Source organism: Candidatus Poriferisocius sp., assembly GCF_965208475.1.
Taxonomy (GTDB): domain Bacteria; phylum Actinomycetota; class Acidimicrobiia; order Acidimicrobiales; family Bin134; genus Poriferisocius.
The window spans coordinates 915,382-973,052 of the sequence record NZ_OZ242338.1 but is presented as its reverse complement, the minus strand read 5'-3'; the positions used below and the strand labels follow the sequence as shown (position 1 = coordinate 973,052).

Annotated in this window: 44 protein-coding genes and 1 pseudogene (2 of these 45 only partly in view); 22 read left to right on the top strand and 23 right to left on the bottom strand. The window is 66.1% G+C overall.

Features of this window, described 5'->3' with window-relative positions; all coding sequences use genetic code 11:
- The 3 genes from ACOGXA_RS04490 to ACOGXA_RS04480 form a co-directional block, all read left to right on the top strand.
- Positions 1–50, top strand: the 3' end of a protein-coding gene (locus ACOGXA_RS04490; protein ID WP_419926086.1) for a DUF222 domain-containing protein. 1,258 nt of this gene lie to the left of the window's left edge; 50 of the gene's 1,308 nt are visible here — the last part of the coding sequence; its start codon lies beyond the left edge, outside the window; its stop codon occupies positions 48–50.
- A gap of 103 nt (positions 51–153) precedes the next feature.
- Positions 154–1,014, top strand: a complete 861-nt coding sequence (locus ACOGXA_RS04485; RefSeq protein ID WP_419926085.1) for an SDR family NAD(P)-dependent oxidoreductase — start codon at positions 154–156, stop codon at positions 1,012–1,014.
- Between the two features lie 9 nt (positions 1,015–1,023).
- Positions 1,024–2,829, top strand: a complete 1,806-nt coding sequence (locus ACOGXA_RS04480) for an ABC transporter substrate-binding protein (RefSeq protein ID WP_419926084.1) — start codon at positions 1,024–1,026, stop codon at positions 2,827–2,829.
- A 23-nt stretch (positions 2,830–2,852) separates the two neighbouring features.
- Here ACOGXA_RS04480 and glpX read toward each other — a convergent pair whose 3' ends face one another.
- Positions 2,853–3,872, bottom strand: a complete 1,020-nt coding sequence (gene glpX / locus ACOGXA_RS04475; RefSeq protein WP_419926083.1) for a class II fructose-bisphosphatase — start codon at positions 3,870–3,872, stop codon at positions 2,853–2,855.
- Positions 3,873–3,944: 72 nt separating this feature from the next.
- On the opposite strand from glpX, the gene ACOGXA_RS04470 reads away from it, so the two are divergent.
- Positions 3,945–4,787 carry a hypothetical protein gene (locus tag ACOGXA_RS04470; protein WP_419926082.1) on the top strand — a complete coding sequence of 281 codons (843 nt, stop codon included), beginning with the start codon at positions 3,945–3,947 and terminating at the stop codon, positions 4,785–4,787.
- A gap of 42 nt (positions 4,788–4,829) precedes the next feature.
- A complete protein-coding gene (locus tag ACOGXA_RS04465) occupies positions 4,830–5,399 on the top strand; it encodes an alpha/beta family hydrolase (RefSeq protein ID WP_419926081.1) in 570 nt (189 codons plus the stop codon).
- Here the strand turns inward: ACOGXA_RS04465 and ACOGXA_RS04460 are convergent.
- Positions 5,396–6,916: an MFS transporter gene (locus tag ACOGXA_RS04460; protein ID WP_419926080.1), complete on the bottom strand. Its 1,521-nt coding sequence runs from the start codon at positions 6,914–6,916 to the stop codon at positions 5,396–5,398. The two genes, ACOGXA_RS04465 and ACOGXA_RS04460, sit on opposite strands and share 4 nt — an antisense overlap.
- A gap of 74 nt (positions 6,917–6,990) precedes the next feature.
- On the opposite strand from ACOGXA_RS04460, the gene murA reads away from it, so the two are divergent.
- The 3 genes from murA to ACOGXA_RS04445 all read left to right on the top strand — a co-directional run bounded on the left by murA (position 6,991) and on the right by ACOGXA_RS04445 (position 9,428).
- The gene (murA, locus tag ACOGXA_RS04455; protein ID WP_419926079.1) at positions 6,991–8,283 is read left to right on the top strand and encodes a UDP-N-acetylglucosamine 1-carboxyvinyltransferase; all 1,293 of its coding nucleotides are present in this window, start codon (positions 6,991–6,993) and stop codon (positions 8,281–8,283) included.
- Positions 8,284–8,462: 179 nt separating this feature from the next.
- Entirely contained in the window at positions 8,463–8,726 is a 264-nt protein-coding gene (locus ACOGXA_RS04450; RefSeq protein ID WP_419926078.1) for a NifU family protein, read from the top strand.
- A 15-nt stretch (positions 8,727–8,741) separates the two neighbouring features.
- Positions 8,742–9,428 (top strand): rhomboid family intramembrane serine protease, encoded by a 687-nt coding sequence (locus ACOGXA_RS04445; protein WP_419926077.1) that lies wholly within the window; start codon positions 8,742–8,744, stop codon positions 9,426–9,428.
- Positions 9,429–9,433: 5 nt separating this feature from the next.
- Here ACOGXA_RS04445 and ACOGXA_RS04440 read toward each other — a convergent pair whose 3' ends face one another.
- Positions 9,434–9,865, bottom strand: coding sequence for an SRPBCC family protein (locus tag ACOGXA_RS04440; protein ID WP_419926076.1), 432 nt, complete (start codon positions 9,863–9,865; stop codon positions 9,434–9,436).
- Between the two features lie 62 nt (positions 9,866–9,927).
- On the opposite strand from ACOGXA_RS04440, the gene ACOGXA_RS04435 reads away from it, so the two are divergent.
- The 5 genes from ACOGXA_RS04435 (at position 9,928) to ACOGXA_RS04415 (ending at position 14,816) form a co-directional block, all read left to right on the top strand.
- A complete protein-coding gene (locus ACOGXA_RS04435; RefSeq protein WP_419926075.1) occupies positions 9,928–10,584 on the top strand; it encodes a hypothetical protein in 657 nt (218 codons plus the stop codon).
- Positions 10,585–10,599: 15 nt separating this feature from the next.
- A complete protein-coding gene (locus ACOGXA_RS04430; RefSeq protein WP_419926074.1) occupies positions 10,600–11,751 on the top strand; it encodes a cysteine desulfurase family protein in 1,152 nt (383 codons plus the stop codon).
- Positions 11,752–11,767: 16 nt separating this feature from the next.
- On the top strand, positions 11,768–12,796 hold the full coding sequence (mnmA, locus tag ACOGXA_RS04425) for a tRNA 2-thiouridine(34) synthase MnmA (protein ID WP_419926073.1): 1,029 nt from the start codon (positions 11,768–11,770) through the stop codon (positions 12,794–12,796).
- A gap of 115 nt (positions 12,797–12,911) precedes the next feature.
- Positions 12,912–13,682 (top strand): hypothetical protein, encoded by a 771-nt coding sequence (locus tag ACOGXA_RS04420; protein ID WP_419926072.1) that lies wholly within the window; start codon positions 12,912–12,914, stop codon positions 13,680–13,682.
- Between the two features lie 9 nt (positions 13,683–13,691).
- Positions 13,692–14,816, top strand: coding sequence for a DNA cytosine methyltransferase (locus tag ACOGXA_RS04415; RefSeq protein WP_419926071.1), 1,125 nt, complete (start codon positions 13,692–13,694; stop codon positions 14,814–14,816).
- Positions 14,817–14,957: 141 nt separating this feature from the next.
- On the opposite strand, the gene ACOGXA_RS04410 is transcribed toward ACOGXA_RS04415, so the two are convergent.
- Positions 14,958–15,512 (bottom strand): hypothetical protein, encoded by a 555-nt coding sequence (locus ACOGXA_RS04410; RefSeq protein ID WP_419926070.1) that lies wholly within the window; start codon positions 15,510–15,512, stop codon positions 14,958–14,960.
- Here ACOGXA_RS04410 and ACOGXA_RS04405 point away from each other — a divergent pair.
- Both ACOGXA_RS04405 and ACOGXA_RS04400 read left to right on the top strand, forming a co-directional pair.
- Positions 15,451–15,597, top strand: a pseudogene (locus ACOGXA_RS04405) (hypothetical protein); the annotation flags it as partial. The gene ACOGXA_RS04410 and the pseudogene ACOGXA_RS04405 overlap by 62 nt on opposite strands.
- Before the next feature lie 118 nt (positions 15,598–15,715).
- Entirely contained in the window at positions 15,716–16,279 is a 564-nt protein-coding gene (locus tag ACOGXA_RS04400) for an ISL3 family transposase (protein WP_419926069.1), read from the top strand.
- Between the two features lie 307 nt (positions 16,280–16,586).
- On the opposite strand, the gene ACOGXA_RS04395 is transcribed toward ACOGXA_RS04400, so the two are convergent.
- From ACOGXA_RS04395 to ACOGXA_RS04305, 19 genes are all read right to left on the bottom strand, one after another.
- Positions 16,587–17,435: a 2-deoxy-5-keto-D-gluconate 6-phosphate aldolase domain-containing protein gene (locus ACOGXA_RS04395; protein ID WP_419926068.1), complete on the bottom strand. Its 849-nt coding sequence runs from the start codon at positions 17,433–17,435 to the stop codon at positions 16,587–16,589.
- Between the two features lies 1 nt (position 17,436).
- Positions 17,437–18,294, bottom strand: a complete 858-nt coding sequence (iolB, locus tag ACOGXA_RS04390; RefSeq protein WP_419926067.1) for a 5-deoxy-glucuronate isomerase — start codon at positions 18,292–18,294, stop codon at positions 17,437–17,439.
- 2 nt (positions 18,295–18,296) lie between these two features.
- A complete protein-coding gene (locus tag ACOGXA_RS04385; protein WP_419926066.1) occupies positions 18,297–19,283 on the bottom strand; it encodes an SDR family oxidoreductase in 987 nt (328 codons plus the stop codon).
- A gap of 60 nt (positions 19,284–19,343) precedes the next feature.
- Positions 19,344–20,351 (bottom strand): inositol 2-dehydrogenase, encoded by a 1,008-nt coding sequence (gene iolG, locus ACOGXA_RS04380; protein ID WP_419926065.1) that lies wholly within the window; start codon positions 20,349–20,351, stop codon positions 19,344–19,346.
- Positions 20,348–21,775, bottom strand: a complete 1,428-nt coding sequence (locus tag ACOGXA_RS04375; protein WP_419926064.1) for a fatty acid desaturase — start codon at positions 21,773–21,775, stop codon at positions 20,348–20,350. The genes iolG and ACOGXA_RS04375 overlap by 4 nt, the downstream gene beginning before the upstream one ends.
- Before the next feature lie 13 nt (positions 21,776–21,788).
- A complete protein-coding gene (iolD, locus tag ACOGXA_RS04370; RefSeq protein WP_419926063.1) occupies positions 21,789–23,681 on the bottom strand; it encodes a 3D-(3,5/4)-trihydroxycyclohexane-1,2-dione acylhydrolase (decyclizing) in 1,893 nt (630 codons plus the stop codon).
- Positions 23,682–23,728: 47 nt separating this feature from the next.
- Positions 23,729–24,904, bottom strand: coding sequence for a Gfo/Idh/MocA family protein (locus ACOGXA_RS04365; RefSeq protein WP_419926062.1), 1,176 nt, complete (start codon positions 24,902–24,904; stop codon positions 23,729–23,731).
- A complete protein-coding gene (locus tag ACOGXA_RS04360) occupies positions 24,901–25,866 on the bottom strand; it encodes an NAD(P)-dependent oxidoreductase (protein ID WP_419926061.1) in 966 nt (321 codons plus the stop codon). The genes ACOGXA_RS04365 and ACOGXA_RS04360 overlap by 4 nt, the downstream gene beginning before the upstream one ends.
- Complete coding sequence (gene iolC, locus ACOGXA_RS04355; protein ID WP_419926060.1) at positions 25,863–26,867, bottom strand: 5-dehydro-2-deoxygluconokinase; 1,005 nt, start codon at positions 26,865–26,867, stop codon at positions 25,863–25,865. Before iolC ends, ACOGXA_RS04360 begins: the two co-directional genes overlap by 4 nt.
- A 30-nt stretch (positions 26,868–26,897) precedes the next feature.
- Positions 26,898–27,677 carry an ATP-binding cassette domain-containing protein gene (locus ACOGXA_RS04350; protein WP_419926059.1) on the bottom strand — a complete coding sequence of 260 codons (780 nt, stop codon included), beginning with the start codon at positions 27,675–27,677 and terminating at the stop codon, positions 26,898–26,900.
- 52 nt (positions 27,678–27,729) lie between these two features.
- Positions 27,730–29,952, bottom strand: coding sequence for an ABC transporter permease (locus ACOGXA_RS04345; protein ID WP_419926058.1), 2,223 nt, complete (start codon positions 29,950–29,952; stop codon positions 27,730–27,732).
- Positions 29,953–30,042: 90 nt separating this feature from the next.
- A complete protein-coding gene (locus ACOGXA_RS04340; RefSeq protein ID WP_419926057.1) occupies positions 30,043–44,493 on the bottom strand; it encodes a Calx-beta domain-containing protein in 14,451 nt (4,816 codons plus the stop codon).
- 276 nt (positions 44,494–44,769) lie between these two features.
- On the bottom strand, positions 44,770–45,804 hold the full coding sequence (locus tag ACOGXA_RS04335; protein ID WP_419926056.1) for a substrate-binding domain-containing protein: 1,035 nt from the start codon (positions 45,802–45,804) through the stop codon (positions 44,770–44,772).
- Positions 45,805–45,820: 16 nt separating this feature from the next.
- Positions 45,821–46,747 (bottom strand): sugar phosphate isomerase/epimerase family protein, encoded by a 927-nt coding sequence (locus ACOGXA_RS04330; protein ID WP_419926055.1) that lies wholly within the window; start codon positions 46,745–46,747, stop codon positions 45,821–45,823.
- 160 nt (positions 46,748–46,907) lie between these two features.
- Entirely contained in the window at positions 46,908–47,555 is a 648-nt protein-coding gene (locus ACOGXA_RS04325) for an HAD family hydrolase (protein ID WP_419926054.1), read from the bottom strand.
- A 13-nt stretch (positions 47,556–47,568) separates the two neighbouring features.
- Positions 47,569–50,613 carry an NAD-dependent DNA ligase LigA gene (gene ligA, locus ACOGXA_RS04320; protein ID WP_419926053.1) on the bottom strand — a complete coding sequence of 1,015 codons (3,045 nt, stop codon included), beginning with the start codon at positions 50,611–50,613 and terminating at the stop codon, positions 47,569–47,571.
- 42 nt (positions 50,614–50,655) lie between these two features.
- Positions 50,656–50,940 (bottom strand): hypothetical protein, encoded by a 285-nt coding sequence (locus tag ACOGXA_RS04315; RefSeq protein WP_419926052.1) that lies wholly within the window; start codon positions 50,938–50,940, stop codon positions 50,656–50,658.
- Entirely contained in the window at positions 50,912–52,201 is a 1,290-nt protein-coding gene (locus ACOGXA_RS04310; RefSeq protein ID WP_419926051.1) for a DUF222 domain-containing protein, read from the bottom strand. The genes ACOGXA_RS04315 and ACOGXA_RS04310 overlap by 29 nt, the downstream gene beginning before the upstream one ends.
- A gap of 163 nt (positions 52,202–52,364) precedes the next feature.
- Positions 52,365–52,508 carry a hypothetical protein gene (locus ACOGXA_RS04305; RefSeq protein WP_419926050.1) on the bottom strand — a complete coding sequence of 48 codons (144 nt, stop codon included), beginning with the start codon at positions 52,506–52,508 and terminating at the stop codon, positions 52,365–52,367.
- 237 nt (positions 52,509–52,745) lie between these two features.
- On the opposite strand from ACOGXA_RS04305, the gene ACOGXA_RS04300 reads away from it, so the two are divergent.
- From ACOGXA_RS04300 to ACOGXA_RS04270, 7 genes are all read left to right on the top strand, one after another.
- Positions 52,746–52,988: a hypothetical protein gene (locus tag ACOGXA_RS04300; RefSeq protein ID WP_419926049.1), complete on the top strand. Its 243-nt coding sequence runs from the start codon at positions 52,746–52,748 to the stop codon at positions 52,986–52,988.
- Positions 52,985–53,407 carry a type II toxin-antitoxin system VapC family toxin gene (locus ACOGXA_RS04295; RefSeq protein ID WP_419926048.1) on the top strand — a complete coding sequence of 141 codons (423 nt, stop codon included), beginning with the start codon at positions 52,985–52,987 and terminating at the stop codon, positions 53,405–53,407. Before ACOGXA_RS04300 ends, ACOGXA_RS04295 begins: the two co-directional genes overlap by 4 nt.
- Before the next feature lie 66 nt (positions 53,408–53,473).
- Complete coding sequence (locus ACOGXA_RS04290; protein WP_419926047.1) at positions 53,474–54,367, top strand: hypothetical protein; 894 nt, start codon at positions 53,474–53,476, stop codon at positions 54,365–54,367.
- 90 nt (positions 54,368–54,457) lie between these two features.
- Positions 54,458–54,937, top strand: a complete 480-nt coding sequence (locus ACOGXA_RS04285; protein WP_419926046.1) for a dimethylsulfonioproprionate lyase family protein — start codon at positions 54,458–54,460, stop codon at positions 54,935–54,937.
- A 22-nt stretch (positions 54,938–54,959) separates the two neighbouring features.
- Entirely contained in the window at positions 54,960–55,712 is a 753-nt protein-coding gene (locus ACOGXA_RS04280) for a creatininase family protein (RefSeq protein ID WP_419926045.1), read from the top strand.
- Positions 55,709–56,854: an ABC transporter permease gene (locus tag ACOGXA_RS04275; RefSeq protein WP_419926044.1), complete on the top strand. Its 1,146-nt coding sequence runs from the start codon at positions 55,709–55,711 to the stop codon at positions 56,852–56,854. Before ACOGXA_RS04280 ends, ACOGXA_RS04275 begins: the two co-directional genes overlap by 4 nt.
- A 19-nt stretch (positions 56,855–56,873) precedes the next feature.
- A protein-coding gene (locus tag ACOGXA_RS04270; protein ID WP_419926043.1) for a sugar ABC transporter substrate-binding protein crosses the window boundary here: on the top strand, positions 56,874–57,671 show its 5' portion. The gene runs 201 nt beyond the window's last position; the window shows 798 of its 999 coding nt (coding positions 1–798); its start codon is at positions 56,874–56,876; the stop codon falls past the right edge of the window.

The following is a 57,671-nucleotide window of genomic DNA, read 5'->3' as shown; positions in this document are numbered from 1 at the left end:
GGCGGCCCGAACGATCCAAGCTGCGGGTGCGGGGTGTGGCTTTCTCCTAGGGAAGAAAAGCCGAATCACCACCTGGCGGCCCGAACGATCCAAGCATCTGCTGTTGAACTGACACAACGCCGTCCAGTGCCGCCAAACGATAGCTTGGCCGATGTGAATCAGTTGGCAATGCGCCTGATGGGAGTGCTTGGAATGAGTTTGGGAAGGTCTCAGGGGACTCGGTGGGAGCGGGCGCTGGTAACGGGGGCGTCGGCGGGGATCGGGCGAGAAATGGCGGCGCAGTTGGCCGCCGCCGGGGTGGATCTGGTGCTGGTGGCCAGAAACGGCGACCGGCTGGATGAGCTGGCTGCGGAACTGCGGGCCGGCAGAGCGGGCCTAGGAGTGGAGGTCCTGGCCGCCGACTTGTCCGACCCGAGCGGGCTTATGGCTGTGGAGCGCCGAGTGGCTGCCGACGAGGCGCCCATCGACCTGCTGGTGAACAACGCCGGGCTGGGCTACGAAGGCCCGTTCCACACCCAGGCCCCCGCTCAGATCTCAGAGACGATAGATGTGAACGTGCAAGCGCTGGTCCGCCTGACTCATGTGGCGCTGAAGACCATGACCTCCCGGGACAGGGGCCAGGTAGTCCTGGTGTCTTCCATGGCGTCGCTGCAAGGCCTGCCCATGACCGCGGTATACGCAGCTACCAAGGCGTTCATAACCAGCCTGGGCGAAGCCTTGCATGAAGAGCACAAGGGCACCGGGGTGGCGGTGACCACAGTGATGCCGGGGCTGACTCGAACAGAGTTCCACGAGCGAGGACGCTGGAACCTCGACAACTGGCCGTCGGTGGGATGGCAGAGCGCAGACGCCGTTGCCGCTGAGGCATTGAGGGCTGCGGCCCGGTCCCGGCCCGAGGTTGTGACTGGCCGGCACAATAAGCTGTTGGCGATATTCTCCAGCAAAGCCCCCCGAGGTGTTCGCCGGTCGATCATCGGGCGGGTCGCCCGCCGGGGCCAGAATCTGGACCGCTAGGAGCAGCAGATGAAGATGGCAAGACCTTTCCTGCCCATAGCAGTCATCGCGGTGTTGATGGCCGGGTGCAGCGACGACCCCGGCCCAGCGGAATCCGCCTCGCCTGCTGAGGCCATCGTGAAGGAGCTCCGCCGCAACGCCGAAGGGTTCTCCTACGAGGTCGGCACCCACGGGGGCACCCTCACCGTGGCGACCATCTCCGAGCCGCTGACGTTCAACCTGGCGTTGTCGAACGATGCCGGATCGGGGCGTGTGCTGTCATACCTGTTCGAGGGCCTCACCGAGACTTCATGGCTGACCGATGAAGTCGAGCCTCTACTGGCCGAGTCGTGGGAGCGTTCCGACGACGGTCTGCGCTGGGTGTTCCACCTGCGCGACGACGTGCGCTGGCACGACGGCACGCCGTTCACCGCTCACGATGTTGAGTTCACCTTCAATGAGGTCATCTACAGCGAGGACTTCCACGCTTCGAGTCGTACTGCGTTCGAGTTCCGCCACCTGAACCCCGACACCGGCCAATGGGAAGAGTCGCCGATGGCGGTGGCGGCGCTCGATGAATACACCGTGGAATTCGTGCTGCCCCGGCCGTTCGCGCCGTTTCTGCGATCGATGGGCACCGCCATCTACCCCAAGCACGTCTTGGAAAGGCCCATCGCGGAGAGCAGCTTCGAGGAGTTCTGGGCACTCGACACCGACCCGGCGGAGATAGTTGGCACCGGCCCGTTCACCATCGGGGAATACTCGCCGGGCGAGCGGATCGTCTTCGAGCGAAACCCCGGCTATTGGCTCGCCGACGATGCCGGAGGGCGCTTGCCCTATCTCGACCGGGTGGTGGAGGTGATCGTGGAAGACTTGGAGGACGAGCTCGCAATGTTCCGCGACGGCACCTCAGACTCCCACGGCGTGCTGGGCCACGAGTTCGCCGCACTGGCGCCGTTGGCCGACGCCGAGAACTTCACCCTGCACCGGCGCGGCCCCGGCTTCGGCACCACCTTCTTGGCGTTCAACCAGAACCCAGGGGTGAACGACGCGGGGGAGCGCTATGTCGATCCCGTGCAGCTCCGCTGGTTCCAGAACGTGAAGTTCCGCCAAGCGGTGGCCCACACGATGGACAAAGCGGCCATGATCGACGGTGTGCAGCACGGCCTGGGCTACCCGCAGTGGTCGTCGGTGAGCCCGGCCGCCGGCGACTTCCACAATCCCGATGTGAGCCGGTACCCCTATGACCTGGACAGAGCCAGCGAGATTCTCGACGAGCTGGACTGGCGGGACACCGACAGCGACGGTATCCGCGAGGACGATCTCGGCAACCCGATCTCGTTCACGCTCGTAACCAACGAGGGCAACACTGTCCGGGCTGATGTCACCGCGATCGTTGAGCAGGGGATGGCTGTGCTGGGCCTCGACGTCGAGTTCGAATTGGTCGACTTCGGCGTGCTGGTGTCCCAGCTGACCACCACCTATGACTGGGAGGCCATGGTGGTGGGCTTCACCGGCGACTCCGATCCCTACGGCGGCATCACGCTGTGGCACAGCGGCGAACCCTTGCACCTGTGGTATCCGAACCAGGCTGAGCCGGCCACCGACTGGGAGGCCCGGGTCGACGAGTTGTACATCGCGGCCAGCGCCGAGTTGGACCATGCCCAGCGCGTGCTTCTCTACCGGGAGGCGCAGACCATCATCGCGGAGAATGTGCCGCTCATATACACCACCCTCGGCGAGCGGCTGGGCGCGGTACGCAACGTATTCGGCAACTACACACCGACCCTGTACGGCTACTGGGATGTGCGCTACCTGTACCGCACCGACCGGTAGCTGCTGCCTTCGGAAATAGACCTCTAGCCGAATTCCACCGCGGCGAAGCTGGTCAGCTTCCCCATCTGGTGGTCGGCGTTGACCAGCCGGACGGTGCCCGACTTCGACCGCATTACCAGCGACTGCGTGCTGGCGTGGTTCTTGTAGTAGTGGACTCCCCTGAGCAGGTCGCCGTCGGTGATACCGGTAGCCGCGAAGAAGCAGTTGTCTCCCTGTACCAAGTCGTCGGGGGTGAGCACTGCGCTGACGTCTCGGCCCAGCTTCTCTGCTTGCCTGCGCTCCCGGTCGTTGCGGGGCCAAAGCCGGCCCAGCAGTTCTCCCCCCATGCATTTGAGGGCCGCGGCGGCGATGACACCCTCGGGGGTTCCGCCGATGCCGAACAGAATGTCGGCCCCAGAGTCCGGCCACGCAGTGGAAATGGCGCCGGCCACGTCGCCGTCGGGGATGAGGCGGATGCGGGTGCCGGCGTCCCGCACCTCGGCGATCAGATCGGAGTGGCGGTCGCGGTCGAGGATCACCGCGGTCACGTCGCGCACCGACTCGCTCTTGGCCTCGGCCACCAACTCGAGATTGCGGGTGGGGGAGTTGTCCAGTGAGATTCCATAGCCGACGCACTCGGGGCCGAAGGCGATCTTCTCCATGTAGACACAAGGTCCGGGGTTGAACATGGTCCCCCGGTCGGAGACCGCGATCACCGACAACGCGTTGCTCCGGCCCAGGGAGGTCAAGGTGGTGCCATCTATCGGGTCTACCGCGATGTCGCACTCGGGAGGGGATCCGTCGCCGATCAACTCGCCGTTGAAGAGCATGGGGGCTTCATCTTTTTCGCCCTCGCCGATCACCACGATCCCATCCATCGGGACGGTCCGCAGCAGCACCCGCATGGCTTCCACCGCGGCTTCGTCGGCGCCTTCCTTGTCGCCCCGGCCCATCCATCGGGAAGCGGCCAGGGCAGCGACCTCGGTCACTCGAACCAGCTCCATCGCCAGGTTGCGGTCGGGGGCTTCGGGCGATGCGTTCACGTTGCCCAACCATAGCGGCATAGAGCCAGCCGCATAGAGCGCTCTCGTTCACTCCTTGCCGACATCTTTGTGGGGCTTCTCTTCGCTACGACGATGACACCGGTTGGCATGATCTGCCACCATTCCAACATGGTCTGGTGCTTTCAATGCGGCGCCGCTTACGACGAAGACGTGTCGGAGTGCGCGGAATGCGGCGTGGCCACCTTTCCCACCCCTCCGCAGCCGGCCGAAGAGGTGGGTGGTCCCGACGACGAGCAACTGGCCTACGAGTTCCACGAGTGGTCATACGACTCCCGCAGCGGGCTGGAGGCCGCGCTGCAAGCCCAAGAACTGGAGCACGCCTGGCTGGGCCCGACGCTGATCGTGTGCGAGGCCGACGAGGAGGCGGTGGACAAGGCGGTGGAGGAAGTGCTGCGAGGCCAGCTCCCGGCGTTCGACAAGAGCCAGCCTGCGGTGGTGTACGAGTTGGGCGACTTCGACGACGCTCACAAGGCCGATGTCGTGAGCGAGTTGTTGACCGAGGGCATCGCCCATGAGATCGACTACGCCGGCAACCTGGCAGTGGGCGAGGCCGACGAGGAGGCGGTGGACGCTCTGTTCGACCGGCTGGCCAACGCCGTTGCCCAGCACCAGTTCGGGCCGGGGCTGCCCGATGCGGAGCCCTATCAGGTGCTGGAGGCGCTGTTCTTTTCCTCCGACCGGCTCCGGCGCTCCGCCGTCGACTCCAAAGCGGTGGAGGACTTCGCGATCGCTCATGACCAGGTGGTCCAGCTCAGTCTCCCGTGGGGCTACGACGCCGAGTTCTGGCGAGCGATGCTGGACGCCGCCGATGCCCTGCGAGTGGCCTTGGCCGCCGGGCCCGACCCTGTCGACGGAGACGCGGCCTCCAAGCAGGCTGCCGAGGACCTGCGGGAATTGCTGCGGAGCTACATGTAATGCGGAGCTACTTGTAGTGCGCCGGTACATGTAATGGGAGCAATGAGCAGGCCGATCGTGGAGGGGGTGGTGCTGACCCACGGTGCGGGTGGAGACCGCGACCAGCACACGCTGGCAGCCATCGCGGAGGGACTGTCCCCGCTGCCGGTGGAGCGCATCAACTTCCCCTACCGCAACCAGGGCCGCCGGCCCCCCGACCGGGCGCCCAAGCTGCTGGCCTTTCTGCACGAGGAAGTTCCGGCCATCGCCGCCCGGCTGGAGACCGATGTTGGGCGCTTGGTGCTAGGGGGCCGGTCGATGGGCGGCAGGATGTGCTCGATGGCGGTGGCCGAGGGGATGGCTGCGGCGGGGCTGGTGCTGCTGAGCTATCCGCTGCACCCACCGAAGAAGCCCGAGAGTCTGCGGACCGGGCATTTCCCAGAGATCGACGTTCCATGCCTGTTCATCTCCGGCGACCGCGACCCCTTCGGCAGTCCCGAGGAGTTTGCCCAGCATCTGCCGGCCATCAAAGGCCCGGTGAGCACCGTGTGGCTCGAGGGAGAGCGCCACGATCCGAAGAGGGCTGATGAGCAGATAGTCGCGGCAGTGGCCGGCTGGTTGGCGAGCCTCTAGCCCTCTCCTGAGTCTTCAGGGTTGAGTTCTTCAAGAGATCGCCGAGTGGTCTCGGGGTAGAACAGGAGCACCAGGATGGCCACGACGATCGGGCCGGCAATCAACACCGAGAACGCGGTGCCATATCCCCAGGCGTCGGCCATTACCCCAGCGGCGGCGAGTCCGGCGGCACTGCCCGCCACACCGGCTATCCCCAGGAGTCCGTTGGACTCCGACCGGCGGATGGTGCCGAACATCTCAGCCCGGTACACCCCCAGCGTCGGCACCGTAGTTGCGGTCATAAGGGTTCCAACCGAGATCAGAACCCACATGGGCCATCCGGCCAGGGTGAAGTGCCACCAGGCGAACAGCGCGCCGCCGCTCACTCCGATAGAGGCAAGAACCCGTCGGCCCCGGAGGTCGGCCAGCTTGCCGGCTATGAGCATGCCCGGTCCCGCGGTCCAAGCAGTGAGCAGAGTGAAGATCGTGATCTTGGTGGCACTGAAGCCCCGTTCGTCCCGCAAGAAGTCGTTTTGCAACTGAGAGGCCGGTGCGGCGAACAACAGCACGGCAAAAGAGGTCACGGCCAAGAGCACTAGTCGGAATTGGTGCTGCTTTGGCGGGCGGGTTCGAGGCTGTCGGCGGGCAGTTTCGAACCGCTGGGATTCGGGCAGTCTGCGGGCCGCGTACAACACCAGGGGCAGTCCGGCCAGCGCCATCAGGAAACTGAGTCGCCACGCGGTGACCCCCAGGTCGGCCAGGGGTACCGACCCGACGGCAATTCCCGACCCCAGCCCGGCGGCCATTCCCAGCATGGAGGCCACAAAGGCCCGTGAGCCGGCCGGGGCTTCTTCGAGTGCGAACACAAAGACGAGCAGAGCCATGGCATGGGACAGTCCCCGGGAGGTTGCCTGGACCGCGGCCAAGGAGGCCAGGTTGGCAACCAGGGATGTGGCCGCCGAGGCCACGATGGCCCCAGTCGCGGCGTAGATCAGGGTGCGCCGCCGGCCCTTCCGGTCGGCGAGTGCGGCCACCGCCACCGTGATCAGAATGCTGAGCCGGATCAGCGACAGGGCCACACCCGCGGCTGATTTGCTCTCCCCGAACTCCTCTCGCGCAAAGGTGATGGTCTGGCCGAGCAGCGTTCCCAAGAACCCGGCGAGCACCGCCAGCGTGGACAGCAGCGCCACAATCCGAGCTTGTCGGGCGGTGAAGCGGTCGGGGGGGTGCCACCAGGGCAGGTCCCGTCCCTGACGCAGGGCCCGGCTTACGGGGATGGTGAAGAGCACCCGCCAAACCGGGATGGCCAGCCGGAAGTCGAACTGCTCGGTGATCTCCACCTGATCAGAGCTGATCGGCTCGACGGCGACCGTGCGGCGGTAGTGATCGACCGGCCCCTCTACCGCGGTGAACACCCCATCAGGCTCGGCGCGCTCCAAAACGATGTCGGTGCGGGGGCTCAGCAGGCCGTCGGGGCCGTTCAGCAGGCCATCGGCGGCTTCAGCGCTCAGAACGCGACGAGAGATCACTCGGGGCATGGGCTGAGGCAGTCTACTTCTGGTGTCCGCCGCCACGACTTCGCCGGTGGGAGCGCGGGCACCATACTTGTCGGGTGGAGCGCGTCCAGCAGGAGGACTTCGATCAGCAGGACCGGATCGAGGTTCGGGCCGGCGGCCCGCTGGAGGGGTCGGTGGCCATCGGCGGGGCCAAGAACTCGGTGCTCAAGCTCATGGCCGCCTGCCTGCTCACCGAGGGCACCTTCGTGATCCGCAACGTGCCCGATATCCACGATGTAACGGTGATGGGCGAGGTGCTGAGGGCGATGGGGGTATCGGTCAGCCGGTCGAGCAACACGCTGACCATCGTGCGCCCCGCGGAGGTCGACCCGGTGGCGCCCTATGCGCTGACCGAGCAGCTTCGAGCCTCCACCGCGGTGTTGGGCCCCCTGTTGGCCAGTGTTGGCCACGCCACGGTCGCCATGCCCGGCGGTGACGACTTCGGGCCCCGCCCCATAGACATGCATGTCGCCGGCCTGGAGGCCATCGGCTGCCGGTTCGAGGTCTCCGGGGGCGATGTACACGCTGTTGCCGACAATCTGATCGGCAGTCAGGTGCTGTTGGAGTTTCCCAGCGTAGGCGCCACAGAGAACGTGATGATGGCCGCGGTGCGGGCCAAAGGCACCACGGTTATCGACAACGCGGCCCGGGAACCAGAGATCGCCGACCTCGCCGGATTCTTGAACCACATGGGTGGCCACGTTCTCGGCGCGGGAACATCCACCATCACGGTGCAGGGCGTAGAGGAGCTGCGCCCGGTGGAGCACACGGCGATCAGCGATCGAATCGAGGCGGCCACCTTCCTGGCCGCCCTCGGGGTGGCCACCGGCGAGATCACCCTTGTGGGCGCCCGGCTAGACCACATGGCGATTCTCTGCCGCAAGATGGGAGAGATGGGGGTGAGAACCTCATCAGACCCCGATGGGGTGTGGGCGATGTGCAACGGACGCCTGCGGTCATCAGATGTGTCCACGCTGCCGTATCCTGGCCTGCCCACCGACTGCAAACCGCTCTTGGTGGCCATGCTCTCGGTGGCCGAAGGGGTGGGGATAGTTACCGAGAATCTGTTTTCGGGCCGGTTCCGGTACGTGGACGAGTTGATGCGCATGGGGGCCGACATCCGCACCGAGGGCCACCATGCGGTGATTCGAGGGGTCGAACGGCTGAGCGGGGCGCCGGTGCGGGCGCCCGACATCCGAGCGGGGGCTGCACTGGTGATCGCCGGGCTGGCTGCCGACGGAGCGACCGTAGTGGCCGACCCCCATCACATCGATCGGGGTTATGAGGATTTCGTCGGAAAGCTCAGCGGCCTTGGGGCCGACGTCCGCCGCGAGATGCCCGGCGGTTAGCCAGAAATAGAAGGCCCGCCAGCAGGCCCAGCGGCGCGGCCACCAAGAGGATCTCATCCCAGCCGCCCTGATGGGCCAGCACTTCCACACTGGCGAGTCTGTCAGATGCCCGCATGGCTCACTGAACGAGTTCGGCGGGAGGGTTGGCGAATCGGGCTCCGGTTGAGACAATAGAAGGCGTGCAGAACGCCGTAGCTCAGGTGATCGAGGCCATCCGCCCCGCAGTGCAGGCCGACAACGGCGATATCTTCCTGCGGGGGGTGGACGAGGACACCGGCGTGGTCACCGTGGAGTTGACAGGGGCCTGCGTGAGCTGCCCGGCCTCGACGGTCACGCTTAAGGCCGGGGTGGAGCGGATTCTCAAAGACCGGGTACCCGGGGTCACCGAGGTGGTGAATGCGGGCCAGAACCTGCTGAGCGACGGCTCACCGGTGGGCTTGTAGCCGCATACCGCAAGCATGGTCCCGCAAAGAACCGACGCTTGGTACGTCAGCTATGTGCTCATAGCCGCCAACGTTGCGTTGTTCATTGTCGGCATGGCGATGGGGGACACCCTCAGTGGTGGGGGCACTCTCGATGGCCTAGTTGTCGAAGCCGCCACCTGGGGGGCGGCCATCGACGTCTACAACGAATGGTGGCGGGTGTTCACCGGGGGATTCTTACACCACGGCCTATTCCATCTCGCGGTGAACATGTACTCGCTTTACATTCTGGGATTGGCCTTGGAGCGGTGGCTGGGGCGAGTGCCGTTCACGGCGGTATACCTCTCGTCGCTGGTGAGCGGGTCTTTCGGGGCGCTGATCGAGACCCCCAACTCGCTGGTCGCCGGGGCGTCGGGGGCGATCTTCGGGCTTATGGGCGCCTATGCCGCGCTGTTGCTAACCCAAGGGGTGGGCTTGTTCCAGACCCCTATAGGACCGATTCTGGCCATCAACCTGGTTATCAGCTTCACCGTTCGGGGTATTTCGCTGGGTGGCCACATCGGCGGGCTCATCGGCGGTGTCCTCGTGGGGGCAGTAGCAGCTCAGGCAATTCGCAGACAGCGTCACGTCAATGCGACCTCGCTGCTATCGGCCGCCGCGGTGGCGGCGGCTTCCTTCGTCGGGTCGCTTTGGGCCGCTTCCCGTTGGGTGGATGCGTTCTAGGCAGCCTAGAACTGGGCGCGCAGCGTCTTGAGGTTGCGGCGCCATACCCACTCGAGGATGCGGGCACCCGCGAGGTCGCCCAAGAGGCCTCCCATCCACCAGGGGAAGTGCAGCTCCTCGGTCCAGCAGAATTCGGTGCGTCCAGTTCCCGCCGGAGCGAGGGTGAAGCGGCCCTCGCCGGCGACCAGGCCGGTGTGGCGCACTCCGATGGCCTTCTTCTCGGCCCATTCGGTCACCACCATGGCATCAGTGAGCCGCAGGGGGCCGACCTTGGTGCGACATTCGAACGCGGTGCCTACCCCCTCGGTTTGGGTGCTCTGGAAGGAAATCGACACAGCATCGGCCATCCACTCGGTGTGGCTTTCGATGCGTCGCACGTACTCCCACACGGTGTCCAAAGGCGCTTCGATGGTGGTGGAAACCCGGATTCTGCCCACAAGTTCAGTCTAAATGCGGTCTTTGGGGAGAACCCCAGCCATGAGACCGTAGAATCCAGCCCATGCCCGACGCTGACATCGAGTTCTTCTGGGATCCGATCTGCCCGTTTGCCTGGATCACCTCCCGCTGGGTGACCGATGTCTCCCGGCAGCGGGACTACTCCGTGGATTGGAAGTTGATCTGCCTGTCGATCCTCAACGAGGACAAAGACTACGACGACTTCCCAGAGGGCTACCGGGAACTGCACCACAAGGGTCGACGGATGCTGCGGGTGGCCCAGGCGCTGCGGGACGAGCATGGCCCGACAGCCGCTGGCGCGCTCTACACCGCATACGGGGCCACAATCTGGAACCCCGACGGGGATATCCGCTCGACCATGGGCGAGGTGGCTTCGGACGGGCACTTGTCTGCCGCGCTGGAGAGGGCGGGCGCATCGCCGGAACTGTCTGCCCGGGCCGAGGACGAGTCGCTAGACGGCGCCTTGCGGGAGTCCACGCTTGAAGCGCTTAGCCGAACCGGGCGGGATGTGGGCACCCCGATCATCACCTTCCACCACGACCGGGGGTCGACCTCGTTCTTTGGGCCGGTGGTGAGCCAGGTACCCGCTTCAGAGGACTCGGTTCGGCTGTGGGACGCGGTGGTAACGCTGGCCGAGTGGCCATCGTTCGCCGAGCTGAAGCGCTCCCGGCGCGACGATCTGGTGTTCCCCACGGTGTGATCGGGAGGATCGGCAATGGCATCTGGGACATCTAGAGCGATCGCATACCTGGACAATGCGGCATCCACGCCGCTGTGCCCGGCGGCAGCCGAGGCCATGGCCCCGCTGCATCGGGAGTTGTATGCCAATCCGACCGGCGCGCACCGGATGGCTCGGGACACCCGCCGCCGGATCGACGACGCCCGCGACGTGATGGCCGAGGCCCTGGGTTCAGAACCGGGTGAGGTCGTGTTCACCGGAGGAGGCACCGAGGGCGACAACATGGCGGTGGTCGGTCGGCACATGCGGGTGGGTGGAGTAACGGTGTGCTCGGCCATCGAGCACCACGCGGTATTGGCGCCGGTAGAGCATCTGGGCGGCCGGGTGGTGGCGGTGGACGCGGCCGGGGTGGTCGACTTGGACGCGCTGGCCGCGGCCCTCGACGACGGCGTGACCGTGGTGTCGGTGATGCTGGCCAACAACGAGACCGGCATAGTTCAGCCCTTGGAGCAGGTGGCCGCGGCGGTGCGCTCGGGGGCCCCTCAAGCGGTGCTGCATACCGACGCGGTGCAGGCCTTTCCCTGGCTGGACGTGGCATCGCTGGCCGCCTGCGCCGATCTGATATCGGTGAGCGCCCACAAGTTCGGCGGCCCCAAGGGGGTGGGGGCCCTAGTGGTGCGCGGCGGAGTGGAGCTGTCGCCTTTGATGTTGGGCGGCGGCCAAGAGCGGGATCTGCGCCCGGGCACCCACAACGCGGCAGGCATCGCCGGGATGGCCGCGGCCGCCGAGGTGGTGCTGAAGAGCCGGGCCGAGCAGGCACTGCGGCTGGGCGGGCTGCGGGATCGGCTGGCCGACGGGGTTCTGGCCGCGGTCGCCGGCACGGTGGAGACCGGGGAGCGGTCGGGCAAGGTGGCCGGGTCGGCCCACCTGTGCTTCGAGGGCATCGAGTCGGAGGCGCTGCTGTTTCTGCTGGAGGATGCCGGCGTGTACGCTTCGGCCGCGTCCTCTTGCTCCAGTGGGGCGCAGGATCCCTCGCATGTGCTGGCCGCCATGGGCTACGACCGGATGCTGGCCGGGGGGTCGCTGCGGCTGTCTTTGGGCTATGAGACCACCGATGCCGATATCGATCGAGCGCTGGCGGTGATCCCCGACGCGGTGTCCCGGCTTCGGGACTACAGGACGGGTTGAGGACGAGGGCTGAGCGGTGCGGGTGTTGGCGGCCATGTCTGGAGGAGTGGACTCCTCGGTGGCCGCGGCCATGCTGGCCGCGCAGGGCCACGATGTGGTGGGAGTGACCCTCAAGCTGTGGGGCGGGGAATCGGACACCGGATGCTGCTCGGTGTCGGATGTGGAAGATGCCCGCCGGGTGGCCGACCGGTTGGGGTTGCAGCACCACGTGTTCAACTTCGGCGACGCCTTCGATGAGCGAGTGGTCGGCCCTTACGTGGATGACCACGCTGTCGGGCTCACACCCAACCCGTGTATCGAGTGCAACCGCCACCTCAAGTTCGACAAGCTGATGGTGCGGGCCGAAGCCCTGGGCTTCGACGCGGTGGCCACCGGCCATCACGCCCGCTTGGATACCACCGGTGGCGGGTTCCGGGTGCGCCGAGGGATGGACGACGCCAAAGACCAGTCCTACGTGCTGTACATGTTGGGCCAGGCGCAGATGTCTCGGCTGCTGTTGCCCATCGGTCATCTGACCAAGGCCGAGGTTCGGGAGCGGGCTGTCGGTCTGGGCCTGCGGAACTCGGCCAAGCCCGACAGCCAGGATGTTTGCTTCATCGCCAACCGGGCCGGGGGGCGGCAAGGGTTCCTGTCGCGCCGGCTGGAAGAGTCCCCGGCCACCGTGGTTGACTCCGACGGCACGGTCCTGAGCACTGTCGAGACCGTGCAGGCCGTGACCATCGGCCAGCGCCGGGGCCTCAACCTGGGCGGCACCGACGAACCCCGCTACGTGACCGATGTGGACATCCCCGCAGGCCGGGTAACCGTGGGCCGTCGCCAGGATCTGTACTCGCCGACCCAAGAGGTGACCGACATCCAGTGGGCCGATGGAGCGGTCGAAGGCCCAGTGGACATCCAGGCGAGCGCCCACGGCACCCCCGCAGTCGGAGTAGTAGACCCAGCAGGCAGAGTCGACTGGCTAAAGCCCCAGCGCCGAGTAGCCCCCGGCCAGGCTCTGGTGTTCTACCAGGGCGAATTCGTGGCCGGCGGGGCAGTAGCTGATTGAGCTGGATGGATTACGGACCACTCGCGGGACTAAGGCTGATGGATTGCCCGGCATGTCCGCTGCCTAAAGCCTTAGGGTCCTCGAACTTGACAGCAGGGAATGCGAAAATCGTAAAGTGACTTCGCTGATCCCTTCTGCTTTTCGGTCGATGGACGCTGCCATTGTTCGTGGTGAGCTGATTGTTCGAGAAGGACGCGACGATAAGGAGTTTCATTTTCAGCGGTGGGTCCAGGCTCGTCTCGGCGAGGCTGGCATCAATCACGACGATCCAGGTCGGAACAGCTACCCGGACTTGACGTTGGTAGATACCCCCGAAGGAATTGAAGTGAAGGGCCTGTCCACACCGGGGCGCGATGCTTCGTTCGATGGGAATAGCCAGGTCGCCCGCCCGACACACAATGGTCGGACGATTTACTATGCCTTCGGCAGGTACCCGGCGTCCCCAGAGGGCAACACCTTTCCAGTTGTGGACCTTGTGATCGTCCCTGGCTCCTTCCTTAATGCCGACGATACTTATGAGCACAAGAACACAAGCACCCGTGGGTTCGGCAGCTATGGCGACGTCTTGCTCCGCGACCGCAAGATGTACGTAATGCCGACCCCGGTAGTCCTGCTTGAAGGGGTTGAGGGTACTCGCACGCTCCTACTACCCGCTGGCGATGATCCAGGTAACGGATTCGTGCAAGTCGGGGAGGTCACTCGGGTTGAGGTTGAAAATGTGATGACTGGCTATGCGTTTGACTTCGCCACAAACCACTTGAGTGCCACTTATCGCAGGAACCCAACCGCTGGACGACGGCACCATTTCAGGGCATGGCGGATTGCCCGGTCTGAAGGTCCGGGTGCCGAGGTGACCATGAGCAATAGTGTCACTCCAAGTGCCTAGAGTGGGCTTGTGGGCGATCTGACCGCACTCAGCATGTTTTCCGGTGCCGGGGGGCTCGACCTTGGATTCGAGGCGGCGGGGTTTAACACTGTCACTACCGTTGATCATGACCCGAATGCTGTTGACACGCTCCGCAAGAACCGGCCTGAGTGGAATCCAGTCGAGGCTGATGTACGGGAATGGTCGCCCGAAGGTTTGCCCAACACCCCGGATGTGTTGCTAGCCGGACCACCATGCCAAGGGTTCAGCCTCGGCGGGAACCGCCAGGCAGCGGACAATAGGAATGGGCTGTTCCGAGAGGTGTGCCGTGTTGCCGAACGGGTGCGTCCTCGCGTTGTCATCATCGAGAACGTCTTGAACCTGCGCACGATGCTGCATCCCGACACCGGGCGGCCATTCATTAAGGAGATCGCTGTGTCGCTGGCCGAGGCTGGATACGGGGACATTGCTTGGGATGTGTTCAAGATGGATGGTCACGGCGTGCCGCAGACTCGCCGTCGGTTTGTGTTCGTGGCGTTTCGAGACGGGGCTCCTGACGGTTGGCACCTCCCAGCCCCCTCAGGCTATGAGCCGATCCGCCCATGGTTGTGGGACCTCGCTCATGGTGACAAGATCTCGTTGCCTAATCATGATCCCTCATGGGGATTTAAGTCGCAGGTGCATGTTGATCGAAGAACGGATCCCGGCCAAGATGCGCCGATAAGCGTTGTACGGTTCTCCCGGACGGCTTCCGATGGCAACCCGATTCGGAGTTGGGATCGCTCTTTCCCGGCTGTGGATACCGCGACGGTATGGGGCCTTGCCCACGGGCACGTGTCCGCTCGCCGAGAGCCTAGAGATCGAAGCAGCGATGCAAAGTTCGTCCGGAATCCAGACACTGATGTCACCTTGTGGCGTGTCCGGGCTGACCGCCTCCGTTCGCTCACACACCGAGAATACGCCCGTCTCCAGACTTTCCCAGACTCCTGGGAGTTCGTCGGTGGCAACAAACGTGATGTGCATCTCCAAATTGGCAACGCCGTTCCGGTCCGGTTTGCTGAACGGCTAGGCCACAACATCAGGGAGGCGCTCCGAGCCCTTGATACTGGCCAAGCATTCCCCCAAATGGAAGATGCCCCTCTCCGGCTCTTCTGACTCTCCCTAGTCGCTGTCCTTACCGAGCTCTTCGCGTTGAAGCTGGGACCGGGGTGCTTGTGGGGGTCCGCTGCTGAGGTGGGGGCCTCGCCGGTTCTTGTGACTGTCACATAGTCAAAGAGTCGGGAGGCCCCTGGTGGTTCAGGCTGGTTCGGTTTCAGGTTTCGGCGCGTTCGGGTTGGCGGTTGTCGCCGAGCGCGTCGAGGCCGGGGAGTTGGTGGTGGAGGTGGAGTCGCCCGGCGGGCGGGTTGTGCGCTGCGGCGCGTGCGGGAGCCGGGCCCGGTCCAAGGGTCGGCGCAGGGTTGTTTTGCGCGACGCTGCGGCGGCCGGGGGGATGCCGGTGGGGGTTCTGTGGAACAAGCGCGTCTGGGCGTGCCCTGACGGGGGGTGCGGTGCCAGGACGTGGACCGAGGAGTCCGGGCTGGCCGGGCCGCGCCGGGTGCTCACCAGCAGGGCTGTGGAGGCGGCGGTGGGCGCTTTGGCGGCTGTGGGGGCGTCGGTGGCGTCGCTGGCCCGCAATATGGGCGTGGGATGGCACACCGTTTGGTCGGCGGTCCAGCCGGCGCTCGAGCAGGCGGCCGGCGACCCGGACAGGGTCGGGCCTTCGGCCCGCTTGGGGTTCGACGAGACCGTCATGGGCTCCGCGACAAGGTTCCGCAGGCGCCGGTTCACAACCGCAGCGGTCGACGCGGACACCGGGCAGGTCATCGACGTGTTCGACGGCAGAGACGCCGCTGACCTGGAGCGATGGGCGCAGATGCGGCCACGGGAGCAGATGGCCTGCGTCGAGGTGGTGTGCTGCGACCCCCACGACCGATACCGCAAAGCAGTCCGCGGCCTCAAGGCAAAAGGTGCGCTGGCCGCCGACGCGCAGCTCGCGGCGGACCCGTCCCCGCATCGTGCGCCTGGCGAACCGGGCGCTCGACGAGTGCCGCCGCCGCACCCAAAACGACGCCCTGGGCCACCGCGTCCGCAAAGGCGACCCGCTCTACGGCGCCCGCAAACTGCTCCTCACCGGCGCCGAGCGCCTCAGCGCCGCCGCGCGGGACCGGATCCGCCGGGCACTCGACGCCGGCGACCCCTACGACGAGGTCGCCGACTGCTGGCAAGCCAAAGAGAAGATCCGCTCGGTGTTCAAGACCGGAGACGCCGACCAGGCCGCCGCCCGCCTCGGCGAGGCCATCGAATACTGCCGGGCGCCCGAGGCCGCCCCCGAGCTGCACAAGCTCGCCCGAACCCTCACCAAATGGCGAACCGAGATCGAAACCAGCGTGCGGACCCGCACCCACAACGGCCGCACCGAAGCCGCCAACGCCAAGATCAAAGACGTCAAACGCTCAGGCCGAGGCTTCACCAACCTCGACAACTACCGGCTCCGAATCCTGCTTGCCGCCGGACGAAAACCCGGCCAAACTCAACCCGTCACAAAAATCAGAACCCGACGTCCCCGCTCAGACGCGTAGAGCCGGATTGCAACCGACCATCCCAACTTGGCTCGCACCTACGCGAAGACCCGAGTTGCGCTTGATCAAGCTATTGGTCCTGCCATCAGTTCAGCATGGGATAGCGCCGCAATCACCAAGGCCACCGACATGAACTTAGATGGTTGGGGTCCTGACACGAAATGTAGGAAGGCGATCACCGATCTGCAGCATGAGATCGAAAAGCGCTTCGGCTTACGGCGTTTCAGGAGACAGAAAGGCCAATCGGCTCTAAAGGGTTGACCTAATCCACTTGCAGGTCTGCTCCGGCGAGTTTGGCGGTAGCTGTTCAGGCAACTAGCTCCTTCAGGGCGGCCAATCGGGGGGCGATGAGGTCGTCGATGATCCTGGGGCGGTCGGCGGGTGGGGCAAGGGCGGCTTCGCCCCACAGGGCTCGTCCGACGGTGAATCCGGAGCAACCCGAGGCCATGGCCACATCCAGTTGGGCGTGGTAGCTCTCGAAGGCGCCGCCGCCAGAGAGCAGTGTCCAGGGCATGTCGCTGCGGGCGGTGATCTCTGAGCAGGCTGCGGCCCAGCGGGCCTGGTCGGCGTCATGGTCGGGGTCGATCGGGAATGGCAGCTTCAGCACATCGGGGCCCATGGGGGCGAATCGGTCCACGGTGTCGAGCACGATCTTGGGGCGGATGGACGGATCGTCCAAGGCATAGAACAGCGGTTCTACCAGCAGGGGGATGCCCACCCGCCGGCACTCGGCCACGATTTCGGCTGCGGCCTTCTCTTGGGCGGTGGCGTGGGGGCGGTCAGGCCGGTACAGCACCAGCAGCTTGGCCGCGGCGGCCCCGCAGTCGGCGGCGGCCTGCGCCGACCAGCCGTCGAGGAGGGCAACGGGGGCGGCTTCGGGATCGGCCATGTACCCCTGAGCCTCCAGCGCGGCGGTGAAGCCCACCCCGGGGGGCAGCGTGCCGTCCAGAAGCTGGGGGATGGAGTACTCGGGCTCGAGCATCACACCGGTAGCCCCGCCGGCCAATCCGACTACCAGGTCGTGCTTGAGGTTGACAATGGCCTGGTGGGACACAGAATCGGGATTGTCGGGGGCCAGCACGCTGCGCAGCGAGTCGCGGTGGTCGATGGCCAGCACCGCGAACCGCCCCTTGTGGGTGAGGTCGTCCACGCTCATTTCAGTTGGAGGGCACCGCGCCGGCCACCGGCAGCGTCCACGCCCCCGCACCCCAGTCGGCCTCGATCCAGGTGTGCTCGGCGTCAAAGCAGGGAGGTGTGCGCCGCTGATCGCCGATCAGCTCGCCGGCCAGGTAGTTGAGGAAGTACATGTTGGAGCCGGGGCAGGCCACCGACGTGTGATACCCCTTGGGAACCAGTGCCGCGTCGCCATCTCGAATCACCACTGCTTCGTCGAAGTTCTCTTCAGAGCGCCAGTTGCGGTGCATGGCGTAGCCCTCAGGGCGATCCAGGCGGAAGTAGTACACCTCCTCCAGATAGGGCGAGCCGTCTCGCCCGTCGTGGCAGTGGGGGGGCCAGCCCGACCACGTGCCCCGGGGCACGAACACCTCGTAGAGGATGAGTTTCTCGGCGGGCAGCGGATGGGCCAGGGAGTGGACCACTTGGCGGTAGGCCTGGCCGCCGCCGCGGATTTCGACCCGCATCTCAGACGGCTCGATGACTCGGGCCGGGTAGCGACCCTCGGCCGGGGCCGAGCCCACCGCGGCTGTCAGCGAGCCCTCGGTGGTGATCTCATAGGGAGTGCCCGGCGGCAGATAGACGATGCGGCCCAGCTCCTCGAACACCGACGTGCGGCCGATGGCGGTGTCGACCTCTCCGGCTGCCACCCGTCCCGAGCCGGACAAGGGGACGATGGCGGTCTCCCGGTCGGATTCGACCCCCGACCACGAGTCCGACGGGGTGAGTTCCACTACCGAGAAGGCCACGTTGTCCCATCCGGCAGTTTCGGGGGTGATCTCCAGGATTCGCCCCGGCCCCGGCTGGGGGCGGATGGGTCCTGATGCGGGCGCGGTCGCCATGGTCAATCTCCTGTTCCCGGGGATGCCGCCACAAGTTCGCCGGCGTCCAACTCCTGTTTGAAGCGCTCCAGCAGCTCACGGGTTCCCAGCGGCTCATAGCCCAACACCTCGGCGGTGCGCGGAGTGCAGATCGTGGTGTCGTAGGGAATGCGGGCGCCGCCCAGCGACGCCATCATCTCCGGGTCGGGCGCGACCGACCGCAAAAGAGCAGGGTCGTGGCCGAACACCTCGCAGGCCAATCGGGCCAACTCCATGCGTCCGGCCGGCCCGGCCCCACAGCAGTGAAAGATGCCGTCGGCTTCGTCGTTGGCCGCGATCAGCCACATGGCCTCAGCGCACTCGCTGGCCAGACTGGGGGTGGCCGCCATGTTGATATCGTCACCCTCCCACACCCCAAATGGCTGGCCTTGAGACACCGCGTCGAGCACGGTGGTCACGAAGTAGCCGAAGCCGGGGTCTTGGCCCCGGGGCATCTCGTCACGAGCCCAGTGCATGCCGTTCACCGCCGAAACCCGGGCTATGGCAGCCCGATCGGCCCGCAGCAGGGCGGCCTGTTCGCTGAGGGCCTTAAGCACCCCGTAGTAGTTCACCGGGTTGGGGGGCGTGTGCTCGTCGGCGCCGATCTGGGTTCCGTCGAACACCCAGTCGGTGGACACCACGATGAGCTTGGCGCCGGTCTGGTTGGCCGCTTCGGCCATGGTCAGGGTGGCATCCACGTAGCTGCGCCAGGCCAGCTCCCGCTGGTTGTAGATGCCGTCCAAGTCGTTGAGGATCATGGAGTGGACGATCACATCGGGGTCGAACTCGGCCACGCTGGACAGCACCGCGTCGGCGTCCAACAAATCCAGCGGCTCGGTGGTGTAACCCTGGGGGTTCTCGGGGACGAAGGAGTGGACCGGGCAGTGGACAGTGGCGCCGTGGCGCTCGGCGAACACCTTCACGATGTTGGCCCCGATGAAGCCGGTGCCTCCGGTGACATAGGCCCGCATGGGTCAGCCGTTCCCGTCGGTTCGCGGTAAGTCTCTGATCTTGGTGTGCGCCCTCATGAATCAGCCGATCTCGTCGATCTGCACCGGGCGACGCTCGCGCACCGAGCGCCATGCGGCCAAGCCGATGGCCAGCGGTGCCCGCCCGTCGGCCAGGGTGACCGGCGACGGTTCTCCCTGCATCATGGCTACGAAAGCGTCCCACTCGGCCAGATACGACGGAACGTACCGCTCCAAGAAGAAGTAGGGCAGGGCAGGCCCGCGGGCGCCGTCGGCGGTTCTGGTCACCGCGGTGGCAGTAAGGGGGTTCTCAGAAGCGGCCATTCCGGCCGACCCGAACGCCTCCACCCGCTGGTCATAGCCGTACACCGCTCGGCGGCTGTTGTCGATGGTGCTGATGGCGCCGCTTTCGTGGTGGCAGACGACCACCGCGGTGTCGAGGTCGCCGACCTCGCCGATGGCTTCATCCACCAGCACCGCGCCGGTGGCGTAAACCTCGGTTACCTCGCTGTTGGTGACGAAGCGGATCATGTCGAAGTCGTGGATGGTCATGTCGCAGAAGATGCCTCCGGACTCGTCCAAGTACATCAGCGGCGGAGGCTCGGGGTCGCGGCTGGAGATGCGCACCAAGTGGACATCGCCCAAATCGCCGGCGGCCACCCGGTCGCGCACGTAGCGGTGGCTGGGGTCGAAACGCCGGTTGAACCCCACTTGCACCGGGATGCCCGCGGCCTCGGCGGCGGCGATGCCCCGGTCGACGTCGGCCAGGTTCAGTGCCAGCGGCTTCTCCACGAAGGCGGCCTTGCCGGCCTCGGCCGTGGCCACCAGCAGGTCGATGTGGGTGTGAGTGGAAGTGCAGATGGCCACGGCGTCGACGTCGTCGGCTTCCAGAACCTCGGCGGCATCGGTGGCCTGGCGCACTCCCAGATCCTCGGCCACGGAGGCTGAGGCCTCGTCGACCACGTCGTAGACCGCGGCCACCTCTGCGCCGGGCACCTGGTGGGCGATCAGTTCGGCGTGCATCCGCCCGATCCGCCCGCAGCCCATGACCCCGATGCGCACCGGGCTCATGATTGGGCCTCCTCGGGTAAGGGCACAAGGCTTGACACCACCCGGCCGTTTCGCACTTCCACCGGGTACAAGGCTAGGGGGTCGGTGGCCGGAAGCCGCACCGGGGCACCGGTGCGGAGGTCGAAGCGACCGTTGTGCTTGGGGCATTCCACTTCGCAGCCCATTACCGCGCCCTCGGCCAGATAGGCCTGCCCGTGGGTGCAGAGTCCTTCGGCGCATACCAGAGTGCCATCGTCCAAGCGGAACAGGGCGTAGGCCTCGTCGCCCACATCCACTTGGCGGGCCGATCCGGGGGCAAGGGCGTTGGCCGGGCCGAGGTCGAACAGCCCGTCATGGCGACCGCCGGCCCACACGGTATGGCCGGTGTTGACAAAAGAGCGGCCCGCGTCGGGCACCGCGGGCACATCGTCGCGGGGCTCGTCATAGGCCGGATCGCGCCACTGGCGGCGCAGGGTGGACAGGATGTCGCGGAAGGCCGTCCAAGTGTTGGGCGCGGCCGGCGCCAGATAGCCCTTCACCTCCTGGTGCAGCGCGGGCAGGGCGTAGTAGGGCACGGTGGGGAAGATGTGGTGCTCAACGTGGTAGTTCATGTTGGAGTACAAGAACCGGAATACGGGATTCATGTAGACGGTGCGAGTGTTGAGGCGGTGGTCGAGCACGTCCTCCCGCAGCCCGGCGTGCTGGGTGACGGCGAAGAAGATCATCAACCAGGCGCCGTACACGGTGGGCAGGCCGACGTAGAGCAGGGGCACGATGGTCCAGGCCGCCGCCGACCAGGCGGTCACCCCGGCGAGGACGGCGATGTAAACCCGGGACTCCCACTTCAGCTTGGGGAGCTCGTCGGCGGGGATGAAGGAACGGGCCTCGTCGTCGATGCGCCCGACGGCGTGCTTGGCGGAGCGCACCACCATCTTGGGGACGTTCAACACTGGCACGAACAACAGCGCAATCGATGGGGGAGTGGAGGGACGGGGAAAGATGATCTCGGCGTCGCGGCCCACCACGATGGTGTCGGTGTGGTGGCGCACATGCGACCAGCGCCACAGGGTGGGCTGGCGCAGCAGCATGAACGAGGCCAGGTAATACACCACATCGTTGAGCCACCTGGACCTGAACGCGGTGCCGTGGCCGCACTCATGCCAGCGGGAGTCGCCGGCGCCGCCATATAGGGCGCCATATGCCGCGAATGCCGGGATCGCCCACCGGGTGCCCAGCGAGACGAAGGCGAGGCAGCCGAATCCGGCGAGCAGTCCCAGCCAGGCCGCGGTGTCGAGGGCCGCTCGGGCGTTGCCCCGCACCTGGAGTTGGCGCAGGCGCTCGGGGTCGATGGGCGGGCGGAACCACTCGGCCTCCACCAACCCGGACGCGGCGGCCCGACCGGCCTCGGGGCCGCCCACGCGGTAGTCGCGCCGAAGGGTGCTCATCGGGCTGTCGGGCTCACCATCCCACCCGTTGGGCGGCTTTGTCGGCGTCCATGGCCGCCCGGGCGGCCCGCACATCGGGGCTGGCGCTCACCTCGGGCACCCCCACCTCCCAGAACGACCCCCCTTCGGTCCAGCGGTAGGCGTTGGTATTGAGCGCGATCACATACGTCCGGTCTGAAGCGCGGGCCCGACCGAAGGCGGCCTCGAGCTCGGCGATCGAGGTCACCGTCTCGGCTTCACAGCCCATCGACTCAGCGTGGGCCGCGAAGTCCACCGCGGTCGCCTCTTGCACCCGGGAGTCGGCGATCAGGTTGTTGAACGGCACGCCTCCTTGGGCCAACTGCAAGCGGTTGATCACCGCGTAGCCGCCGTTGTCGCACACGATCACGATGAGCTTGTGACCGGTGAGCACCGTGCTGTAGAGGTCGCTGTTCATCATCAAATAGGAGCCGTCGCCCACCAGCACCACCACTTCGCGCGCGGGCAGGGCCATCTTGGCCCCCCAGCCCCCGGAGATCTCATAGCCCATGCAGGAGTAGCCGTACTCGCAGTCGAAGGAGTGGACCGCTTGGCCCCGCCACCCGTTCACCAGTTCGCCGGGGAACCCCCCGGCCGCAGCCAGCACATAGGTGGACTCGTCGGCGGCCCGGTCCACCACCCCCACAACCTGGGCATACGTGGGGAGATCGGCGTGGTCGTGGTCGGAGCTGTCGGCCGATGAGCCGGCTGGCGCCACCGCCTCGGGGGCGGCGATCTTGTCGATGTAGGCGTGGTACTGCGAAGTCTCCGAGGAGGCCCGGTCGGTCCACTCCTCGGGGGCCCGGTAGTGGCCCAGCGCGGCGCCGAGCTCGGCTAGGCCTTCGCGGGCGTCGGCCACCAATGGCAGCGAGCGGTGCTTGGTGGCGTCGAAGCGGGCCGCGTTCAGCCCGATGATCTGCACATCGTCGCCTCCGCCGAACACCGTCCACGAACCGGTGACGAAGTCACCCAGGCGAGTGCCCACCGCCAGCACCACGTCGGCCTCGGCGGCCATGGCGTTGGCCGACGCGCAGCCAGTGACCCCGATGGGCCCGCAGTTGAGCCGGTGGTCGGCCACCAGCGAGGTGCGCCCGGCCACCGTTTCGACCACCGGGATGTTGTGAATCTCGGCGAAGGTCCGGAGCTCGTCTTCGGCCAGCGACCAATGAACCCCGCCGCCGGCCACGATCAGGGGCCGCTCGGCGGCGGCCAGCGCGGCGGCGGCCCGGCGGAGCTCACGAGCGTCGGGTCGGGGACGGCGGATCTCGTGGACGGTCTCTTCGAATAAGCGAGCGGGAAAGTCATAGGCCTCTGCTTGGACGTCTTGGGGGAGGCCGATGAACGCCGGGCCGCAGTCGCCGGGGTCGAGCATGGTGTTGACGGCGTTGGACAGCGACTCGACTGCTTGTTCGGGGGCGGTGATGCGGTCCCAGTAGCGGACCACCGGGCGGAAGGCATCGTTGACGGTGAGGGTCGGATTGCCAAAGTGCTCGACCTGCTGGAGCACGGGGTCGGGGATGCGGCTGTTGAAGGTGTCGCCGGCCAGCAGCAGCAGCGGCATCCGGTTGGCCATGGCCACCGCGGCCGCAGTGATCATGTTGGTGGCGCCGGGCCCGATGGAGCTGGTGGCGGCCATGATGCGGCGGCGGCGGTTGGCCTTGGCGTAGGCCACCGCGGCCAGGGCCATGCCCTGCTCGTTCTGGCCCCGCCAGGTGGGCAGCGCTTCGCCGGCCTGCTCCAATTCGTGGCCCAGGCAGGTGACGTTGCCGTGGCCGAAGATGGCGAACACCCCGGCGAACAGGGGAACGGTTTGGCCGCCCGCCTCGATGCGCTGGGCGGCCAGGTAGGACACGACCGCCCCTGAGGCGGTCAATCGGACGGTCTCCATGGCTAGCGCTCCTTCCTCAGCCCGATCTTGTTCGTGCTGGCGTTTTCTCAGTCGATCCTCAGCGAGACCACATCTTCCCAGGCGCCGGTCTCCCAGCTCTTGAGCATGGCGGCTTGCACGCTGACGCAGGCCAGGGCCTGCTCCATGCCCGCGCTGTGGGGCTGTCCCTCGGCCACCGCAGTGAGGAACTCGTGGTCTTGCACCGCCACCATGTCTTCAAAGCCGATGGAGTTGGCATCGCCGGGCACGAAGGCACCGTGGTAGGGGTGGCGCTCGCTGGCCCGCACGGTGGTGTAGCCCTGCTGCGGGTCGGAGCCCCGAAACACCTGAAGCTCGTTGAGGGTCTCGTGGTTCCAGCTCAGCGCGCCCTTGGTGCCGTAGACGTCGAAGGCCATCTGGCTTTGGGGGCCGACGATGGCCCGGCTGGCCTCGAAAACACCCTGGCTGCCGTTGGCGAACACGGCCAGCGCCCCGAAATAGTCCTCGTTGGTGACCGTCCCGGTGGGATCGCCGGGCTGGCCCCGGTCGTAGTGGGTCCCCTCCCCGGAGGGCAGCGGGCGCTCGGTGATGAAGGTCTCGCCGGTGCCCACCACCCGGGTGATGGGGCCGTTGAGCATCAGGGCCAAGTCAACGGCGTGGCTCAAGATGTCGGTGGTGGCGCCGTGCCCGGCCTGGTCGATCAAAAAGCGCCACGAGAGCAAGCCCATCGGATCGGACCCGTACATCGAGAAGAACCGCCCCCGATAATTGGTTATCTGTCCCAGCTCGCCGGTTCGAATGAGCTCTTGGGCGTAGAGCACCAGCGGGGCGAAGCGGTAGTTGTAGCCCACCCCGGTGACGATCCCGGCTTGGCGGCAGGCCTTTTCGACCCGGGCGGTTTGGCTGGGGGTTCCCCCCACCGGCTTCTCGCAGAACACGTGCTTGCCGGCGGCCGCGGCGGCGGTGGCCAGGGATTCGTGCAACATGTTGGGGGCGCACACGATCACCGCGTCAACGTCGGGGTGCTCCACCGCCGGGCGCCAGTCGTCGGTGGCCTCTTGGAAGCCGAATGCCGTGGTGGCCGCATGGCGGCGGGCGTCGACGGTGTCGGAGCAGATCACCAATCGGGGGTCATAAGCACGGTCTTCGAACAGCGTGGGCAGCCGGAGGTAGGAGCGGGAGTGGGCTTGGCCCATCCAGCCGAAGCCCACCACGGCCAGCCCAAGGCGTCGCCGGGCGGTCATGGGGCTGCCCTCGCGCGGCGGTCGACGCTGGGATGGGCCGCGGCGGGATTGAGCAGATGCTCTGGGACCCCGCCCCGCAGCCAGGTGAGGGCCTGTTCCAGAGCCTGGCCCACCAGCCTGACGATGCCCACCGTGGTGGTGGAGGCCACATGGGGGGTGACGACCACGTTGTCGCGGCCCAGAAGCGGATGGCCGGAGGGCAGTGGCTCGGGATCGGTCACGTCCAAGCCGGCGCCGCCGACATGACCGGAATCGAGAGCGGTCAAAAGGGCGTCCTGGTCGACCAGAGCGCCCCGGGCGCAGTTGACGACGATCACGCCGGGGCGCATGGCGGCCAGCGAAGCAGCGTTGATGATGTGATGAGTCTCCGGCGTGGCTGGGGCATGGAGCGAGACCACATCGGCCTCTGCCCAAAGCTGGTCAATGCCGACCAACCCGCCCACCGGTGCTGCGTCCAGGTAGGGATCGCACACCAGCACGGTCATCCCCAGGGCCTCGGCGAAGTGCCCGAGCCGGCTGCCTATGCGGCCGCAGCCCACGAGGCCCAGCGTGCGTCCGTCCAGTTCCAGTGCGCCGGGGCCCACAAGCCGACCAGGGCCTCCGGCGGTGCCGGCCGCGAGGCGCCCTTCGGCGCCCTTGAGCCGCTTGGCCACCGCCATCATCAGCGCCAGGGCGTGCTCCGCGGTGGAAATGGTGGGAGCGTCGGGGGTGTTGCAGGCGGCCACGCCGTGTACGGCCAAGGCGTCGGGGTCCACGTTGTCATAGCCGATGCCCGAGCGGGCCACCACCTTGAGGCCGGGCAGCTTGCGGCAGGCGTCGTCATCCCAGGGACGATCAGCGGCTACCACCACCCCGTCGGCGTTTTCGGGGCCGTCCACCAGCTCCACATCGGAGGGGATCACTACCCCCGGTGGGGGAGTGCGGTCGATCCATATGCGGTAGCGCTTCTCCGGAGTGCTCATGTGGGGGCATCCGATGAATTTGCGGGTTCTCGAGCCAGCATCTCGTCGATCTCCGCAGGGGTGGGCATGGCGTCGGAGCAGGCCAGGCGACCAGCCACAATAGCCCCGGCCGCATTGGCCCGGGCGACGATTTCCACCGGGTCGAGGCCGGCCAGCAGCCCGTCGGCCAGCGACCCGCCGAAGGCGTCGCCCGCGCCCAGGCCGCACACCACCTCCACCATCATGGGGAGCACCTGAGCCCGGCTGTCTAGGGTGGCCGCTAGCACGCCGTCGGCCCCCTGCTTCACGATGGCCAGCGTCACCCCCCGCTCCAGCAGCCGGTCGGCGGCAGCATGGGGATCAGCGGTGCCGACGGCGATCTCGCACTCGGTGCGGTTGCCCACCGCCACGGTGGCCAGTTCGACAGCCTGGCCGATGTGGGCACCCGCCTTCTGAGGAGAGTTCCAGAAGCTGGGCCGATAGTCCAGATCGAGCACGGTGTGGGGTCGCCGATCGCGCCGCTCCAGCACCTCCAGCACGGTGGAGCGCGACGGCTCTTGGGCGAAGCGGGACCCGGCGGTCCACAGCACCGGCACGGTGGCGGCGATGTCGGGGATGTCGTCGGGCCGCAGGTTCATCTCCGGGCCGCGGGGCTCGCGGTAGAACAGCAGGGGCGGGTCGGTCGGGGGGTCGAGGGCGCAGAAGGCCAGCGCGGTGCGCAGATCGGGGTCGGTTGACACGTAGCGGTTGTCCACGCCGAACTTGTCGGCCAGTTCGGCCCGGATGTACTCGCCGAAGCCGTCGTCGCCCACCCGGGTTACCACCGCGGTCCGCCGGCCCAGCCGGGCGCAGGCCACAGCCACGTTGGTGGGGGAGCCGCCGATCGATTTGGCGAACGTCTGCACCTCGCTCAGCGGCACGCCGCTCTGCTGGGGATACAGATCGACGCTGACCCGCCCGATGGTGAGCACCTCGAGATCGCTGAGGCCGCGGTCTGCTTCGGCCGCACGTGTGTCAGACACGCAGCGATGCTAGGTGATTTGGGGGGTGGTTTACGTACCTGCTTGAGCCAGCTCGTGCTGGAGAGCCTCCAATTCGGCGCCGCCAGCCATGAGTTGGGTCAAATCGGCCTGGGACAGCTCTTCCTTGGCCCAGTTGCCCATGGACACGCCCCGGTTCAGGATCACGAAGCGGTCGCCCACCGGGTAGGCGTGGTTGGGGTTGTGGGTGATGAACACCACCGCCAATCCCTGGTCTCGGGCCTCGACGATGCGCCGCAGCACCACTCCCGACTGCTTCACGCCCAAAGCCGAAGTGGGCTCGTCGAGGATCAGCACCCGGGCGCCGAAGTAGCTGGCCCTGGCGATGGCCACCGACTGCCGCTCGCCGCCGGAGAGCGTGCCCACGTTCTGCTCGACGTCGCGTATGTCGATGCCCATCTTGGCCATCTCTTCTTTGGCGATGCGCTTGGCTCCTTCGATGTCGATCTGGCGGAAAGGCCACATGCCGGTCTTGGGCTCCGACCCGAGGAAGAAGTTCCGCCACACCGACATGAGCGGCACCATGGCCAAATCCTGGTACACGGTGGCGATTCCCCGGGAAAGGGCCTCGCGGGGCGAATTGAAGCGCACCTCTTCGCCTTCCATGAGGAGGGTGCCCTCGTCGTGCTGGTGTACGCCAGCCAGGATCTTGATGAAGGTGGACTTGCCCGCGCCGTTGTCGCCGAGCACGCAGGTGACCTCACCCGGGTTCACCGTGGTGGTGACCCCGGTGAGGGCGATGATGTTCCCGTAGAACTTCGAGATGTTGTTGAGTTCGAGGAATTCAGCCATCAGCAGACCTCCTTGAGGGTTTTTGGTGTCGGTACAGGTTGTGAAGAGCTAGTCATCGGACCTTCTCCGCTTGCGAGCGCACGTAGTTGTTGACCAGCACCGCCACCAGCAGCAGAGCGCCCAGCACCAGGAAGCGCCAGTCGCTGTTCCAGGTGGCGAAGCCGATGCCGGAGGTGATCATGCCCCAGATCACCGCACCGATGGCCGCACCTATGGCTGACCCGTAGCCGCCAGTCAAGAGGCACCCGCCGACCACGGCCACGATGATGTAGCGGAACTCGTTGCCGTCGCCCACGTTGGCCTGCACCGAGTTGAGCCGGAAGGCGATCACCATGCCGGTGATCCAGGCCGATGCCGATACCAGCATGAACAGCGTGGTCTTTGTGCGGGCGGCGGGCACACCGACCGAGCGGGAGGCATCCTTGTTGCCGCCCACCGCGAAGATCCAGTTTCCGAATTGGGTACGGGCCAGCACCCAAGCACCGAGCACCGCGAAAACCAAGAACAGCATCACGCCCACGCCGTAACGGGTCTGGCCCCGGGTGACGGCCAATTCCTCACTGGTGATGAACATCAGCTTGGCTGCGAGGCCAAGCATTACCGAACCGAGCCCGACGAAGACCAACGATCGGCCCACACTCTCGTCCTGGGTGAACAGGGTGCGGTAGAGGGTAGCTATGGCAAAGACTGCGAAGGCGACAATGCCTCCCTTGGCCACCGCCATGATGATGCTGTATAGGATGCCGTCGCTTTCGGCCAGTTCGAGGATCAGCGACACGAGTCCAGCGGCCAACCCCAGTCCTGTCCCGATTTGCTGCGCTAGCGGGCCGTGCGCCGGCGGTGGTGGGGCAGAGGTCCGTCGGGCGGCAATCAGCCGGGCGACGGCGGAGGCGGCCAGGAGGAGCGCGATCAACAAAAGCGCGGTGAACAACTCCACCCGAAGCTTGCGGGAGTCGGCCTCCGAGCGAATGAAGAACGCCAGTATGACGACTCCCACCGAGGTGCCCAGGGTGAACAGCTCCGCCAGCCCTCGGCGCCGAGCGGCGATGCTGAGCAGTACCACCCCGGCAAAGCCCAAGACGCCGAAGATGATGGCACGGGCGCCTTGCACCGTCACCATATAGCTGACGCCAGGTATGAGGGCTACCAAGGCACCGATGGCCGGGTATCCCGCGCTGACCCGCCCCAAGGCGGCCAATACGGCCAATACGCCGGTGGCCCCGATTCCAATGGCCAGCACCGTGCGACCCGGCGTGCCGGTCAAGAAGTCAAGGCGGTCGGAATTGTTGGAGTCCATGACTGCGGCGATCAATATGGCTCCAGCGATGGCTACGACTCCGGCGATCAGGAACCGGACCACCCGCGGGTCGTGCTCTGCTGGCGCCGGTTCTCGCTCCGCTGGCTGGTAGCGGGCCAGACACCATCCGGCCACCGCCACCAGCACCCCCGCTCCGGTGATGAGACCGAACACCCAATTGGCGCCCACTCCGTCTTGGGCGAGCAGCAAAATGAAGCCGATAGCCCCGACCGCTGTGCCACTCGCCGAAACCATGTAGCCGCCCATGTTCGAGCGTTCCCGGCGGGCGTAGGCCAGTTCCATGGTGCCCAGTATCAAGATGACCGCCCCGATGATGAGCAGGCCGCTCCAAGCCCAGTCTCGGTTGTTCCAAACATGGCCGTTGCGTACCCAGGTGGCGCCGAAGATGTTGTCCCAGAACTCATAGCCTCCCGACCGGTCGAGACCTTCGGCGATCACCTTGTTGGTGAACAGCTTGGTGAATCCGAGCTTGGCCCCGATGAGAATGAAGAACGTGCCCAGGGTGACGATGAAGCTGGGTAGTGAGGTCTTGTCCACCAGCGTCCCGTTGAACCAGCCGATGGCCAGCGCAAAGGCCAGCGAGAGCGGGACCGCGAGGTGAAGGCTAAGCCCGGCACCGCCCAACTCGGCGGTGTCGCTGCTCAACAGCACCACAATCACCGCGGTCGCCCCGGTCATAGACCCCGAGGAGAGGTCGAATTCACCTCCGATCATCAGCAGCGCCACCGGCACCGCCATCAAGCCGAGGGTGGCGGCCACATCCAAGTAGTTGGCCGTGCCGCCCGCGGTTCCGAATGGCGCAGAAACCAGCCAGAACAGCAGCCATACCCCTACCGCGCCGATAAGGGCGCCGATCTCTGGCCTGGTCAGCAGCTGCTGGACCGGTCCCCGGTGAGCCAATCGCTCGTCTGGGCTGTCAGCCGCAGAGTCAGTCGTGGTTGGTGTCGCTTCGGCCACGAGAGTCCCCCTCTCTCTACCTGGGCAAGATTTGATTGGACACTATATATGAAGTGCCGCGTGTCGATGTTTTGAGACCAGCCCGGAGCGTTATCCGGTGGCGGTTATGTGGACGGGTTGGTGGGTGATGGGTGGGGGTACGAATCGGGCTGCTCTGATCCAGCCGTGTTCGGGGTGCTCGATGAGGATTTGGCGGTAGACGAGCGGGTCGCGGGGGGTGGGGTGGGCTTGGGTGCGGTGCCAGATCTGTGCGGAGCCGGCTTGGGCGGCGGCGCAGGCGACTTCGACGGTGACGGTCTGGGGCTGGTCCCAGTCGTCGCTGTAGAACCACACGCGCAGGCTGTTGGTCCAGTTGTCGTCGACGGTGGCGGCGTTGTGGGGGGCGTTGAAGTTGAAGGCGCTGTGGCCGAGGTCGTCGGTGATGGCCTTGATCTGTTTGCGGGTGAGGTCGGCGCGGTCGAAGATGTCTACGTGTACGGTGCGCCCGGGCTCGGGCTGCTTGTTGAGCCGCACTGTGTAGGCCGCCTCTGTGGTGGCGGTGTCGTCGCCGGCGCAGTCGGGGTGCGTGGTGGCGGCGAGATCGTCGTTGTCGAACACCGCCCGGTAGCGCATCACGATCTCGGGGTCCGGAGAGGTGTCGCGGGCGATCACCACGCGCTCGGCGCGGCCGACGCGCACTCCTGAGGACACGCTGGCAATGCGCACCGCGAACATCTTGTCCCCGTCGGGAACCTGATCGTCCAGAACCCGCAGTGTCCCGCCCGTCCAGAGGCTGCCCGCAGCGATCACCAGCTCCCACTGGCTGTCGGCGGCGATCCACTTGGCCGGCCAGGGGTCGCCCAGATCGCCGGGCTGGGTGGGATACTGGCCCCACCCGGCCACCTCGAAGCGCACCACCGTCGGCACTGTCCGCTTCTCAGACAGCGTGAACAGCACCGAGAGGATGCCGCCCTCCACGATCCGGTCCTGGTTGGCGTGGGCCGACAGGTCCAGCACCGGCCCGGTGGCCGCGCTGTCACTTATATAGAGCGTCTGGGCGTGCTCGTCGCCTATCTGGCCCTGCGCGCCCTCCACGCCCGACACCGAGGCCACCGCGAACGGCACCGCCCGCACCCCGCCCGCGGAGCCGTCCACCGATCCCGCCGCCGCGGTCACCGTCACCGCCGCCTCCCTGGGCGCCGAGGGCCCCGTGAACGTCAACCGCGCCGCCGACGTATCGTAGGAAACCCCCGCAGGCGACCCGGCCAGAGCGAACGCCCACACCCCGGCGTCCACGTTGGTGCGGTCCAGATCCACATTCAGCGTCTCACCCGCCCCCAGCGACCGGCTCAGCTTCAGCCGCACCGACCCCGAATCGGCGCTGTCGCCCTCAACCAACGCCGAGTCCACAACATCGAACACCACGCTTATCGGCGCCACTTGCGGCGGGTCGTCGTTGTCGTTCACCCACACCGACGCCTGCGACGCGTCGGAGTCCACCTCGTAGCCGACACCGTCCACCAACGCCGCCAGCACCGCACCCCGCCCCTCGTCCACGCTGTCGTCAACCGTGGCCATGCTCAGTGTCGCCGTCCCCGACACTCCTACCGTCACCTTGTGCTGTCCTTCGCCTACGTCCAAGAAACTGCCATGCTGCGCCACGCTCACCGTCACCACCACCGGTGCCGTCGGCAAAGGCGACGCGGTCAGCGTGAACACCGCCGCCTCGCCCTCTTCCACCCCAGGCGCCCCGGCCACACTCACCATCGGCACCTCGCCACCCGGCACCACCGGGGGATCGTCGTCATCGACAATCGTCACCGCCACAGACGCCGGAACACCGGCCACAAACCCCGCGGGCAGGGCCCCCAACTCCACCACCAACACCTCAGAGGCGCCCTCATCGATGCTGTCGTCGGTCGCCGCCAGCGTCGCCGACCCCGACATCGACCCCGCCGCCACCGTCACCGAACCGGCCAGCGTGTAATCGGCCGCCACCGCCGTCGAGCCCAGCGCCCGACGCTGCACCGGCACCACCGCCCCACCCGGAGGCGCCGCCGCCGACAAAGAAACCGAAAGCGTCACCGACGCGCCCTCGGCCACCGACGACGAGCTCACCCCCAACGACACCACCGTCGAGTCGTCATCAGCCACTGTCACCACCACCGACCCGGCGTCGGCGAGCGAATAGTTGGTGTCGGTCGACGTAGCCGCATGGGAGATCACCACCGATTGCGGCACAACCTGATCTACGGCGTCGTCCACACCGAACACCGTCACCGTCTGCGCACTGTTCCAGTTCGACGTCGAGAACGTCAAAGTGGCCGACGCGCCCGCTGCCCCGCCCCCCACGCTCACCGTCGCCGCTCCAGGTGTGTCCGACGTGGCCGTCACCATCACCGGATGCGTCGGCTGCGAATCCAACACCACCGAATAAGTATCAGAGTTCCCAGGGCCCGCCGCCTCGGTCACCGCCGTCGAACCGCCCGACGGCGTGATCGTTACACCAGAGGAGTCATCGTCGGTCACCGTCACGTCTACGTCTTCAATGTTCCGCGAGCTGCCGTAGTTGGGGTCGGTGGACGACGCCGCGTGGGTGATCGTCACCGTGCGGGTGGCGGCCTGGTCGATGTTGTCATCGTCTCCGTACACCTTCACCGTCTGGGCACTGTTCCAATTCGACGTCGAGAACGTCAGCGTCTCCACCCGGGTGCCCGTCGAGCCCAGGTCGGGGCCGTCCACCAGCACCCCGGCCCCCGCGGTCACCGTCACCGTCACCTCATGGGTCGGCTGAGAGTCCAAAACCACCGTGTAAGTATCGGAGTTCGGGCCCCCTGCCGCCTCGGTCACCGCCGTCGAGCCGCTCGTCTCTGAGATCGACACCCCCGCGGAGTCGTTGTCGGTGATCGTGATGGTCTGATGCGACGTGGCGCCCGCCACATAGCCAGACGGCAAGGTCCCCAGCTCGATAATCAGCGTCTCCGAGACGCCCTCGTCGATGTCGTCGTCGGTCGCGGCCAGCGTCGCCATTCCCGACGACGACCCCGCCGCCACCGTCACAGACGCGGCCAGCGTGTAATCCGCGGCCTCAGCCGTCGAGCCCGCAGCCCGGCGCTGCACCGGCACCACCACGCCCCCCGTCGGCGCCGCCGACGACAAAGACACCGACACCGACACCGACCCGCCCTCGGCCACCGACGACGAGCTCACCCCCAACGACACCACTGTCGCGTCGTCATCCACCACCGTCACGTCCACCGACCCCGCATCCGCGATCACATAATCGGTGTCGGTAGACGTCGCCGCATGGGAGATCACCACCATCTGCGACGCCCCCTGATCCGCCGAGTCGTCCACCCCGTGTACCGTCACCGTCTGGGGGCTGTCCCAATTCGACGTCGAGAACGTCAACGACGCCGCCGCCCCCGCCGACCCGCCCCCTGTGCTCACCGCCGCCGCCGCCGGCGTGCCCGACGTGGCCGTCACCACCACCGAATGCGTCGGCTGCGAATCCAGCACCACCGTGTAACTATCAGTGCGGCCCCCCGCCGCCTCAGTCACCGACGTCGAATCATTCGTCTCAGAAATCGACACCCCCGCGGAGTCGTTGTCGGTGATGGTCAGCGTCTGGTGCGCTGTGGCGCCCGCCACATAGCCCGTAGGCAGAGTGCCCAGCTCGATCACCAGCACCTCAGAGGCGCCCTCGTCAATGTCGTCATCGTCCGCCATAAGCGTCGCCGAACCCGACGACGACCCCGCCGCCACCGACACCGACGCGGCCAGCGTGTAATCGGCCGTCCCAGCCGTAGAGCCCGTCGCCCGGCGCTGCACCGGCACCGACACGCCCCCCGTCGGCGCCGCCGACGACAAAGACACCGTCACCGACACCGACGCGCCCTCGGCCACCGACGACGAGCTCACCCCCAACGACACCTCCGTCGCGTCGTCATCCACCACCGTCACCGACACCGACACCACATCGGCGATCACATAGTTGGTATCTGTCGAAGTCGCCGCGTGGGAGATCACCACCATGCGCGACGCCCCCTGATCGGCGGAGTCGTCCACCCCGTGTACCGTCACCGTCTGGGGGCTGTCCCAATTCGACGTCGAGAACGTCAACGTCGCCGACGCCCCCGCCGTACCGCCCGGCCCGCTCACCGTCGCCGCGCCCGGCGTGTCCGACGTGGCCGCCACCATCACCGGATGCGTCGGCTGGGTGTCCAACACCACCGTGTAGGTATCAGTGCGGCCCCCCGCCGCCTCAGTCACCGACGTCGAATCATTCGTCTCAGAAATCGACACCCCCGCGGAGTCGTTGTCGGTGATCGTGATGGTCTGATGCGACGTGGCGCCCGCCACATAGCCCGTCGGCAGAGTGCCCAGTTCGATCACCAGCGTCTCAGAGGCGCCCTCGTCGATGCTGTCGTCGGTCGCGGCCAGCGTCGCCATTCCCGACGACGACCCCGCCGCCACCGTCACAGACGCGGCCAGCGTGTAATCCGCGGCCTCAGCCGTCGAGCCCGCAGCCCGGCGCTGCACCGGCACCACCACGCCCCCCGTCGGCGCCGCCGACGACAAAGACACCGACACCGACACCGACGCGCCCTCGGCCACCGACGACGAGCTCACCCCCAACGACACCACCGTCGCGTCGTCATCCACCACCGTCACGTCCACCGACCCCGCATCCGCGATCACATAATCGGTGTCGGTAGACGTCGCCGCATGGGAGATCACCACCATCTGCGACGCCCCCTGATCCGCCGAGTCGTCCACCCCGTGTACCGTCACCGTCTGGGGGCTGTCCCAATTCGACGTCGAGAACGTCAACGACGCCGCCGCCCCCGCCGACCCGCCCCCTGTGCTCACCGCCGCCGCCGCCGGCGTGCCCGACGTGGCCGTCACCACCACCGAATGCGTCGGCTGGGTGTCCAACACAACCGAATAAGTATCAGTACGGCCCCCCGCCGCCTCAGTCACCGACGTCGAATCATTCGTCTCAGAAATCGACACCCCCGCGGAGTTGCTGTCGGTGATGGTCAGCGTTGCGCTGCTGGCGTCAGGATCGGCCGACGCGCCTCCGCCGATGTTGGTGGCCAATCCGTTCGCGTCCAGACCGCCGAGCGAGACTGCCACCGACTCGTCAGCGGTATCGTCATCGCTGCGAGACGAAGCGGTGAATGCCAGCACCGCGGTGCGGGCCCCGGTGCCGGAGAACACCAGCGTCGGAGAGGCGGTGGTTGCCCCGCTAAGCGTGACGCCGGTGCCCGACTTCTTCGAGATCGTGAACGCCGCCGTGCTGCCCGACAGCGTCGCTCCCGTGGTCGAGCTCAGCACCAGCGGCACCTCCAAGACCTCGCCGGCGACCAGCGCCCGGCCCAGCTGAACCGTCACGTCGGCGGCGCTCGTTGTGTCGCCCTCGGTGATGGTGCCGCCGCCGCTCAGCGACACCGATGTCGGGTCGTCGTCTTCGACGATGCCGGTCAGGGTGTTCTCCGTGGTCGAGACCGACACGCCGACCACCGGCGACGGCAGCGAGACGGCGACGGTAAAGCGCTTGTCGGGCTCGTCGATTTCGTCTTCAGTTGCAAAGAAGAAGTCGGGGGCCAACACTCGGACCTCCGCAGATGCCAAGCCCGGGCCGATGTCGAGATCGACGCAAGACCGGCCGGTTTGGCCGGGCACAGCAGTCCCAGATTCGAAGGCGTAATCGGTGCCGAACACGGCGGTCCCGTCGGTGGCGCAGATTCGAACGCCGACGGGGCCTGAACCCGAAGACAGCACCGCAGTGAACAATGCTCCGCCCCGGACGAAAAAGGGGGCGAAACTGGGGGGGCGCCGCTCCTCGATAACGGTGTCGGCAGACTTCAGCAACAGCGTTCGATCTGCTGAGCCGCCGTGGCGATCCACGACGGTGATGAGTGCGGTTCCCCGCGCTTCGACGCCGCCGTCGAGACCGGTGGCCGTCACCGTGCCCAGCGAGACGGTGACCACATCGTTGGCCGCATCCGCATCGGGCAGCGCGAGCAGCCTCACCACGGCCAACTGCGGATTTGTTCCACTGCCGCCGCTGAAGGTGACCACGGTGCCCGACAGCGACACCCCAGCAAGCGGGGAGTCGCGCAGGGAGAGCACGAAATCGGATGCGGTGCCGTCGCCGCCGAACTCCAACGGCACCGTCACCTGCTCGCCGGCCGCAAGAGCCCTGCCGAGGTAGACCGATATCTCTCCGAGCTGGCTGGCGGTGTACTGCGCGGGCACGACGGGGACGCCGTCGTCACCGGTCACCCGTAGGCCTTCTGTGGCAGTGGCCTGTATGGCGTTCAGGATCACCGTCGTCGGATCGGCGTCGGTGATCGTCAGCGACGCGGTGCCCGCGCTGGGATGGGGGCGGACTCCCCGATAATCACTGCCCAGGCCCACGGTGAACACCTCGTCGGCTTCATCGACGCCGTCAGCGATAACCTCCAGCGTCGCCGTGGCCATGAGCTGCCCGGAGGCGACCTCTATCTGTGCCGGCAGGCCGACATCGGACCGGCCGGCGGTTGAGCTGCCGGCCACCCGGGCCAGCGGGATCGTCACCGCAGCCGGTGGCGAGATCGCCGCTGACAGCGTTGCAGTCAGAGTGAGGCTGTCGCCTTCGGTGGCCGTGCCGCCACCCGATATCGACAGCGAGACGGTTGGCAGCGACTCGTGGTCGTCCACCGTCACCGTCACCGACGGACCCGACACCACCGTCCCGTACCCCGCAACCGTGTGGGTCACCGTCACCGACTCATCGGAGGCGTCAGCGTCGTTCACTGGCGAAACCGACACCGTCTGCTTCTCGCTCCAATTCGTCGAATCGAACTCCAGCGCAGCACCCACCGACACCGCGCCGACATCGCCTGACGCCGGCGTCACCGTCACCTCACCACCGGGATCGCTACGCAGCCAGACCTCATAGGAACCAGCCGAGCCGCCCTCGGTCACCTCCACCGACACCGGCGACACCGACACGCCTGCCTCGTCGTCGTCGGCAACGGTCACCTCAACGCTGTCTACGGCCAGCGTTCTGCGATAGTTCATGTCCGTCGACGCCGCCGCATGGGTGATCGTCACGGTGCGCGGCATTGCCTGATCGACGTCATCGTCCACGCCGGACACCGTCACCGTCTGAGGCGTGTTCCACGCCGACGGCGCGAACGTCAGCACCGCCGACGCGCCCGGCGTGCCTCCCACCGCGTTCACTTTCACCGCCGCAGGCGTAGCGGAGGTGACCCTGACGGTCACCGGATGAGCCGGACGCGAATCCAGCACCACCGTGTAGGTATCAGTGTTGTCAGCGCCCAACGCCTCGCTCACCGTCGTCGAGTCGTCCGACTCGGCAATCGACACACCGGCGGTGTCGTCATCCACCACCGTCACGTCCACCGACCCCGCATCCGCGATCACATAATCCGGGTCCGTCGACGCCGCCGCATGACCGATCTTCGCCAAGCGCGACGGCACTTGACCGTCCCCGTCGTTCACACCGGCCAACGTCTGATCGACGTCATCGGACACGCCCGTCACCGTCACCGTCTGAGGCATGTTCCACATCGTCGGCGCGAACGTCAGCGTCGCCGACGCGCCCGGCGTGCCGCCCGCCGCGTTCACCGTCGCGGCGCCCGGCGTCGCGGAGGTGACCGTGACGGTCACCGGATGGGTCGGACGCGAGTCCAGCACCACCGTGTAGGTGTCGGTGTTGTCGTCGCCCGACGCCTCGCTCACCGTTGTCGAGTCGTCCGACTCCGTAACCGTCACGCCGGCGGTGTCGTCATCGACCACGGTAACCGTCACCGACGGACCCGACACCACCGCCCCGTAGCCCGCGACCGTGTGGGTTACCGTCACCGACTCATCGGCGTCATCTGCGTCAGACACCGGCGTCACCGTCACCGACTGCTTCTCGCTCCAATTCGTCGAATCGAACGTCAGCGCAGCACCCACCGACACCGCACCGGCATCTCCCGACGCCGGCGTCACCGTCACCTCACCACCGGGGTCCGCACTCAGCCAGACCTCATATGAACCAGCCGAGCCGCCCTCGGTCACCTCCACCGACACCGGCGACACCGACATGCCCGCAGGTGCGTCGTCGTCGACCACCGTCACCACGGCGGCCGGAGCAGTCCGGTCGGCCACGGCGCCGCCGCCGACGTTGGTCGCGAGGCCGGCTGCGTCGAGATTTCCCACGACCACCGCAAACTGCTCGCTCGCAGCATCAGCGTCGGTGTCGCCCGACGCGGTGGCGGTCCAGCGCAGCGTGGCGGTTGCGGCACCGGCATCGGCGAATATCAGCCTCGGGGCCGCCGTGGCGCCGTCGCGCAGCACCACCCCGGTGCCGGTCGCCGCCAAAGAGAACATGCGCGAGGCGCCGCTGAGCACGGCGCCACTGCCCTCTGCGAGCAGCAGGGGCACTTCGACGGTCTCGCCCGCGACCAGCGGCCGGCCAAGCTGCACCGTCACGTCGGCCGATGAGGAGGTGTCTCCCTCGACAATGGAACCGCCGCCGCTCAGGCTCACCACTGTCGGGTCGTCGTCGACCACGAGGGCGTCGATTTCGGTGATGCCCGTCGAGACGTTTGCCGGAAGGCTCGGTACGGTCATGGTCACTGTCAGCGTCCTGTTCGGCGCGTCGACGTTGTCGTCGCTATTGCTGCCGAGCAAGGTCACAGGAGCGAACGCACGGCCCGCCCCGACCTGTGCGCTTACGCAGCCGTTCATGTCGACCGGTAGCTGCCCGAAGCCATCGTGCAGCATGAAGTGGACGCCGCGCTCAGCAGTGCCGTTGACCGCGCAGACGTTTGCCGTCAACGGTCCTTGACGCGTCGAGAGCACCACATCGAACTGGGCCCAGTCATGTCCCGCGGTGCTGGGGCCCTCGGTCACCGTCACGTCGGCAGAGCGAAGGCTCACGATGGCGGCAGCGTCGTTGGCAGCGTCGTAGTCGACCGTCGACCGCAGGCCTCGTCCGAGGGCGCGGGCCCCGCCGGCCAATCCCGTGGTGGTGGGCTCGCCGAGCATTATCTCCGCGATGTCGTTGATCGTGTCGTCATCGGCAGCCGCGGCCAGAATCACCGTCGCGGTCTGATCGCCGCCCGCGGTGAAGTTCAGCGTGCTGCCCGTCAGGGTGATGCCTGAGGCTGTTCCCCCCAGGAATGCCGGCGCCCAGACCGAGGCGTCGCTACCCGCAACGACCAGAGGCACCGACACTGTCTCGCCGGCGGCAAGTGCCCGACCCAGCTTGACGAACACACTCCGGTCGTGGGTTGGTGTATGTCCCGGGATGTTCCTTATCTCCACATTTTCGGCTCTTTCCACTTCCAGATATATCGGCGTCGGCGTCGCATCGATCACGGTCACGGCCGCGTGGGGCACCGATGCCGCCACACCGCGCGCCTGGTGTACCGGGTCGAGTTGGACGCGGGCGGCCTCGTTGGATTCGTCGTGGCGGTCGGGCCGCGCGTACAGCACCGCCGAACCCCAACGCGCGCCGGGCGCGATCACCACTTCTGAAGCCCACAGATCCGACTCCGCAGCGGCGTAGCCGCCCGCAACGGTCAGCGGCAGGCGGACCGGGGTAGTGCCGGGCAGCGGACGGTCGAGCAGCACAGCCACCGCTGCTGTGGCGCCCTCGTGGATCTCGCCGGCCGAGATCACCACCTGGGCCGAAGGCTGCCCGCTGGTGGGGCCGTCGTCGTCCACCACGAACAGGCGGGCCGCGACCACCTCCGCTCCGCTGAGGACGCCGGTGACGTTCAGCGTCTCGGGGGATTCGGCCACGTTGTTATCGGTTGGCGTCAGCGTGAAGGTGGCGCTGCCCGAACGGGCCCGGGCCGGTATGACCACATTGAAGTCGGACACCGACGACACGCCCACGACACCCTGGGCGCCCGATGCGGCCACCGACACGGACACCGTCTGCGCGGCTGCGAAGCGGGTGGCACCGAGCACAGTAGCAATCACGGTGACCGTCGCGGTGCCACCGCCTTCGGATATCACCGCCGGCGCGACGCTGAGCGCTACCGCAGTCGGCGGCGCGTCGTCGTCGATGATGCTCACCGTAACCTGCGCAATGCTGCCGAGGTCGTACGCCGCGGCGTCGTCCAAGCGCACCACCACCGTCTCGGTGTTCTCGTCGAGGACATCGTCGAGGACGGTCACCTCCACCACCGCCGTTTGCTTGCCCGCGGGCACTCTCACCGTGCCCGGCAAAGCTGCATAGTCCGACCCCGCAGTCGCCGTGCCCGAAACCGTGTAGCCGACGTCGACGTTGCTTTCGGCCAACGCCGACAGCACCACTGTGATCCTCGCAGTGCGCTCGCCTCCGGCTTCACTCGCCAGATGCGCGGATGAGGCCACGGTCGCCAGCGGCGTGGTGTCGTTGTCTTGGATTGTGGTGGTGGCTGTGGCTGTGGGTTGGGGGTGGGGGGTGTAGCCGCCGTGGGTGGGGGTTGGAATGGAGGCGGTGAATTGGGAGTGAGGTTCTGCGGTGTTGTCGTTCTGGGTGTCGACGAGGAACTCGGCAGACATCTCGCCCTGGGCGATGGTGACGGTGTGGGTGGTTTCGTCGGTGGCGGCGATGTGGTCGCCGGCGCCGGTTTCTGCCACCTGGACCGAGACCAGCATGTCGTAGGCGGGGGCTGTGCTGGCGGTGATGGTGAAGGTGGCGGGGTCGCCTTCGGTGGTGATGGGGTTGGCGGCAGCGATGGTGATGGTTGGCGGGTCGCTCACCCTGATACTGAGGATTTGGGAGTTCACGACGCCTGAGACGCCGACGGCGCGTTGGGCGTCGACGAAGTCGGTGAGCTGGGCGACGAAGAAGGTTTCGGTCAGTTCGGGGCTTTCGTCGTCGATGATGGTTACGGTGACGGTTTTGTCGGTTTCTGAGGGTCCGAAGGTGATGGTCTGTTCGGCGCCTTCGAAGTCTTCGCCGGAGATCGCTGTGTTGGATCTGGTGAACCAGGTGACCGAGGCCGGGACTAGGGTCGTTCCGGTTTTGCGCAGCGTGACGGTGTGGGTGCCGGCGTCCTCTTCTGCTGAGAAGTTGGACGGGCCGAGGACGCCTATGGAGGGTTGGTCGGCTGCGTCGGTGATGGTGCCGACGGCGGTGGGGCGGGTGGCGCTGAGGGCGGGCGGGTCGGTGCCGGTGGGCGTTCCGAGGATGACGGTTAGGTAGTGGTCGGCTTCGTATACGTCGTCTTGGGTGGTGGCCACGGTGATGGTGCCGGTGCGGTTGCCGGTGGCGATGGTGACGTTGCCGGCGGTGTTGTTGTAGTCGGCCGAGGTTCCGTCGGCTGAGCCGGTGGCGACGCTGTGGGCCGGGTCGGTGGAAACGCCGCGGCCGTCGGTGAGGGTGTAGGGGACGGTGACTGGGGAGGCGGCGTCGGCGGGGAGGGTGACGGTGAACGATATGTTGCCGCCCTCGGAGGCCGACGCTGGGTCGATGGTTACGCCTGCCTCGACGGTGAACGCGCTGGACAGCGCGTACAGCGGCTTTTTGGGCTGGGTGGCGGTGGATCCGTCGGGCAGGGCGCCGCGCTCGCCGATGCACGCAGGGTCGGTGGTTGATGTGCCGGCGGCGGTGGCAGCGCCCAGCGGTGTGGACGAGTTGTTGTTGAGGTGGCCGACGGCGACCCATTCCTCCCCGGCGACGAGCCTGTTTGGGCGGCCTGGGGCGGTGCAGGTGGGGGCGGCGGTGCCGTTTTGGGCGCTGCCGGTCCAGTAGCCGGTTGTGCTGGCGGTGGCGGCTCTGCCGTCGGCGTATTTGGGGTTGGTCTCGTCGTCCCAGGTGCCGTCGGTGAAATCGGAACCCGACCCGACGGTGGTGTCGGCCACTTTCGCCCCGTTAACCCAGTACACCGCGGCGTTCACGTCGTTGTAGTCCGACGACGACGAGGTGACCGCCGCGCCGAACCGGGCATGGCCCGCCGCGCCGTCGAGGGGAACGGTCTCGCCGGCGCCTTTGGCGCTGATGACCGCTTTGAACTCCGCGGCGTACGGCGCCAGCGCCGCCACGCCGCCGTGGCGCAGCGTGTTGCCGGTGATCTCGTCGCGCGCGAACTGGTCGTAGAACGCCGCGTCCGGGCGGTCGGCCGCGGTGGTGGCGGAGGTCACGTAGATGAGGCGGAACTTGTCGCCCGGCCCCACCCCGTCCGGCAAAAGCGGCCAATCGGCGCCCACGACCGGGTCGTCGTCGTCTGTGATGCGGAACATCCGGTACGCCGCCCCGACCGCGCGCGGCTGCCACTCCATGAGCCCGCCGCCCAGATTCGAGGTGTCCCCGCCCGCCAACTGGGCCAAAAGCGCCTCATGGGGGTCCGATTCGAGGTTCAGCGGGTAGATGCTGAACAACAAGTCGTCGTCGGCGGTCTCACCGTCGTCGAACCCGCCGCGGGCCGCGAGGCGCACCGTCGCGGTCTGAGCGCCGGCGCCGGCGAAGGTGACCACCCGATAGCCGGTGCCCGGCGGGGTGCGCGCATCCACATGCTCGAACGACACGCCGACACCCGACGCCGCCATCGTCACATCGTTGAACCGCGGCGGCCACGCCACGTTCGCCGACGTGCGCGGCTCGCGGCCCGAAAGCTGGGCCACCCGCGACCCGTTCTCCAGCGCCTCCACCACCAAAGGCACCCGCACGAACTCGCCCGCGACGAGCTCGCGGCCCAAAGAGACCATCAACACATCAGCGCGCGACGCGTCGCCCTCCACCATCACCTCAGACGGCGCCGGGATCCACCCCGTGCCCAACGGCGCCTCCTCCAGCGTCCCGCCGCCTGACAGCGTGATGGTGGTCGCGTCGTCGTCGACGACCCTCACCACCACATCGCGGTCCGACGCGGTGCTATACGACGTGCCCCCGTTGTTGGACACCGCGTGGGCCACCGTCACTTGGCGGTTTGCGGTGTCGGTTGTGTCGTTGACGCCTTGCACCGTGATCTGCTGGGGGGTCGACCAGTCCGCGGCGGTGAAGCTCAACGACGCCCCGGCGGTAACCGTCAGCGCGGAGGTGTTGCCGCTCGACACCGCCACGGTCACCGTCTCCCCGGCCTCCGGCGCCGCCGCCAGACTCACCTCATAGCTGAGCTCGCCGCCGTTCTCGGCCACCTCGGCCCCGTCTGTTGCGGCGATGCGCAGCCCCGGGCTGGTGTCCCACAACCGCACCCGATACTCCGCTGCGAGCGTGTCGTGGTGCGGGCACCGAATCCCCGAGCACGCCCCCCCGGCCAGATCGCCGGCCCGCAGGAACCTGGGCCCCGCCTCGTTCGACCGGTGAGCCACCAAGAACAGCACCGACTCGCTCACCTCGTCGGCATCGGCCAGAGCGCCCACAACCAAAGCCGCCTCCCGCGCGGAGGGCCCTGTGAACGTCACCTCGCCGAACCCGCTGGCCGCCGCCGCATACGACACCCCCTGCGGCGAACCCGACAGCGCCAAAGAGAAATCGGCGCCCAGCACGCCGCCGATCGGCTGCACCGGCACCGTCAACGACTCCCCGGCCACCAACGCCCGCCCCAGCCTGAGCCTGAACCCCGCCGTGTCCGACGAATCCCCCTCCGTCGCCGACGCATCAGGCGTCGCCAGCGCCAGCACCTCCACCGACGTCGGGTCGTCGTCGGTGACCGTGAACGCCACATCGGGCACCGAAATGCCCGTGTACGGCGTCGTCGGCGAACCCGCGGCCTTGTCGATGAACGCAGCGTTGTACTCCAACACCGTCCAGGTCACCGTCCCCGACAACGACCCGCCCGCCGTGTCCACTGTGTTGTCGCGCGCCGAGATCTCCAAGACCACCGACGCCGGATACGTGTCTGTGGTGGTGAACACCGCCCCCTCGCTCGCCACCCACGCCACCGGGAACATCTCCGTGCCGCCCCCCGCCACCGCCACCGGCGCCTGCTGCGCCACATCGCCCACAACCACGATGTCGGCGGTCGGCGCCGACGCCACCGTGATCGTCACGCTGTCGCGGGTGTCGAGGCCGTCGCCGCTCACCGACCGCTCCAACATCGAAGTCGAACCCCCCGACACCCCCACCGACACACCCGTCCCCGACAACACCACATCCGCCGCCCGCTCGCGGATCGTCACCGTCCAATCCCCCAACACCGCACCCGAACCGCAATTGAACGCCGAGCACAACCGCACCCCGAACGTCTCATCAGGATCCGCCACCCCGTCATCAACCGCCTCCACCCTGAACCCCACCGACCCCGAACCCCCACTGCGCCCGAACAACGGCCCCACCCGACCCGACTGCCCCGGCGAGACCACATAATCCGCACGCGCCTCGAACACCACATCACCCGCGCTCGCCGTATAGCCCTCCAACGCCTTGAACTGCACGAAATACCGCGAATAACCCCGCGGAACACCCGCAATCACAAAACGACGCGACTCGCCCTCTGTGATCTCATCACGCAACAACGTCGGCGCCGACACCACCTGCGCCTCAGCCGCACCCGACACCCCAACCAACAACGACCCGACCAGACCCACCACCACAACCAACCGCACCAACAACGAACCCACGACCCTCACATTCCAACGAGTCCACAACAACCCCGGCACCAACCCGACTACCCACCCTGATCCGGCTCGCGCGCTGCTCCCATCAAATCGATTGTATGAGCGACAGCGCTGGCCCACGGTGCTTTCAGCCGACAATCTGATTGGATCTCTAAACCGGCCCAATACTCCCTCTTGGCACAACGGAAGGAGCGCTGCCCGAATTACTCGGGCAGCGCTCCTCTTCGTGGTCTTACCCCAGCTAGCGACGTAAATCGCGCCGCTGGCCAGTTCTTGGGTTTAGCGGGTTCCCTGGGACACCAGTGCCTTGACGTCCGCCGCGTTGGCGGTGTCGACGAAGCCCGGACCGGTGAGGATGGGCAGGCCGCCGCCCGCGGTGTTCAAGTTGGTGGCTTGCAGGTGCATCAATATGACCGGCAGGTACCCCTGGAGGTACTGCTGCTGGTCGACGGTGAAGGCCACATTGCCCTGCTCAATCTGATCGATGAGGTCGCTCGACAGGTCGAAGCCGCCGATTACGAGGTCCCTCCCGGCTTGCTCGCCAGCAGTGAGTGCCCGCAGGGGCAGATTCGGACCGACGCCGAGAACGCCGTCGATGCTCTCATCGCCTTGAAGGATGGCGGCGATGGTGTTCTGTTGCTCATCAGGATTGGCGTCGAGGCCGACGAACTCCGATGTCACCTGGCCGCCGAAAGTCTCGGCTAGGCCATTGCAGCGCTCTTCTAGAGCCACGTTGGTCTGCTCCTGGCGGGCGCAGAGCACGTGGGTGGCGCCCAAAGCGTTGAACCGCTCGCCCGCGCCGTTGCCGGCCACAGTCTCGGTCTGCCCGATATGGCTGACCGCGCCCAGGTCCTTGTAGTTGTTCACGCCGGAATTGAGCGTGTACAGCGGGATCCCGGCAGCGACAACGGCCTCAGCAGCCGACTGGACACCGGCCGGGTCGGCCAGCGAGATGGCGATGCCGTCGGAGCCGGCGGCGATGGCCGCTTCGATCTCCTGGGCTTGCCTCAGGGCGTCGTTGTTGGAGCCGAAGTAGACCACATCGCAGCCGATGGCAGAGGCGGCGTCGCGCACGGCAACCTCGACCACAGACCAGAAGGTGCCGGAATCACCGTGGGTGATTACGTGGTAGGTCTTGTCGCAGCCCTGGGTGGGATCTACTTCCACGACCTCCGTCGGCGCTTCAGTGGCTGGTGCCGCTGTTTCTGTAGGCTCGCTGGGTGCGGGCTCGCTGGTGTCGTCGTCGTTGCCGCATGCCGCGGCCACGAGTGTCAACGCAAACAGCAATGCAACCAGCTTCCATAGCTTTCTCATTGTTGGGTTACCCCTCTCAAGGTAGGTGTTGTTGCTTTTGTGAGGTTCCGGCACCCGCAGTCGCGGGCTCCAGCCTTCGCAGGAAATCGATGCTCTGGCAGGCGTCGAACCTCAGCCGAGCTATGGCAGAGGGGTCTCCCTCCGCTATCGCTGCATCCTGCTCCAGGACGTACCAAAGGTTGCGTCCTGATTTTTCAAGGAGGTCGACGATCTCGGCGATCGGCAACCCTCCCTGACCTAGAGGCGGGAACAAGCCCTGCTGCACGCCCTGCATGAGCGACAGTTCTCCCGCCGTGACCCGGGCCGCGATGCCCAGATTTACGTCTTTGATGTGTACCAGTGCTATGCGGTCCAAATAGCGCTTGGCCATGTCTGCCACATCGCCGCCCCCGAGCAGAAGGTGGGCAGTGTCCAGCACTAGGGCAGTGTCGCTGCTCTCCAGCATGTGCTCTGTCTCCGCGGCGGTCTCCACCAGCGAGCCGAAGTGGGGGTGGAGAGCCTGGATCAGGCCATGGTCGGCCGCAATCTTCTCGACTTCGTCGAGGGCGGCGGCGGCAGCGGGACACTCGTGCTGGGCCAGAGGCCGCTGGCGCCAGTTGTCTGGGTGGCTGACCGCGCAGGTGACGAAATAGCGTCCGCCTCCGCCTGAGATCAGCGCGGCCGCCTCGGTGGCTGCGGCCCTAGTGGTCTCGACTTGGGCGGGGTCGTGCAAGACCAAGGGGACAAACCCGCCGAGCAAAGACAGGTTGTGGTCATTTAGAGCGGACCGCAGCTCGGCGGGATCTTTGGGCAAGTAGCCGAGCGATCCCAATTCGGTATGGGTGAACCCGGTGGACGACATCTCTTTGAGCACCGCTTCGCAGGGAAGCTGGTGACCCCAGCCGGGCATCTCGCAGACCCCCCAGCTGATGGGCGCGGTGGCCAATCGTTCAAGCAGATTCATACGCGCGCCAACGGCCCCTTCTCGCGTCCCATCCGGAACGACCATCTTATGCCTTGTTTGCGCATGGTCAAACAGATTCTTCGAATTGGGGCGCGACTACTGGATGCCATCGCCCGTCTGATACCCGCTCTAGTTGGCCAGGCTCAACTTCCAGGACCGCTTACACCCCGTCGTTGCCGAGAATCCGGTCGAGTTCGCGGAGTGCGGGGACAATGTCCTCGCCGACCAAGATGCCATGCATGCCCAAGTTTCGGGCCGCGGCCACATTGGGCTCGAAATCGTCCAAGAAGACGCTGGTCTCGGGGCGAGACACCTCCAGGCGTTCGAGGGCGAGGCGATAGATGGCCGAATCGGGTTTGCGGATCCCCACCGCGCTGGAGTCGATCACCGCTTCGAAGAGCTCGTCAACCGGGATGAGGCTGCGCCATATGTCGCCGAACTCCTTGGCGTTGTTGGTGATGATGGCCTGTCTGATGGCCGCGTCGTTAAGCTCGCTGACCTTGGCCATTACCTTGTCGCGTCGCTCTTCGCTGCTGGTGCCCGACATGGCCTTGAAAAAACCCTCGGCGCTGAAACCCTCGATGCCGTCGGCCCGGCAAGATTCGTCCGCCGCCTCCAGCGCCTCAGCCAGGGTCCCCTCACCTCGCTCCAGCCGGTGCCAGGGATGGTCGCCGTTGGCCTCATATCGGCCAAAGACATGCTCCAGCAGCCGCTCGTTGGTAGTGCCCAGCGAGCGGGCATAGTCGTCGAGATGGAACGGCGAACCGGTGAACACCCCGCCGAAATCCCAGAACACTGCGCTGATCATGGTGACTCTTCAATCATGGTGCCTCCCCGGCCCCTGGCAGCTCCCCCGTCTCGATGAGCCGCCGGAACTGTGCCTCATCAAGCACCGGAATACCCAACTTCTCGGCTTTTTCCAACTTGGAAGCACCGGGGTTCTCGCCCACCACGACGGCGGTGGTCTTGGACGAAACGCTTCCCGGCGACTTGCCGCCCCGAGTCTTGATGGCTGCGCCCACACCGTCACGGGTGTAGCCCTCCAGGCCGCCAGTGACGACGATAGTCATGCTGGCCAGGGTTTGGGCCAGGGCCTCGGCTTCGGCCTGCCCGGTGTCGTCGGAGGAGATGAACATGGTGGAGGTCAGTTTTGCGCCTTTGAGTTTCTCGATGATCTGCTGGTTGACTTTCGACCGGAAGAACTCGTGGACGCTCTCGGCGATGATTGGCCCAATGCCATCCACGTGGGCCAAATCCTCAACCGAAGCCTTCATGATGAGGTCCAAAGCTGGCACCTCTCCGTCTTGTTCTTGGATTTCGTAGGCATCAGCCAACACTTCGCAGGCAGTGTCGCCCAGGTGCCTGATGTTGAGGCCGACTAGCAGCCGAGCCAAGGGTTGATCTTTGGACTCATCGATGGCTTGTCTCAGATTGGAGATTGACAGATCCGCGAAGCCGGCTAGTTGAGCTACCTCGTCGGTCATAAGGGTGTACTCGCGTCCATCGCCTATTTTGGTGTTCCAGGCGAGTTTCCTGTACTCATCGATAAACTCCAAGTCCAAGTTGAACAAGTCGCCGAAATCGGCGATCAAACCGAGATGGAACAGCAATCTGGCCTTTTGCTCGCCAATTCCCCTGTGTGTTCGAGTCGCGTTGCTAGCCTGCTCACTGGTGGCTTTTCTTCTTCCTTGGTCACGTTTCTCCTGAAGGTCTTGGTCGGTTTCGGTTGGCCGCTTGGGGGTGGGTGCGACGAACCTGATGATCCGTTGCAGAGCTTCCTCTTGCTCTAGAGACAGTTTTCTGCCAGGCGGCGAGTGTGGAGTCTTCACCAAAGGGGGATCTTCTTTGCGCTCCGCAGAATTCTCGCCTTCTGTCGACGAGGCCAGATCCCCCATATCGACTCCCGCAGCGCGCAGCTTGTCGATGGACAACTTGTTTTCCTTCGAGTAGGCCTTGGTTGCCTCTGCGACTGCCTTCCTGACTCCCTTGACCACGGCCAAGTCATCAGACGATGCCTCGAAGACCTTGTCGAGGTGGGCGAAATCCCGGGCTATGGACTTGGCAGTTGTGGGCCCAAGTCCATCGATCTTGAGGCCAACCAGCAGTTCAGCCAGTGGGCGATGCTTGAGACTCTCGATTGAGGTGGCCAGGTCAGCGCGGCGCTCAGAGTCGAGCTGAGAAAGGGCAGCCACCATGCTGGTGTCAAGAACAATTTCTGCGTCATCATTGAGGTGAGCAGCCCAAGTGGCATGTTTTAGTTCCCGAAGCAACTCGAAACCGTCGGGATCCAACCTGTAGATATCAGCCACATTCATGATGAGTCCGAGCTTGACAAACAGACGGACCCGCTGCTCACCCAAGTGTTCGATGTCCAAGGCGTTGCGGGCGGCGAAGTGCTCTATCCAGCCCCTAAGCTGCTCGGGGCAGCCCTCGAAACGGCAATAGTGGGCTGCGTCGCCTTCTTCCCGTGTCAGTTTCTCCTGGTAGGGACAGGGGCAAGTCGTTGGGAACTGCCATTCGAGGCGGTCGGACGGGCAGTCGTCGTCAGCCCGCCCTACTACTTCAGGAATCACGTCGCCTGCCTTTCGGACTATCACTGAATCACCGGGCCGAACCTTCTTGAACCTCACCTGGTCTTCGTTGTGCAAGGTGGCCATCTCCACGGTGGAGCCGCCGACGAACACAGGTTCAAGCACGGCAAACGGGGTGGCCTTGCCCTTACTCCCAATGGAGACATGGATGTCCAAGAGCTTGGTGGTCTTCTCCTCAGGGGGAAGCTTGTAGGCGATGGCCCATCGAGGCGCCCGGCTGGTGGCACCGAGTTCCTGTTGTAGGTCAAGTCGGTCGACCTTGATGACTACACCATCGATCTCGTACTCATAGGGCTCATAGGGCTCATAGGGCAGGTTGTGGCGCTTGGCCTCGCAGCGCTCAACGAACTTCCAGGCTTCTTCAATGGAGTCCACGGATTTGGTCACGGGATTGACCGGCAGACCGAGGCTGCCTAGGTACTCCAAGGTCGCGCTGTGGGTAGTCAACCCAGGGCCTCCCTCCACTTCGCCAACTGAGTAGCACCACATCGATAGCCCGCGGGTGGCGGTAATCGTTGGGTCTTTCTGGCGCAGCGAGCCGGCCGCGGTGTTGCGGGGGTTGGCGTAGCGGGGCTTGCCATCGGCTTCTTGCTGGGCATTAAGGGCATCGAAGGCGGCTAGGGGCATATAGACCTCCCCCCGCGCCTCCAGCACTGCCGGCGCACCCGCTCGAAGCCGATGGGGCACAGACTTTATGGTCCGAATGTTGGCGGTGATGTCTTCGCCCACCCGGCCGTTGCCTCGGGTAGCAGCCTGCACCAGCCTGCCATTCTCATAGCGCAGCGAAACGGCCAGGCCGTCGAACTTGAGTTCGCACACCAGGTTGCCCAGCTCCTGTGGCAAACCTTCTTGTCCAATCGCTTCTCTGCTTTCAGGCCTGTCCTCTTCGTCCTCCAGGTCATCAGGCGAAAGCAGCATTCCCTGACCGGTGGACTCTTCGGCGGCCCTGCGAGCTCGTACGCCAGCCAAGCGGCGCAGGGCCCGGTCTGCCCATGCATTCAGTTCGTCTCGGTCGAATGCATTGTCCAACGACATCATCGGCACCCGGTGCTCGACCGGTTCGAACAGTGTCGACGGGTCAGCTCCGACCGTTTGGGTGGGCGAACCCTTCCGGACCAACTCCGGGTGGGCAGCCTCAAGTTCGATCAAATCCTGCCTGAGTTGGTCATATTCAGCATCAGTAATCTCTGGGGCGTCATCGGCGTGATAACGCTGATCGTGGTACCGGACAAGCTCGACCAACTCCGCCATGCGGTCTTCCGCACCCGTCTTCACCTGCCGGATAGTACTGCGGGATGCCATCAGCGGAAGCGGCTGTCAGGGGCTTGCTTCAGTTTGCTCGACGACCGCATCGTAGCGCTGTTGGGCAGCTTGCTGTGATGTGCCCCAACAGCTCTCCGGTCCGCTTCCAGGTGATGCCCCCCGTCGGGCCGAAATAACGGCTTCTGCGATCTGGCCTTCGCAGCGGGCCCGGGCCATCACGGCCCGCTTCAGCAAGTACTCATCCAAAGGCACCTCGTCGCCTTCCGATGGTTCGTAGTCTTCGGACCGCTGGGCAAGCTCATCGGCGTGCTCAAGAATGTCTTGAACGGGTCCGGTCATAACGGCTGGCTTCAAGTGTGCTGCTTGGACTTCGGGCTCTTGCCTTGGCTGCCGGTTTGAGCTGGCGCTGCCCAGTGGGGTCTTTGGCCATGGTGTAACCGTGCTTGTGGACCTTCTTGTGGCATTTCGGGCACAACAGTACGAGGTTTGTCATGTCGGTGGTCCCGTTGTCGTCCCACCAGATGATGTGGTGGGCGTCGCAGGCACTGGCTCGCATGCCACAGCCGATGCAGCGCTTGTCTCGGACGCACAGGGCCAGCTTTTGGGCGGCGGTGGCGGCTCGTTGTTTTCTTCCCATGTACAGCGGCTGGCCGTCGGAGGCGAAGATGGCCGGGACGATGCCGGCGTTGCAAGCGATATGCCGGAGTTCGTCGATGTCGATAGGGGTGCCGTCGATGAGCTCCGCGTTCTTGAGTTGGCCGCTCAAAGTGTCGTAGGCAACGGTGACGATCAGTGTCGTGGCCTGGGGTGCAAGCTCACAGTCTGAGCCAGCGGCACCGTCGTCGCTGGAAGCGGCAGTGGCGTTGGAGGCTGACTCGCGATTGCTTTCGATGGCGCTTTCTGCGTCGATGTCGACTTCTCCGTGGACGTTGGCACCCCCTGCGGGCTGCTGGGTAATCAGGGCGACCAGGGCATCGGCATTGCGCTGCTGGTGGGTACGGTCGCTTCCGGTCTTGGCATCGTCACGGAACATGCGATCGCACAGGTCGTTCATAGCGGTCTTGACCCGCTCGCCGGCGATGCGGTCAAACTCGGCGTGCAGAATCACCATTTCGTCGTCGCCATCGAACACCTTGCCGCTGCGGCGCTCGCGCTGGCGCTCGTGGCGGGTCAACCCGCCGTCGGCCCGGCGCTGGTCCTCGCTGCGGGCCATCGTCCTTTTGAACTCATCAAGATCCTCGGTGATCGCCGCGGTGATCAGTTCCAGCTCCTGTTCGGTGGACAGCGGGGTCCGTTGGTGCGACTCGGCCAATACTCGGGCGTGGTCGATAGAGATCCACCCTTGTTTGGCTGCGTCCAGCGTGGTGGGCAGGGCGTTGAGAGCGTTGGCGGTCTTGGCCTGCTTGCGGGCTCGGTGGCGACCGAGGCCGAACTGGCGGCACAGTTCCTCAGCGGCGTCTTGGCCTTCGAGTTCGCCGAAGCGGCCCAACAACGCAGCCAGATAGCCGTCAATCTGGCGTCGGGCGCTATCGGCCTGGAGGATCAACTTGACCAGATCACCCGATTCCAAGTCGGAGGATTCAGGCAGCTCTACCCCCACACAGCGGCTTCTGCGGCCCTTAGGCCCACTACCGGCAAGTGGGGTGTTTTCCCTGGTTAGACTGCCTAAATCCATGTCACTAGTCTACCGACCCCGGTGACAGTTTGACCTCACGACCTCGCGGGGAATGCAGGTACTGGTCTACCGACGCGTCGGGTCTTGGTCAGGAGAAAGCAGCGGGATCAGCCATTCGGAAGAAGTCGTCTTCGTCGATGATCTCAATGGCCGATCCTGAATCTCTGAGATCTACTGCTTTCCTCATTTTGTTGGACATGCCATCAGTACCGACTTTGCTGTAGTCGGTCATCCCTAACACCAGAAAGTGGGTGCGCTTGGAAACCGCAGTGGATGGCTCGCCACCTGAGTTGACGGTGGCTTGATATGCGGCTCTACGCGACGGACCTGGGACTTCGGGCTCTTGCCTTGGACGGTAGTTTGACTTGGCGTCCTTGCGGGGAACGCCGACGCGGGTTCGTTGCGGGCGTTGGGGACACTTCCAAATTCTCGGCACGGTTGTTATACGAGTGTTGTACGCTATATGTTCATGGGTACGAAGTTGATGGCCGTGCGAGTTGAGACCGAATTGTGGGACGCGGCTGTCCGTCGAGCTGAACTCTTGGGCACTTCGGTCTCAGAAATCGTGCGCGGGGCGCTGCGGGAGGCTGTGGATCCAAGCCCCTTGGGCGAGCGGATCGGCCGCCTCCGTGGCTCGATCCAGACCGAGCTTGCCGATGCAACCGAAGATCGCTGGCAATCCGAAATTCGCGCCCATAACTGGCGCTCGTGAACATTTGGCTGATTGACACTGGGCCGCTGGTTTCCTACCTCGATTCTGGCGAGGTCGAGCATGACCGGGTGGGCGAGGCATTAGACGGCTACGCAGGCGTTCTGGCGACCACAGCCGCAGTGGTCACCGAAGCCATGCACTTCATCCGCCGGGCTCGCAACGGTGCATCTGCTCTCAGCGAGTTCATCACTCAGAGCGGAATGCGAATATTCGGCCCATGCGAGCCTTCAGACATCCGCGATGCAGTCGCGCTGATGCAGCGATATGCCGATACCCCCATGGACTTCGCCGATGCCACCCTTGTCCTGCTGGCGGAGGAACTTGCTACATCCGAAATCCTGACTCTGGACCGCAGGGGATTCAACACCTACCGCCTCTCTGGCGGCGTCCCCTTCAACCTTGTTCTCGACAGTCCCTAGTCTTCGCGTTTCGCGTGCGAAGACCGAGCCAAGGTGGGTTTGGGTTGGGATAGGGGAGATGCTGTAGTGGGGTGGGTGAAAGACCTGCGGGGGGATCGGGCCTGGGTGTGGGTGGTGCGGGTGTGGTGGGCGGCCTTGCCGTTCACGGCGGGTCCGGTGCTGGCCGACGGGTTGCGCGATACCTCCGCGGCATGGCGGTCGACCGCGTCGGTGGGTTTGTGGGTGCTTTGGGCCGTGGTTCTGTTGGGCGCCCTGCTGGCCCATCCGACGACGCTGGTTCTTGTTCGGCTGGCGGTGCCGTCGGCGGTGGCGGCTCTGGTATGGGCGGGAATGGGCGACGCCGACTGGAACCAGGTTGCCCTTGTGGGAGCGGTCACCGGAGCGGTGGCCGCCATCGCGCTGAGCGCTCCGGTGGGCCAGGTGTATGTGAACGGCATCTCCTACGGCGACGAGATCAGGCTTCTGCTGCGACCGTCCGCGGTGCTGTTGGCCGGGCCGCTGCCGTTGGCGGCTGCGGTCACCGTTGCGGGCGTGGTGAGCGGGCCGCTTCTGCTGGCCGCCCAGCAATGGGCGTCCGGGGTGGCGGTCACCGTGGCAGGCGCCGCCTTGGCGGTCTTCGGGGCCCGCTCTTTGTGTTCGCTCACTCGGCGCTGGCTGGTGTTCGTGCCCGCCGGGGTGGTGCTCCACGACCACCTGGCAGTCCAAGACCCAGTGCTGCTGCGCCGCCGAGCGGTGGCCGGCTTGGGGCCGGCCCCGAGGGAATCCGATGCGCTCGACCTGAGTGAGGGCGCCGCCGGGCTGATCCTCGAGGTATCCATGAGCCAGCCGATCACCCTGGTCCCGCCGGCTCGCCGGAAGGGGAAAGACCGAACCGAAGAGGCCCAGGCCAGCGCCATCCTGGTTGCCCCGTCGCGTCCCGGTCAGGTGGTCGAACTCGCCCGCCGACGCCATCTCGTATAGCTCGAACCCCCGGCTGGGAGACGCGCTCAGCACCGGTGAAGCTTTGGCCCTAAGATACCGAGCACTGAGATACCCCGGGGGAGGGAAGCGATGGCGAGTCATTTCACCGAAGCGGAGTTCAACGAGCACATCCAGCGGTACGGAGGCAAAGAGCTGGACTGGGCGCCGTTTGCCGCTCAGGGGGACCTCAAAGAGAAGTACCGACGGGCCCACGTGCGGATGGTGGGCGCCAGCATCACCGGCAAGCACCACGAACCAGGAACCGTTACCGCTGACAACTTCACCCTGTCGGTCATGATGATGCCCCCCGGCGCCGAAGCCCCGTCGCACGCCCACGAGGTGGAAGAGGTCTTCTTTGTCGTCAAGGGAGAGTTGACCGCATGGTGGGAGGACGACGACGGTCGGATCCTCGACACCGTGCTCAGGGAACGGGAGATGATCTACAGCCCCGCCGGGATCATGCACGGTCTGCGCAATCACACCGATGAAGAAGCCTTGGTGCAGGTTGTGATCGGCGTGGGTCGTCCGCAGAAGCCCTCCTACCTCGACGCCGCCCTCACCGATCTCTGAGGCGCCCGTGCGATTGGGAGAGATGAGCTGGACGACGCTGGGAGAGCGGCTCGAGCAGGGCCCCTTGGATGTGATGATTCCCTTGGGCGCCCTTGAGCAGCACGGACCTCATCTTCCCCTGGACACTGACATCCTCATTGCCGAGGCGGTGGCCGACCGAGCAGCCCGCAGAGCAGGGGAGTTCGTGGTATCGCCCTGCATCCCCGTAGGGGCTTCCAGCCATCACCTGGCCTTCCCCGGCACGGCCAGCCTGAGCGGCAAGACCCTCCAAAGCGTCTTGGTGGAGGTCATCTCGACCCTGCTGGGGCACGGCTTCGGGAGCGCATACCTGGTGACCGGCCACGCCGGAAACGTCGGGGCGATGGCCGCGGCCCTCGCCGAACTCGACTCTGTCGACCGCGCCCGGGTGGTGTCGTTCGACGACTGGCCTGCCCAGCGAGATGCCGTTCATCAGGTGGCCGAGGCCAAGCTCGACATCGACCGAGAGCTGGTGGGTACCCACGGCGGGCACTTCGAGACCAGCATCATGCTGGCCATCGCCCCTGAGAGGGTGGACATGGCATCGGCAGTGGCCGGCCACATCGGCCCGGCAGCCTCGGCCAGCGCCATACTGCGCTCCGAGGGCATGGCTGCATTGTCCCCGGTCGGTGTAATCGGCGACCCCCGGGGCGCCACGGCCGCCGCCGGGGAGCTCTACCTCGACGCGTTGGCCAACCTGGTGGTCGAGGGCATCGAAGCCCATCGCAGCCGCTCGAAGCAGCGGGTGGCTCAGTGACCGAGCCCACGGTCGTCCTCGGCTGGGACAGGATCCGGGCCGCCATCCCCCGGGTAGTGGAGGCCGGGTTCGCCATCTTCGTGGTGGTCATCCTGGGCGCAGTCATGACCGTCAAGTCCGACGTATTCCTCACCACCGGCAACCTCCAGAACATCTTGCTGCAAACCTCGGTTTTGGCCTGCGCGGCTTTTGGGATGACCCTGGTGATCATCGCCGCCGAACTGGATCTGTCCCAGGGGTCGGTGCTGGCCCTGATCGGGGTGGTGGCGGCCGACACCATGGTGCGCAATAACAGCATCGTGCTGGGCTTGTTGGCCGGAGTGGGCGTGGGCATCGCCGCCGGCCTGTTCAACGGGCTTGTCACCGCGGTGCTCAAAGTCCCCTCGTTCATCACCACCTTGGGACTTCTGATCATGGCCAGAGGTCTGGCTCGGGAGATCACCGCGGGCAATACCGTGGGCAATCTCCCCGGCGGTTGGAAGGCGTGGTGGGGTGAAGACTTCCTCAACCTCCGGATGCCCATTTGGGTGGCGCTGGGCCTCGGTGTCACCTACCACATCATCCTGCGCTATTCCCGGTTTGGCCTGCGCATCTACGCAGTGGGGGGCAATGTCGAAGCAGCCCGCCGAGCCGGCATCAACGTCACCCGGGTGCGGGTGATCACCTTTGTTCTGGGGGGCTTCGCCGTGGCCGTTGGAGGCTTCATCCTGCTGGGGCGGGTCAACGTGGGCCAGCCCAATGCCGCGGTGCTCACCGAGTTGTATGCGGTGGCCGCCGTCGTGCTGGGCGGCACCAACCTGTTCGGAGGGCGAGGTTCGATTCCCCGCACGCTTGCCGGCGTGCTGCTGATCGGCGTTATTCGCAACAGCCTCAACCTGCTCAACGTGTCGTCGAATATGCAGGACGTATGGATTGGCGTCGTGTTCGTGCTGGCCATGACATCTCAGTTCTTGCGCCGCTACCTGGAGCGGTGGGCCAACCGGAGCGAGGACACCGCCATAGAAGTCGAAGTCGAACACGAGCTCGACGAAGAACGACGCGCCATCGAACTGGCCGAGGAATCGGCTCGATCGGGCGAGCAAGAACTCCAAGACGCCGAGCAGGCCGAGCAATCGGCCGGCTCGACGTCGGAGCAAACATGAATACCCGGAGGGGAGCAAAATGAAAACCAAGAACCTGTTGTTCAAGCTGCTGGCACTGTTACTGGCCTTTGGGCTGGTGGTGTCGGCATGCGGCAATGACGATGACGACGACGCCGCGTCCGGCGAAAAGGGGGTGTGTGAGGAGACCTACGAGGTTCGGTACGCCAACTTGGCTACCTTCATCTTGTACTTCCGCGACCTCGAAGCCGGTCTGGCCGATTTCGGCGCCCAGAACTGCTGGAACTTCGTCGCGGCCGACGCGGCCTATGTGATCGAAGACCAAGTGGCTCAGATCGAGGACTTCGTAACGCAAGGAGTCGACCTAATCATCGCCTCGCCGGGCGACCGCCAAGCGCTCATTCCCGCCTATGAGGCCGCTGCGGCCTCCGGTATTCCCATGCTGTCAACCGGTGACAGCGTGCAGGAAGCCGCCCCGGAGATCGGTTTCATCGGAACTGACTGGGGCGTTGAGGGCACCAAGCAGAGCGAGTGGATGGTCGAGAAGCTCGGCGGATCGGGCAAGATCGCCCGCATCGGCGGGCCAGGGGCCAGCGAGTACGTGGAGAAGCGTCGCGAGGGCTTCGAGCACACCATGGAGGCCAACCCCGGCATCGAAGTTGTGTTCAACCAGAGCGCCAACAGTTTCACCGCCGAGGAGGGCCTCCGCCTGGCTCAGGACGCGTTGACTGCCAACCCCGATCTAGACGGCATTTGGGCTGACAGCGATGCCCTGGCCCTGGGTGCCGCCACCGCGGTGGAAGAGGCGGGCATCGACCACGCCGACATCCTCATCAGCGGCACCGATGGCGAGCCGGCG

Bases quoted from the DNA above. Each gene is read 5' to 3' on its own strand.
- ACOGXA_RS04360 (WP_419926061.1), bottom strand. From the start codon at position 25,866: ATGAGCACTCCGGAGAAGCGCTACCGCATATGGATCGACCGCACTCCC.
- ACOGXA_RS04280 (WP_419926045.1), top strand. From the start codon at position 54,960: ATGAGCTGGACGACGCTGGGAGAGCGGCTCGAGCAGGGCCCCTTGGAT.
- ACOGXA_RS04365 (WP_419926062.1), bottom strand. From the start codon at position 24,904: ATGACCGCCCGGCGACGCCTTGGGCTGGCCGTGGTGGGCTTCGGCTGG.
- iolB (WP_419926067.1), bottom strand. From the start codon at position 18,294: ATGGCGACCGCGCCCGCATCAGGACCCATCCGCCCCCAGCCGGGGCCG.
- ACOGXA_RS04460 (WP_419926080.1), bottom strand. From the start codon at position 6,916: ATGCCCCGAGTGATCTCTCGTCGCGTTCTGAGCGCTGAAGCCGCCGAT.
- iolG (WP_419926065.1), bottom strand. From the start codon at position 20,351: ATGAGCCCGGTGCGCATCGGGGTCATGGGCTGCGGGCGGATCGGGCGG.
- ACOGXA_RS04385 (WP_419926066.1), bottom strand. From the start codon at position 19,283: ATGCGGGCCTATGTCACCGGAGGCACCGGCTTCATCGGGGCCAACATC.
- iolD (WP_419926063.1), bottom strand. From the start codon at position 23,681: ATGGAGACCGTCCGATTGACCGCCTCAGGGGCGGTCGTGTCCTACCTG.
- ACOGXA_RS04395 (WP_419926068.1), bottom strand. From the start codon at position 17,435: ATGAGCGTGGACGACCTCACCCACAAGGGGCGGTTCGCGGTGCTGGCC.
- ACOGXA_RS04435 (WP_419926075.1), top strand. From the start codon at position 9,928: ATGCCCGACGCTGACATCGAGTTCTTCTGGGATCCGATCTGCCCGTTT.
- ACOGXA_RS04285 (WP_419926046.1), top strand. From the start codon at position 54,458: ATGGCGAGTCATTTCACCGAAGCGGAGTTCAACGAGCACATCCAGCGG.
- ACOGXA_RS04305 (WP_419926050.1), bottom strand. From the start codon at position 52,508: ATGACCGACTACAGCAAAGTCGGTACTGATGGCATGTCCAACAAAATG.
- glpX (WP_419926083.1), bottom strand. From the start codon at position 3,872: ATGCCGCTATGGTTGGGCAACGTGAACGCATCGCCCGAAGCCCCCGAC.
- ACOGXA_RS04330 (WP_419926055.1), bottom strand. From the start codon at position 46,747: ATGAATCTGCTTGAACGATTGGCCACCGCGCCCATCAGCTGGGGGGTC.
- ACOGXA_RS04300 (WP_419926049.1), top strand. From the start codon at position 52,746: ATGGGTACGAAGTTGATGGCCGTGCGAGTTGAGACCGAATTGTGGGAC.
- ACOGXA_RS04445 (WP_419926077.1), top strand. From the start codon at position 8,742: ATGGTCCCGCAAAGAACCGACGCTTGGTACGTCAGCTATGTGCTCATA.
- ACOGXA_RS04470 (WP_419926082.1), top strand. From the start codon at position 3,945: ATGACACCGGTTGGCATGATCTGCCACCATTCCAACATGGTCTGGTGC.
- ACOGXA_RS04480 (WP_419926084.1), top strand. From the start codon at position 1,024: ATGAAGATGGCAAGACCTTTCCTGCCCATAGCAGTCATCGCGGTGTTG.
- ACOGXA_RS04335 (WP_419926056.1), bottom strand. From the start codon at position 45,804: ATGAGAAAGCTATGGAAGCTGGTTGCATTGCTGTTTGCGTTGACACTC.
- ACOGXA_RS04430 (WP_419926074.1), top strand. From the start codon at position 10,600: ATGGCATCTGGGACATCTAGAGCGATCGCATACCTGGACAATGCGGCA.
- ACOGXA_RS04315 (WP_419926052.1), bottom strand. From the start codon at position 50,940: ATGACCGGACCCGTTCAAGACATTCTTGAGCACGCCGATGAGCTTGCC.
- ACOGXA_RS04325 (WP_419926054.1), bottom strand. From the start codon at position 47,555: ATGATCAGCGCAGTGTTCTGGGATTTCGGCGGGGTGTTCACCGGTTCG.
- ACOGXA_RS04375 (WP_419926064.1), bottom strand. From the start codon at position 21,775: ATGAGCACCCTTCGGCGCGACTACCGCGTGGGCGGCCCCGAGGCCGGT.
- ACOGXA_RS04465 (WP_419926081.1), top strand. From the start codon at position 4,830: ATGAGCAGGCCGATCGTGGAGGGGGTGGTGCTGACCCACGGTGCGGGT.
- ACOGXA_RS04350 (WP_419926059.1), bottom strand. From the start codon at position 27,677: ATGGCTGAATTCCTCGAACTCAACAACATCTCGAAGTTCTACGGGAAC.